The organism is Paenarthrobacter nitroguajacolicus, from assembly GCF_051027655.1.
Taxonomy (GTDB): domain Bacteria; phylum Actinomycetota; class Actinomycetes; order Actinomycetales; family Micrococcaceae; genus Arthrobacter; species Arthrobacter nitroguajacolicus.
This window is the reverse complement of sequence record NZ_CP073234.1, coordinates 4,555,485-4,610,508: the sequence shown is the minus strand read 5'-3', so window position 1 is coordinate 4,610,508 and position 55,024 is coordinate 4,555,485. Positions and strand designations below refer to the sequence as shown.

Here is a 55,024-nt window from a genome sequence, read left to right as displayed (position 1 = left end):
AATGAGGATCAGGAGCGGGATGAGGATGGAATCCATGGCGTTGTCAGAGCCGATCTACGTAGTTCTTGGCGGTAAGTAAATCTGAGTGGGTGGCTTGGCGCAGGACTTTGATGGCCTCGATCTTTTTCCCGCTCCGGACCAGGTTCTGTAGCTCGAAGGCGAGTTGCGGGTTCAGCTGACCATTGGGAAGTACGGCGGGCTGATGTCCCGTTTGGCCGCCTGGGCGCCCTGTCTGGGCTTGGATGGGGGTCCTGGCGTTCTCGGCCTGTTCCCTTTGGCTGGCCACGTTCTGGCTCGGCTTGGTAGTGGCTTCGATTCGAGCGCGGAGGGCCAGCGCTTCCTGCACTTGGGACGCTTGGTGCGCAGCGGAACGTGCCGCTAGTTCCCGCTGATACTTCTCGGCGTCCGAGAGGCCTGTGTCGCGTGGTTTGAAGGCCGCAGTGAGTGCCCACAGCAGGCCCACCAGGACAAGAAGCGGAAGGACAATCGTCAGTACGTCACCAATGTTCATCCCCATGCTTAGAGCTTATGCCAGAAGTTGGTTATCCACAGCACATTCCACTTCCGGCATAGGCTTCTGAGAGAGATGTGTCAAATTAAGGCCCCATCTGTAAGATGCATCACAATTTCGGCATGTTTAGCATGATTTTCCGCGTGCGGATGACGCAGCGGGATGCGGCCTCTGTGGATTAGTTCCGCGCAAATCTTTCTTGGGTCCACAGCTTGTGAAGAGTGTTTCCGCAGGTCAGAGGCTATTTTCCCGTAAAAGAATTTCTCTATCCACAGGGTAACGCACAGTCTGTGCACAACGTGGAGCTTGTATTCCACAGGTTTTCCACAGGGGGTATCCGGCGCCTGCTGTAACGTGTCTGAAGTGTCCATTTTGGGCATGAATATCCCGCGCTGGGTTTCTCGGACTCCCATAAAGTCACTGCTTGTGACGGGTCCACGAAACCGACTGTGGATAACTTGTGGATATGGCTATTCTGTCGGACCTGCCTGACATCGTGGGATGCACCAGGCGGACCTTATAGCCACACTGCGCTTTACGGGCCGCCAGGAAGTACACCCTGCAGCGGTACACAAATGGAGGACGGCTTTGTCAGTTACGCACTTGGACTCAATCGAGGGCTCACGCGCTTCGGACTCGAGCCGGAAACCTCCGCAGGACATCCCTGCTGAACAGTCAGTGCTCGGCGGCATGATGCTCTCCAAGGACGCCATCGCCGACGTAGTCGAAATCGTCCGTGGGCACGACTTCTACCGTCCAGCACACGAGACCATCTACGAGTCCATTATTGATCTCTACGGCCGTGGCGAACCTGCCGACGCCGTCACCGTCTCAGATGAACTGACCAAACGTGGTGAGATCAACCGGATCGGCGGTCCGGCCTACCTCCACGAGCTCATCCAGACTGTCCCCACCGCGGCCAACGCCGGCTATTATGCCGAGATCGTTGCGGAACGCGCAGTGCTGCGCCGCTTGGTCAACGCCGGCACCAAGATCGTCCAGATGGGCTACGGGCAGGACGGCGAAGTGGAAGACCTCGTCAACCAGGCCCAGGCCGAGGTGTACGCGGTAGCTGAGAAGCGGACTGCCGAGGACTACGTGGCGTTGAAGGACGTCATGGAGTCCACTGTGGATGAGATTGAAGCGTCTGGCCACCGCGGCGAAGGCATGACGGGCGTTCCTACCGGCTTCTACGAGCTGGACGAGCTGACGCACGGACTCCACCCCGGCCAGATGATTGTTATCGCGGCCCGTCCTGCGGTGGGTAAGTCCACGTTCGCGCTGGACTTTGCCCGATCTGCGGCCATCAAGAACAACCTGGCCACGGTTATGTTCTCCCTGGAAATGGGCCGGAACGAGATCGCCATGCGTCTTCTCTCCGCAGAAGCGACCATTGGCCTGCAGGATCTGCGCAAGGGCACCATCAAGGACGAGCAGTGGTCCAAAATCGCCACCACCATGGGCCGCATGAACGATGCTCCGCTGTTTATTGACGACAGCCCCAACATGTCCCTCATGGAAATCCGTGCCAAGTGCCGCCGCTTGAAGCAGCAGCACGACCTCAAACTCGTGATCCTCGACTACCTCCAGCTCATGAGCTCCGGTAAAAAAGTTGAATCCCGCCAGCAGGAAGTCTCCGAGTTCTCCCGCGCCCTCAAGCTGCTTGCCAAGGAGCTGCAGGTTCCCGTCATCGCACTGTCACAGCTGAACCGTGGTTCCGAACAGCGCCAGGACAAGCGCCCCATGGTGTCCGACCTCCGTGAATCCGGCTCCATCGAGCAGGACGCCGACATGGTCATCCTGCTGCACCGCGAAGATGTCTACGACAAGGAATCGCCCCGCGCCGGGGAGGCAGACATTCTCATCGCCAAGCACCGTAACGGTCCCACCAAGGACATAGTGGTTGCCTTCCAGGGCCACTACTCACGCTTTGCCAACATGGCTGGCGAAACAGGTGCCGGTGGTGGCGGCTTCTAGCCGACTGCGTGGCCTGGCCTGGATAGAGGAACCGGGACAGTAGGGTTGTTTGGTCCGCATCCGCGGGCGCATCACGGAGATTATTGGGGGAATAAGTGAAGAAGAATTTGTTGCTCGGATTTGCGGGATCGGCGCTGGTAGCCATGGCTCTGACGGCATGCGGTGGAGGTACCCCGGCACCATCATCGGCCCCGCCGAGCGAGACTGCGACAGCAACGCCGACCCCCGCTAAGCAGTATTCGACTGAAGAGCTCGTGGAATTTGCCAAGCAGATCAAGGCTGCCGACGGCAGCACCCGTGCTGCAGTTTCCGGTCAAGAGTTGGTAGCTCAGTACGATCCCCTCCGGGCGCTGACTCAAGCGGCCATTGAACCGACAACTTGCAAGGATCTGGGCACACTCGGCGTGTACCAGCCCATCGCGGGGTCGACGTCTGCAGGCACGGTCCGGGCCAAAACCGGCGATTTCATGACCGCTGTGGCATTAACCTCCGGCGTGGAACGCGATGTCCTGCAGGCGAGCTTGGACACAAGCAAGTCCCAGGTAGAGGCATGCGGGAGAATGACAATCTCCGCCGAGGGGCAATCGATAACGGCTACCACCGAGAAGGCGGAAGGCATAGGCTCCGTACCCGGAACGGTGAGTTTCAAGACCGTTATGGCCTTCCCTGACGGAAGAACAGGGACGCTATTCACTGCAAATGCGATCAAGGACGGTGTGCTGATCTCCGCCACAGCATCCGGCAATAACGGCGAAGCAGGTGGGCCGGAAGCAGCCGGTGCACTCTTGGATCAAGCCGCAGCGCTCATCAAGTAGTTACAAGCAAAGGGCTCTGCCGGCACTGACTCATCCGCCGGTAGAGCCCTCTTTGGTGTCCCTATTGAGCGGTCAGGTCCAGGGCCTCCACCAGGCTCTCGTAGGTCTCCTCAATTTCACCTCTACGGCTGGCAATTGTGGTGGCAGTTGAACGGGCATTAAGGCCGATGGCGAGGTCCTCATACATCGACTCCAACAGGCGCGAACCTCCACCTCGTTCCACAATGGCGGTGACGCGGGAATGCCAGGGATCATGGCTGTCCTTGCGGGAATAGAACCTCTCAACAGAGGCCTCGCGGCTGTCCATCAGCACGATTTCCCTAAACCGGGCGCCCGCCTCCTCCGCAACACTACGGAACAACAACACTTCATCTCCGGAGTCGAGATACTGCGGCATGATCACGGTGTGCCCAGCCGTCAGATGCGTAGTGGCCATGCTGAGCGCTATGGGACGCACCAGGTTCCCGGCAGCTTGGAAGTCCTCCTCCCAGCCTCCGATCATGCAGCGAACCTTATCGACGTCCAGGTTGAGGACACCGGGATGGCCATCCGCGTACATTCCGGCAAGGGTCGATTTTCCAATTCCGGGCGGGCCGTTGAGCAGGATCAGTTCAGCCATCGAGTGTCCGGTCGCTTGAAGCACGTGGTGGTAGACATGCCTGACACTCTAGACAACCCGAGGGCGAGGGCTGGGGTGTTCGGTTTCGACAGGCTGGTTCGGCTGGGCTGGTTCAGCCGAGCAACAAGTAGAAAATTACGGCAAGGCCTGGAAAGAGTGCCTGCCCTATAGCGCTTAGAAGCAGGCGCTTTTCCGTGACCCACAGCCAGAAACCCAGAAATACATGGCTCGCGCAGCAAAAAAGGACGATAGCTGCCCCGCCGGCCGGGTTGCCGAAATTCACCATCCACAAACCCACGGCAATGCCGACCCCGAAGGTTACGTTGTAGGCGCCAACGTTCATTGCCCACATGCGAACGGCACGAACATCCTGAGGTTCGATTAGAAAAATCCGGTGCAGACGCTGATCACCGTGCCGGAAGATCTCCATCAAGCCGACGCTGATCAGTGCCAGCGCAGTAGCGCCGGCCAGAACCTGACTCAGTAGATTCATGAGCGCGTCCTCCAGACGGAAGCCAGGACACCCAATTGCCTGTTCGTGGAGAATACGCCGCCGACGCAACGCCCTTCAAGAGGTTCTCAGCAGCCCTCAAAGTCGCTGAGCACCTTCACCTTCGACGCTGATCCGGACGCGGGGTCGAATGCGTAGCCGATCCACTCCCTGGCCAGGCGACGGGCCAACTCCACGCCCACAACGCGCTGTCCCATGGTGAGGACCTGACAGTCGTTGGACAGGATTGAGCGTTCCACGGAGAACGAATCGTGTGCTGCTGTGGCCCTGATCCCCGGGACCTTGTTGGCCGCGATGGCCACGCCGATCCCTGTGCCGCAGAAAAGGATGGCACGCTCAGCTTTGCCCTCGCGGATCATTTCGCCTGCCGCGATGCCAACGTAGGGGTACGGCCTGTTGAAGTCCTCATCCGCGCGGTTCACGCCTATATCTATGACCTCCGTGATGCGGGAGTCAGCTTCGAGGTCCGCCAGGATCCGGTCTTTGTAATCGACGCCGGCTTCATCGGCGCCCACAATGATGCGCATGGAAATTCTCCTAATTGCTTGCTGCGGCGGGAACGGGAATTGCGGTGAAGTGAGGCCCGACGGCGGCAAACACCATGGCGAGCGACGTCGCGCCGGGATCCGGCGTGCCTATGCTCTTCTCGGCCAACGGCCTGGCGCGTCCCTTGAGGGGACGAAGCCCTGCGGTCGACGCAGCCGCCTCCGTAGCGTCCGATGCAGCGGCTGCCCAGGCGTCCTCGGCAGCAGCGCCCGGCAGGACGCGGTCTTCAAATGAGGATGCAAAGGGCAGCAGCGCATCCATCATGGTTTTGTCGCCGATCTCGGCTTTTCCAAGGTTCGAGATCCGGTCCGCGAACGCTCGAACAGACTGGGCGAGGATATCCGGCGTCGGGGTCTCTGCATCTCCCAACCGCTCGCCAAAGGCGCGCAGTCCCGCGCCCCACAGCACGCCGGACGTTCCGCCGGCCTTGTCTGCCCACGCGTCCCCGGCAGCTGCGAGCAGCGAGCCGGCACCCGCGCCGCGTTCGAACGCAACGGTAGCGGCGTCGAGGGCCGCCGCGGATCCACGAACCATGCCGCGGCCGTGGTCGCCGTCGCCGGCAATCGCATCCATGTCGCCCAGCATCGCTTCGCAATCGCGAAGGAGCGCCGCCGTCGTGTCCAGAGCTTGAAGGCACTGTGAGGCATAAGCGCGGGACTCGTCTGTGGAGGAGTAGTTGGCAGCGGTAACGGCGTGCAGCTCAGCTTCGGACGCGTGAGAAGCAGCGACGTCGAACCCGACAGCACCACGGCGGTAGGCCGGCGTCAGCGTCGGAGCGGTCCAGTACTGTTCCAGCTCGTCATCCAACCACGTCAGCGTCAGCGATGCGCCGGCCATGTCCAGGCTGGTCACCAACTCACCCACCTCCGGCATCACCAAGGCATAGCCTGCTTCGCGGAGCAGCGGAGCCACGGTGCGCCAGAGGACGAACAGTTCTTCGTGCTTCGTGGAACCCAGACCGTTGAGGATCACGGCGAGACGGGTGGAGGCGCCCACCGGCGTTTCGGCGAGCACGCGGCGCACCAGTTCCTGCCCAAGCTCGACGGCGGACGGCAGCTCGGTATCGAACAGTCCCGGTTCGCCGTGGATACCAAGGCCCAGGCCCATCTGTCCCTCGGGAAGGCGGAACAACGGCTGATCGGCGCCGGGGAAGGTGCAGCCGCTGAAGGCTGTGCCAATGGTCCGCGTAAACTCATTCGCCTTGCGCCCCAAGCGAACCACGGAGTCCAGGTCCAGTCCGGCTTCGGCCGCTGCTCCCATGACCTTGAACACCACAAAGTCACCGGCGATGCCGCGGCGCTTCTCGATCTCATCGAGGGAGGCGCTGGCGATATCGTCCGTGATAAGCACGTTTTCCGTGGCGATTCCCTCGGCATTCAGTCGTTCACTGGCCATGCCGAAGTTCATGACGTCCCCGGCGTAGTTGCCGTAGGTGAACACAACGCCGGCTCCGGAATTGGCAGCCTTGGCCACGGAATAGGCCTGCTGCGAGGAAGGTGAGGTGAAGATATTGCCCACCACGGCACCGTCAGCGAAGCCCGGCCCGATGATGCCGGCGAAGGCCGGGTAGTGCCCGGAGCCGCCGCCGGCGATGACGGCGACTTTCGGCGTTGCCGGGCGGCTGCGGCGGACAGCGCCACCTTCAACCTGGCGGACGAGGTCCGAATGGGCGTCACAGAAACCGGCGAGGGCTTCGTCCGCGAAGTCGGCGGGATCGTTGAAGATTCTTGTCAAGGTGGGTCCTGGTTCTGGATTTCGGACTGGGGGAGGGACTTAGTGGATGTGGCTGCCGCCATTGATGTCGATGGTGGTACCGGTGAGGTACGCGGAGTCCTCGGAGGAGAGGAACGTGATGACGGCGGCTACTTCCTCCGTGGTGGCGTTGCGGCCTAAGGGAATGCCGGCGTTGATGGCGGCTTCCTGCTCTTCAGTGCTGCCGACGCGGATGTTGGTGTCCACGGCGCCGGGCGTGATGGCGTTGACGGTCACGCCGGTTTCGCCGATTTCGCGGGCGAGTGCCTTGGTGAAGCCGAGGATGGCGGCTTTGGCTGCGGAGTAGGGAACCTTGCCGAATACGCCGCCGCCGCGTTGTGCGGAGACCGAGGACATGTTGACGATGCGGCCCCAGCCGTTGGCGATCATGTCAGGCAGGAACGCCTTGGTGACGAGATAGGTGCCAGTGGCGTTGACGTCCATGACCTTGTGCCACAGCTCAAGCGTGGTTTCCAGGAAAGGAACAGGGGAGGTGATGCCGGCGATGTTGGCCAGGGCGCCCACGGGCGGGAGGTTTCCGGCGGCAACTTCTGCTGCGACTGCGGCCTGCGCTGCGGTGACGGAGGCTTCGTTGGCGACGTCGATCTCATAACCGAAGGCCGGAACGTTGAATTCGTTGGCGATCTCGGCGGCAACCTTGGCGGACTTCTCGCCGTCGAGGTCCAGGATGACGATGCCCCAGCCCTGGTTGGCGTAGCGGCGGGCGGTGGTCAGGCCGATGCCGCGATCTGAGGTAGCTCCGGTGAGGACGGCGGTGCGCTGGATGGTGGTCATGGTGCTCCTTGAATATGAGGTAACGAGGTTTAGATGAGGTCTGAGATGTAGCTGGCCGCTTTGGCTGCGGCGGCGGGGCGTTCGTCGTGGGTAACGTCCCGGGTTTCCAGTTCCAGGGAGAAGTGGCCGGTGTAGCCAACGCTCCGTAGTGCTGCGAGTCCGGCGGCGAAGTCGGCCTCGCCATTGCCGATGCTGAGGTTGATGTTCCCTGGCTCGTAGACGGTTGCCGCCACGGCGTCCCGCAGGTGGACGTGCTTGATCCGGCCGGCGAAACGGTCCACGAAGTCCACGGGGTCGCCACCGGAAGCGACGATGTGGCTGAAGTCCATGACGATTCCGACGTCGGAACCGGCAACGCGGTCGGCGAGGAGCTGTGCACGCTCAGTGTTCCAGCACAGCCGGTAGTAGTGCAGGGATTCGGTCCACAGCTCCACGCCGAACTCCGCCGCGCGGCCATCGGCACTGATCAGTTGGGCGGCCACGAGGTCCAGGTCCTCATCCAGGCTCCGCAGCGGCTCGTGATCGATAGCCCCGCACGGCAGGACGAGCGCCCTCGCGCCGGTCCTGGCGGCCAGGGTGAGCAGCATCTCGAGGTGCCCTTCGCGCGCTTCCTGAGCGCTGGCGTCGAGCGTTGCGTTCAGGTCGCCGACGTCGCCGTTCACTGAGCGGACCCGCATTCCCGAGCTCTTTACGACGGCGGCAACCGCCTCCACAGCCTCGGCGTCCAGTACGTAGGGCACATGGTCGCAGACGCCGGGGAGCGCGCCGAGATCGATTTCCTCGAAACCGAGTCCACGCATGGTGTGCAGGGCAGTGGCCAGATCCTGGTGGCGGAAGCTGATGGACGAACAGCCCAGTCGTTGATGAAACATCGTCGTTGATCCTCAAATTGAGGCCCTCGCCAGAGAGGGACCTTAGTGATGGAGACCACGTTAGCTAGGTTGACTGTCAACAGTCAACCCCCGAGGTTGACTGTTGACATTGCTGGTGTCGTCGGTCACAGTTGACGTATTATGTTGACTGTCGACAGTGGGGTTGCCGAAGAAGCACCGCACTCTTGAAAGGGAAAGACACACATGAGCAATGAAGCTCTGACCATGCGTGGTCCGGTTCATGGAACCAAGGAAGCAAAGCGCGTCGCCGTCGGTTCCGGCGTTGGCGCAGTCATCGAAACCTACGACTTCATCGGTTTCGGCACCGCCGCAGCACTGTACTTCGGTACGGCGTTCTTCCCGGGTGCCGACCCGGTAACGGGCACCCTGGCCTCCTTCGCGACCCTCGGCGTCGGCTTCGCTGCCCGTCCGCTGGGTGGCATCATCGGTGGCCACCTCGGCGACAAGCTCGGCCGCAAGCCGGTCCTGGTTGCATCGCTCATTTTGATGGGCCTTGCTACCTTCGCCATCGGCCTGTTGCCCACCTACCAGCAAGTGGGCCTCCTGGCTCCCGCACTGCTGGTTCTCGTCCGCATCATTCAAGGCCTGGCCTTCGGTGCTGAATGGGGCGGTGCCATCCTGATGAGCTACGAGCACGCACCGTGGCGGAAAAAGGGCCAGTTCACGGGCATCGTGCAGGCCGGCTTCCCGGTGGGCCTACTGCTCGCCAACCTTGTCTTCCTCAGCAGCGTGGGCCTCGGCAGTGAGTGGGCCTGGCGAGTGCCGTTCCTCGCGAGCATTGTCCTTGTGGCTGTCGGCTTGATCATCCGCTCCAAGGTTCCCGAGTCCCCCGTATTCGAGGACGTGAAGGCCAAGGGCGACATCGTGAAGTCCCCCATCGTCGAGGTCATCAAGACCGACTGGCGCAACATCGTCCGCGGCATCGGCCTCCGCATCGCTGAAACTGCCGGCTACGCCGTGTCCGTGACGTACATGATCTCCTACCTGCACACCAACAACCTGGCCGACAAGACCGAAACCTTGGTGGCGCTCTGCATCGCGGCCGGCATCGGTATCTTCGCAACGTACTTCTGGGGCAAACTGACGGACCGCGTTGGTCGCCGTCCTGTTTACATCTGGTCCACAGCGTTCGCAGTTGTGTTCGGCATCCCGATGTTCATGCTGGTCAACACCGGCCTTTTCCTCCTGATCATCGCAACCATCGTCATCGCCTACGCTGTCTGCCAGAACTCCCTTGCCGGCGCCCAGGGTGCCTGGTTCCCGGAACTCTTCCAGGCCAAGACCCGCTCCTCCGGCGCCTCGCTGTCCTACCAGATCTCCGCCATGGTCTCCGGCTTCACCCCCTTCATCACCACCCTGCTGTTCGTCAGCATGGGATGGATCGGGCCGGCCCTGCTGTTCAGCATCTACGCAGCCATCGGCCTGTGGGCGGCACTGATTACCCGGGAAACCTGGGGAAAGCGCGAGCGTGCTCTCGCTGAAGAAGCCGCCAGCAAAACTCCCCAGACGGTAAACGCCTAAGCAGCCATCGACGTCAGGCGCGTTCTCCCCATCAGCACGCGCCCGACTCCGGAAGGAAACCAATGACTCTCTCTTCAGTCGAAGTGGCAGTGGCCACTCCTACGCCCGAGCGTGTGGACCGCATCCGCGCCGCCGCCTACCGCATCCGTCATCACGCGCTGAATATGGGCGAAGTCCAAGGGCAGGGTTATGTCGGCCAGGCCCTCGGTGCGGCCGATATGTTCGCCGCCGTCTACGCCGATCAGCTGACGTACCGCGCCGAAGATCCGCGCTGGGAAGGACGTGACCGCTTCCTTCTTTCCACCGGGCACTACGCCATTGGTCACTATGCAGCGCTGGCCGAAGCTGGAATCGTTCCGGTGGCCGAGCTCGAAACGTACGGCTCCGATGATTCCCGCCTGCCGATGTCGGGTATGTCCACTTACACCCCGGGCATGGAAATCTCAGGCGGTTCGCTGGGACACGGCCTGACGGTTGCCGTCGGAATGGCTTTGGGCCTGCGTCTTCAGAGCTCAACGTCAAGGGTGATCAACTTTCTGTCCGACGGCGAGTTGGACGAGGGTTCCACCTGGGAAGCCGCCATGGGTGCACACCACCACCAGCTCGGAAACCTGACCGCCATGGTAGACATCAACGCCCTCCAAGCAGACGGGGCCACGGAAACAGTGCTCCGCACCGAACCGGTCACCGAAAAGTGGGAATCGTTCGGCTGGTACACCCAGCGCGTGGACGGGAACGACGTGAGTGCGCTGCTGGGAGCGTTCGACAATATCGCTGCCCTGGCGGCGCCGATCGGGCGGCCCTCGGTCATCCTCTGTGACACCAAGGTAGGTCGCGGCGCGCCGCTCTTGGAGACCCGCGAGAAAGCGCACTTCATGCGCATCGAAGAAAACGAGTGGCAGATCTGCCGCGAACAGTTGACCGCAGGATACGAAGGGACGGCTTCAGCATGAGCACAATTACGACGGCGGCCGGTGCCGCTGCTTCATTGGCCGCCGCCTCGACGGCTAAACCGAAGCTGAAGACCTCGGCCATGATCGCGTCCTTCGCCGATCCCGGCCAGAAGACCACTTCCGCCCCGTTCGGGCATGCGCTGGTCAAGGCGGCCGAAGCCGACTCCCGGATCGTGGGTCTGACCGCGGATCTTGGTAAGTACACGGACATGCACATCTTCGCCAAGGCGTTCCCGGAGCGGTTCTTCCAGATGGGCATGGCCGAGCAGCTCCTCTTCGGCGCCGCTGCAGGGATGGCAGAGACTGGCTTGATCCCATTCGCTTCCACCTACTCGGTGTTCGCGGCACGGCGTGCGTATGACTTCCTGTGCCTGGACATCGCCGAGCCGAACCTCAACGTCAACATCATCGGGGGGCTCCCTGGCCTTACCACCGGGTACGGACCGAGCCACCAGGCCACCGAGGACATGGCGATCTTCCGCGGCATGCCCAACCTCACCATCGTGGATCCCTGCGACTCCGTCGACATCGAACAGGCCGTTCCGCAGCTTGCGGCCTCCGACGGACCAACATACCTGCGCTTGCTGCGCGGTAACGTGCCCACCGTCCTGGACGAGTACGACTACACGTTCGAGCTGGGCAAGGCCAAGGTCCTGCGCGGTGGCAAAGATGTTGTTTTCGTTTCTTCCGGCCTGATGACCATGCGTGCTTTGCAGGCGGCAGATGCCCTGGCGAAGCACAACGTGGATGTCGCCGTGGTGCACACACCCACCATCAAGCCGTTCGACTCTGCCACCGTACTGGCAGAGCTGAACACCGACCGGCTGGCCGTCACTCTGGAAAACCACACGGTTGTTGGCGGCCTGTTCGAAACTGTTGCCTCCGCCGTCGTCACCGCCGGTCTCGGCAAGCGCGTGGTGCCCATCGCGCTTCCCGACCAGTTCCTCGACGCCGGTGCGTTGCCCACGCTGCACGAACGATACGGATTGTCCGTGGACCGAATCGTTGCGAAGGTGCTTGCGGAGCTTGGCTGAGCTTTCCTCGCGGGGCGGGACGGACATGACTGCCCGTCCCGCCCCGCTGCCCGTAGTATCGACAGTTAACAACGGACTGTTAGCAGTCGCCCATTGAACCGAGGACACACCATGGCCGTCACCGCATCCCTGCTGGGACTTGAAAAGAAGAGCCTGCGCGAACAGGCACTCGCAGCACTGCGGACCGCGATCACCAGTGGCGAACTCGAGCCCGGGCGACACCTCGTGGAAACCGAGCTTTCCGAGATGCTCCAAATCAGCCGCGGCACACTTCGGGAAGCCCTGCGCCAGCTGGAACAGGAAGGCCTGATCTCCGCCGGAGCACGCGGCCGCATGTCCGTCCGGCACCTGGACGTCAAGGAAATCCGGGATATCTTCGCTGTTCGCGGCGTTTTGGAATCGTTGGCCGCCAGGACCCTCAGTGACATGCCGGACAAGGAAGCCGCGCTCGCAGAACTGCGTGCCGCCGTCGACAATATGGACAAAGCGGCCAAGTCCTCACTGCAGGAGCGGATCGAATCCGACCTTGAGTTCCACCGCACGCTCTGCCGCCTGTCCGGAAACGAAACGTTGCTGCACTCCTGGGAATCCCTGGAGGGCTCCATCCGGATGTCCATCATGTTCGCCGGATTGGAACGCGCCACCCGGAATATGAGCGTGGGCCGGCATCACGACATTGTTGCTGCCATCGAGACTGGAAATGCGGCGAAAGCACGGGAAACGATCATCGCGCACATGGACAGTGCGGCGGAGAACCTGGTCGGCTAATTCCTCAATTGCGTTGGTTGGCCGCTTTCCCATTGTTGGGCAACGACGCTGCAGCGGTGTTGCTGGAATGAGGCAGGGGTATAGGGTAAGGCGTCATGGCGTTGAGACTTGTTCAGGTGAATATCAAAGCACGGGATGACTCAGCTCTCGGGCAGTTTTGGGCGGAAGCCCTCGGGTGGGGTGTTTCCAGTGAGGGACCCGGTGTGACCAACGTTGAACCCCTGGGTTTCACATGGCCGGACCCCTCAGCTGTCTGCGTTGACGTTGTGACAGTTCCGGATCCGGAGACGGTGAAATATCGCGCGCACCTCGATCTCGCTACCACTTCCGCAGCTCATCAAAAGGAGCTGGTGGCGCGGCTCAAAGAGCTCGGCGCTACACCGGCCGATGTAGGCCAGGGAGATGTGCCCTGGACGGTCTTGGCGGATCCCGAGGGGAACCTGTTCTGCGTTCTGGAACCCCGGCCGATCTACCAGGACACAGGACCCATCGCCACTGTGGTGGTCAACTGCACCGATCCGCGGGCCATGGCCGACTTCTGGAGTGAGGCGATGGATTGGACTCTGCACGAAGTGAACGATGACCATGCGAGGCTGCGTTCGTCCGAGGGGGTCGGGCCATATCTGGAGTTGCTGCGCACGTCAGACCCCGACACACTGCCGAACCGTATCCATCTCGACGTGATGCCGTATCCCGGTGATGATCAAGACGCTGAAGTGGTCCGGCTACATACACTGGGCGCGGCTAACATCGACGTCGGCCAGGGCGATGTGCCGTGGCGTTGCCTCACAGACCCCGAAGGCAACGAGTTCTGCGTCCTGACGCCGGGCTGACAACATGGCTCGTAACCACGTCCGCACCAAGCGGCTGTTAGCTGCCTGACGCCTTCAACAGGTGATCCGGGAGCCGGTTTCCCGGTGCCCGCCCACGGATTTCCAGGAGTTCACGGGCGTGGGCGTGCAGCTTCTTGTCCTCCTCGGATAGTGGAACCCAGGAAGGAATCGGTACAGCAGTCCCTGTTTCGTCGCGCGCCACCATCACCGTGAGGCAGTACGTGGTCAGGTTCATTTCGCGGGTCTTGGGATCGCCGGAGCGTACGTGGACCGCGATGTGCATGCCCTTGGCGCCGGTGTAGACGAGCCGCGCCTCTACCTCGACGACGTGGCCAATCAGCAGGGGCCGGTAGAAACGGACGCCTCCGGAGAACACAGCCACGGTGTCCTTGCCGCAGTATCGGGAGGCGCAAACGTACGCTGCTTCGTCGATCCACTTCATCACGATGCCACCGTGGACCTTGCCGCCCCAGTTGACGTCAGTGGGGGACGCCATAAACCGCAGGACAACACGCTCGGCGGTTCCGGCGTCGGTGTAGTCCTGTGCGTTCATCGCGTTGACGATCTGCTCGCGGACCTCGATGCGGGCCAAGGCGTGGTCGCGCTGCTCGACCTCTTGGGGCGTGGACGGCTCAAACTGGGGGACAGGAATTGGCTTGCCGTCGGGTCCCACCGCTACGAAAATCACCATGCACTGGCTATGCATTGTCTCCGGCCCGCCCTTGGGATCGCGGGAGCTGACCACCGTGTGGATGTGCATCGAGGAGCGGCCGGTGTAGACGATGGTGGAGGTCACTTCCACCATGTCCCCGCTGTTCACGGGATCCGTGAAGTGGATGTTGCCCACGTACGCCGTGACGCAGTACGACTTAGACCAGCCAACTGCTGCTGCGTACGCGGCCTTATCCACCCACTCAAGGACGGTGCCGGCGTCGACTGACCCGCTGTGGCCTACGTCCATGGGAGCAGCGAGGAAACGGAGGGTCACTGAATTGGCGGCGTCATCGCTCATGCTTGGAATCTTACTGTCGCCAGGTTTCTGTTACGTGACTAAGTCCGACTACCCGCGCTGGATGCCGAGGGTGGCAATCAGGTCCTCATGGAGTTCGAACCAAACCCGGTGGAAGGAATCCCGGTCGGTAGCTGTCAGCCAGGCTGTGTCCTGGACAGCGTGCTTGAGTGCTCCCAACAGGCGCCCGGAGTAGCCCTCGAACCGAGGCAGTAAAACGCTCAGCTGTGGTTCGAGTAGACGCCAGGACGCCAGGGCGCCTATCAGGACGTCCACGGCGCCTTCATCCGCCGGAGATTGCAACTGGATGGCACTGCACGCACCCACGACGCCGGTGTTGATGTCCGCGAAGTTGTCATGCACTGCCAACACCGCGTCTCGTGCATCGGCGTGGTCCAGTTCATCGGCCAGCAGCCGCTCGTTCTCAATTCTCCCGAGACTCGACAGCGACCAGCCGCTGGCCCCCGCGAAGGTGCTGTGCGAAACAAAGCCGTTCACGCCGGCGTCGATGAGCTGCGACTCCACCAAACCGGGGTCTTGCGAGAACCGGGCCGCTACCGCTTGGGTCTCAGCGAAACCGAGGAGGCGGACCGCATGCAGGGTGAGGAGTGTCATTCGGTGTCCATCAGGGTGATTGTTCCCCGGGACCCGTCAATAGCCAGGGGGCCGCCGTCGGCGAGAAGGAGCAGCGCATCCCGTACACCCAGTACGGCAGGGATCCCGAACTCCCGTGCAACGATCGCGGCGTGCGACAACATTCCGCCGGTTTCCGTGACCACCGCCGATGCCATTCCGAAGAGAGGAGTCCACGCGGGGTCGGTGGTACGGCAGACCAGAACGTCCCCGGACTGGAAGCGCGTGAACTCGTCGGGACCGTGAATAAGCCGGGCATTGCCGCGGGCTGTACCAGTGCTGGCGCCGACGCCGGTGAGGATGGTCATCATCAGGCTAGTTCTACTACAGATAACCCTGCCCCGGCACCAATGACTGAAGCGGCAGCCGAGCTGGCTGAGGCGCTGCAGTCCTGCACGCTCTCTCACATCCGGGCCCTTAAAGACCGATGCTCTCTCACTTTCTTGAAGGAAGTGAGAGAGCGATCGGCTGAAGGGCTTGTTATCCGCGAGAGCGTCGGGGGGGGTGGTGGGGCGCTACGCGAGGACGCGGAGTTTCGATCCCGAACGGCCGAACAGTGCGGCGTCGGCAGAAAGCCTGCCCGCACCGGCCAGTGCCAGGGCCAGAGCTGCGCCTGCGAAGAGCAGTACAAGCTCGTATCCGCCGTTGCCGACGAAAACCCCGGCCGGCGCGTGCACCAGGAACAGCGCGCCGAGCATGTTGACGGCCAGCAAGGCTGCGAAGACGCGGGTCAGGAGGCCGATGATCAGGGCAATGCCACCCACGAGTTCGAGGGTTGCGACGATCGGTGCTACTGCCGATGCGGCCGGGACTCCCATCTGCGTGAAGGAGGCCTGGGTTCCGGCGATAGTGAATTCGTTGAACTTCTGCCAACCGTGCGCGGCGAAGAGAAATCCCGCGATTACGCGCAGGATGGTCAGGGCTGTGGTGGTCAAGCTGGACTTGTTCATACCTTCAACCATTCCCGAGGAAACTTGAAGTGTCAACCAAATATGGCTCTTTATGACCTAAATCCCAGCTACCGGGCTTACGTCCGGCGTCTGCTGCTCGGCTTCGCCTGAAGCCAAGGCTGCAGCAGCCGGGTGGTGATCGGCAGGAAGATGTAGGTCATCAGCGGGGTCAGGATCACGATGTTCAGCAGCACCGCGAACACCAGCGGCCAGTCCTGAGTCAACGGGTGCAGCAGGAAGTTGGCCAACAAGCTGAGCGGGAAGAACGGCAGGAAGATGCTGATGGCCTGCTTCCAGCGGGGCGGCACAACTGTCTCGGGCACAACCACCGAAACGTCTCCGGGCCGGGAGAACCATCCTTCGATCCCCGTGTGGCGCTCCACCCGGGTGGTCTCCATCATGTCCCTGGCACTATCGATCCACCAGCGACGCTCCTCGGAGTCCTCCCACTCCTGCAGCGAATCGGCGTCTGCAAAGCGATAAAGCATGTGCCATTCGGTGGAGTCCACCCCATTGCGTACCCATCCGGATCCCAAATATCCGGGCCATTCCCGGGCGAGTTCCTGTCCGGCGTGGGCCCAGGCATTGGCCTGCCGGGTATAGCCGGGAAGGATAGTGCGGGCGACGGAAACGGTGACGGGATGCTCATGTGACACGGCCCAAATGTACCCGGCCCGCGGCGGACTAGGCTTGTTTAGTGCCCCAAACCACAACTGCCCCCGCCCGCTCCAACGCCCGCGAGATCCTGCGGCTGGCCGTCCCGGCTTTCGGTGCGCTCATCGCCGAGCCACTGTTCCTGCTGGCTGACTCGGCCATTGTGGGGCACTTGGGGGTCGACCAGCTTGCCGGTGTGGGACTCGCGTCCACCATCCTGCACACCGCCGTGGGGCTGATGGTCTTCCTGGCATATTCGACGACGCCGGCGGTCGCCCGAGCGATTGGCGACGGTAAGTTGGGGAAGGCTTTGGCAGCAGGGCGCGACGGCGTCTGGCTGGCTCTGCTGCTTGGGCTGGCGCTCGCTGTGGTTGGCTTTGTAGCGGCCGAACCGTTGGTTGGCTTCATGGGGGCGACCGGAGACGTCCAGCAATTCGCCGTCGATTATCTGCGATGGTCCATGCCTGGCTTGGCCGCGATGCTCCTCATCTTCGCCGGCACGGGTGTCCTTCGGGGGCTCCAGGACACCCGGACGCCGCTTGTTGTGGCAACCGCCGGCTTCGCCGTGAACATCGTCCTCAACCTGTTCTTCGTCTATGGGTTGAACATGTCCGTGACGGGTTCCGCCATCGGCACAAGCATCGCGCAGTGGGCCATGGCTGCCGTGTACTTGGTAATGGTCAGCCGGAATGCGCGGCAACACGGGGTGTCCTTGAAGCCCGACTGGCACGGTATCCGGGCCATGACCAAGGTGGGTTCGTGGCTCATGCTGCGTACGCTGAGCCTCCGCCTCGCCATCCTTGCGACTGTTTTGGTGGTGACTGCGCAGGGTGCCGTAAATCTGGCCGCGCACCAGTTGGCCATGACCATCTTCTCTTTCCTTGCCTTTGCCCTGGATGCGCTGGCGATTGCCGCGCAAGCCCTGATCGGCAAGGAACTTGGCGCCCGGAACGCCCAACGCGCCCGTGAATTGACCCGCACTATGATTCGCTGGGGCCTCGGATTCGGCGTGATCACCGGCGTTCTCCTGGCGATCGTGGCCCCGTGGGCCGGCTACCTCTTCACGTCCGACTCCGGTGTCCGATCAGCCCTGACCATCGCGCTCTGGGTCCTCGCGGTGGGACAGCCACTCGCCGGTTATGTCTTCGTCCTGGACGGTGTCCTTATCGGTGCAGGCGACGCACGCTACCTGGCGATTGCCGGCGTCGTAAACCTGGTGGTCTACTTGCCGTTGCTGGTGGCAATCCACCAGATAAAGCCCGACGGCGAGGCGGGGCTGCTGTGGTTGTGGGCCGCGTTTGCGCTGGGCTACATGCTGGCCCGAGGTGTGACTTTGGGGCTGCGCGCGCGGACCGATCGGTGGATGGTGCTGGGTTCGCACTAAACTGGACGGGTGACTCTCCCAGCGATTCCTGCCCAGACTCCTTCTGCTCCCGCGGACGTACTCTGGAAACCCGTGCTGATCCGTGCCACGGTTGCACTGCTGTTCGGCGCGGTCACCATCTTCTGGGCTTCGCCGTCCGTGCACGTCCTGGCGTGGGCTGTGGGGCTGTACTTGCTCGCGACGGCAGGGGCTGTGTGGATGTCCCGGGCTTTGCCTGTGGCGGTTCCGCTGGTTGTTGCGCTCGGAGGCGCCGGCGCGTTGGTCACGCAGTCTGACGAGGGTGTTGCCCTCTCGGCCATGTTTGCACTGCTGGTGCTGGGCCTCCTTGAGTTCGTCCATGGTCTCCGGAAGCGGGACGAGTTGGCGCGTGATTGGCTCATTTCGGGCGTTATCGCCGTGGGCACCGCTGTGATGCTGCCGTTCTTTACTTCGCTGGGCGCACATGCGCTGCTGGGCGTGGCCGGTGGTGGGGCCATCATTTCCGGCGTGCTGTGGATCCTCTCAGGGTTGACGCTAAGGCACGATGCCAAGACCGGGGCCAGCAGTCCTTCCCGAACCGCTGCGCCCGGCGCTTCGCCCGAGGCCGTAAACTAGTAGCTGGACGTTCTACTCTTTGTAGAACTTTTGCTGACCGGCGGATACGAACCGCCATCATTGGAGGAATGACCGTGGCAGACCAGACACCAGGAGAACCGCGCAAGATGCGGACCTCGGTCAAGGGACCCCTCATGTTCTCCGCGTTCTTCGCAGTACTGGCCTTCGTTGCCGTGCTCATTTTCGCCTCCGGCGGCAGCGCACGCGCGCCACGTTTTGACCTCGCCTTCACGGGAGCCGGCATCGCATTCATCGTGAGCCTCGTTGTGGCGGCCATGCTGTCCATGAGCCACAAGGAGAACGCTGATCACCTCGGCAAAGGCTCCGGCGTCAACCTCAGCTCCAAGCGGCCCGGCCACGGCGGCCCGGGTGCCCCGGATTCCGAGACTGAAACGCCCGACGCCGGCCACTGACCTCCAGGGTTCAACGCTCCAATTCCGTAGAGCTGGCTTTGAGCGGACGGATGCCGACTAGTTCCTGGTGTTGCGACGGTTCCGTACGAACAGGAGTCCTGCGCCGACGACCAGGAGTGCTCCGGCTGCGTAGAGCAGGCCGGTTCCGACGCCACCGGTGAGGGGCAGTTCGAAGCCGCTGTTGGACGGGATGTTCTTGACGCTCAGGTCAACACCGACTGTGGTGCTGGCGGCGTTGATCAGGAAGGAAATCGGCTCGGCGAGCAGTTCGTATCCTGCCGGGGCGGTGGTCTCGACCAGGTAGTAGGTGCGGTAGTCAGCCGAGCCCGGTGCAACAGCTGCGCCATCTGCCCAGTCCGCCTAGCGCAGACCGGATTGAGCGTGCGACGTTGCCGCCAGAGTAAGCGGCGCGCCGGCCTTTATCACTCGCCCTCGGCGGCCTTCCGCGCGCGATACGCAGCAACGTGGGCGCGGTTAGCGCAGTTCCCTGTATCGCAGTAGAGCTTGGAGCGGTTGCGGCTGAGGTCCAGCACGACGGCGTCGCAGTCGTCCGCCGCGCACACGCGCATGCGGTCCATTTCCTTGCTGCGGATGACGTCGATGATGGCCATGGCAGCTTCGGTTCCCATTCGGACTGCCAGCGGTGCTTCAGGGGTGGTGGCGTGGAGGTGCCAGTCCCAGTGGTCATGTTTCACCAGTTGCGGGAGTGCCTTTGCGTCGGCAAGCAGTTTGTTGACGGACTTGGCTGCCGTGTCCTCGTCAGCGCTCCAAAGTGCCGCCAGTTCGCTGCGGAGGCGCTTGATGCTGCTCAGTTCCGCAGGAGTGTTCACCCGTGATCCGGTGAACTCTTCAGCTTCCAGGAAGGAATCGAGGTCTTCCATTGTGACCAGCGATTCCGCGCCGTTGGCGGCCGTATTGATCAGATTGACGACGCTACGAAGGGCTACCTCGGTGTCAGGCGCAAAAAGCACTTTGACTCCTTACATGTTTCGAGAGTACTGTCATGACCATAAGCCCACTTTACTCCTGACAGGAGGCTGCTGTGTCAGCTCCAACGACGAAGGCTGATGCAAAGAGTTTCCTGGCATCAGGACTCGGCATCGCACTCTTTTCTTCTGCCGTTTTCGGCACGTCCGGCTCGTTTGCCAAGTCGATGCTTGAAACCGGCTGGTCACCCGGCGCCGCTGTTGCCGTGCGCCTCACTGGTGCCGCACTGATATTGGTGATCCCCGCCGTCGTGGTTCTCCGCGGCCGGTGGCACCAACTCAAGGACAACTGGCTCACCATCCTGCTGTTCGGGCTCATCGGAGTTGCGGGGTGCCAGCTCTTTTACTTCAATGCCGTGGCCCGATTGTCCGTGGGCGTAGCGCTGCTGCTTGAGTATCTGGCTCCGGTAATGATTGTCCTCTGGCTCTGGATCGCCAGCCGACGGCGGCCCCGTGCGCTCACTGCTTCCGGCGCCCTGTTGTCCCTGGGCGGACTGGTCCTGGTGCTTGATCTGACGGGTGCCGTGAAGGTGGACTTCATTGGTGTCCTTTGGGGTATGGCCGCCGCCGTCTGCCTGGTGATCTACTTCTTCATCACAGCCAAGGAGAATGACAGCCTCCCTCCGCTGGTGCTCGCTTCCGGAGGTCTCCTAGTAGGCGCGCTGGTCATGTGGCTCGTCGGATTGCTGGGACTGCTGCCCATGACTTTCAGTGTCGAGGACACAACGTTGGGGCCGTGGACCACTCCATGGTGGGTTTCCGTCGTCGGACTCATCATCCTGGCCACAGTGCTCGCGTACGTTTCCGGCATCATGGCTGCCCGCAGCCTGGGCTCGAAGGTAGCGTCCTTTGTGTCCCTCACCGAAGTGTTGTTTGCCGTGATCTGGGCATGGCTGCTCCTGGGGGAACTCCCCGGCCCCATTCAGCTGCTGGGCGGCCTCCTCATTGTGGGCGGCGTGGTCCTGGTCCGGATCGATGAGCTGCGGGGAGATCGCAGGGCGGCCGTTACTGCCCAAGAAGCGGCCCGCGTTCTTGATCACCCGAACGACGTGGAACCCGTCCCCTCCGGTCATGTCACCAAGGCGCCCCGCAGCTAAGCCCCTGAACTCCCGGGTTTGTTCGAAGTCCCCGCCATACAACGGCGGTGCGGGCGAACAACACCGGGAGACATGCCTTTAACAGCGAAAACCCCGGACGCTGATGCGTCCGGGGTTTTCCCAACTGTCTTAGTTGGAAGCCTGCTGCTGCTGCTCAGCGTTCTTCTGAGCGCGATCGCCGGCTTCGCGAAGTGCGTCGGCAACCTTCTTCAGGTTGGAAGCGTGCTGGCTGTCCCACTCGCCGCGGAACTTGTCAGCGTCCGGGCCCTTCCAGTCGGTGCCGTCAAGTGCGCCCTTGAGCTGTGAACGCTGCTGCTCGATGTTCTCAGCACCGGCCTTCAGCTTGTTACCGAGCTGACGAAGCTGATCAACATCTGCACCCCAAATAGCCATGAGATTCTCCTTCATTTTTCGGACCCGAGCTCTTCGGCATCCCCAACGGCCTCCGGCTCATCCGGAAGATCCAATAACTAAAACCTATCCCGGGAATCCAAAAACCGTCGATGGGCACCCCTCCCCATGTAGCACTGCCCATAGTTAGCATGGGGTTATGTGCCGCAATATCAGGACCCTGCATAACTTCGAACCGCACGCTACGAGCGCCGAAGTGGAGGCCGCTGCCCTGCAATATGTGCGCAAAATCAGCGGATCCACCAAGCCCTCCAAGGCCAACGAGGAAGCCTTCGCGGAGGCTGTGCACGAGATCGCGCACATTACGCAGCATCTCTTGGACTCCTTGGTGAGCCACGGCCCGGCGAAGAACCGTGACGAGGAAGCTGCGAAAGCGAAGGCCCGGGCTGCGGTCCGGTTCGGAACCGCGTAGCCCAGGCCACAACTGCCAGTCAGTTGGGTCTACTTCCCGAACGAGCGCAGCCTCAGCGAGTTCGCAACTACCAGCACGGAGCTGGCTGCCATGGCTGCGCCGGCGATCATCGGGTTCAGGAATCCAAGTGCTGCCACCGGGATGCCGATCGCGTTGTAGAAGAACGCCCAGAACAGGTTGGTCTTGATGGTGGACAGTGTCTTGCGGGACAGCTCGATTGCCTGCACCAGCTGACCCAGATCACTGCCCATCACGGTCAGGTCCGAAGCTTCGATGGCAACGTCCGTTCCCGAACCCATCGCGATACCGAGGTCCGACTGTGCCAAAGCCGCGGCGTCGTTGACGCCATCACCTGCCATGGCCACCGTGGCGCCGGACGCCTGGAGCTTCCTGACCGCCTCAACTTTCCCCTCCGGCAGTACGCCGGCGAACACGTCGACCGGTGAAATCCCGACGGGGGCAGCCACTTGGGCGGCTACTGCAGCGTTATCGCCGGTCAGGAGGATGGGGCGGATTCCCATGTCCTTCAACTTTTGTATCGCCGCCGCGGAACCGGGCTTAATGGTGTCCCTCAGGCTGACGATTCCTGCAGCCTGGCCGTCCACTGCAACCCAGATAGCTGTAGCGCCGCCGTTTTCTTCTGACGCCAAGGCTTCCCGTTGGCTTGAATCGAGCGCGACGCCGTTCTCCTCGAGCCAGCCCGAGCGTCCGACAACCACAGTTCTTGAGGCGCCGTCTACTGGAACGGTTCCCCTCACGCCGCCGCCGGGAGCGGAACTGAAACCGGCAACACCGGGCAGGGCGCCGGCGTCGGACATGGCCTCCTTTGCCGCGGCAGCAATCGCGTGGGCAATCGGATGCTCAGAGGCCGATTCAACAGCTCCCGCCAGTGTTAGGACGGCGGCCGGGGCGTAGCCGTTGAGGCCCACAGTGTGGTCAACAGCGAGCTTGCCGCTGGTGACGGTGCCCGTCTTGTCCAGCAGGATGGTGTCCACATGGCGGGTGTCCTCAAGAACCTGGGGGCCTTTGATGAGGATGCCCAGTTGAGCTCCGCGGCCCGTCCCTGTCAGCAGCCCGACGGGAGTTGCCAGGCCCAAGGCGCAGGGGCAGGCGATCACCAGCACGGCAACGGCTGCCGTGAAGGCCGCGTTGAGGTCGCCCGAGATAAACAGCCAAAGGACGAACGTGAGAACGGCAATCACCAGCACGATCGGAACGAAGACGGAGCTGATCCTGTCCGCGAGCCGCGCAATGGGTGCCTTGCCCGTCTGTGCCTGGCTGACCAGGCGCCCCATCTGAGCGAGCGTCGTGTCGGAGCCCACGCGGGTGGCCCGGACCAGCAGGCGACCGGAGGTGTTGATCGTAGCGCCCGTCACCAGGCTGCCCGGTCCTACCTCCACCGGCACCGATTCGCCGGTGACCAGTGAGGCGTCGACGGCGGAAGCACCGTCCGTGACTACGCCGTCAGTGGCAATTTTCTCCCCCGGGCGGACAACAATGACGTCATTTACGAGGAGTTGATCGGCAGGAATCTTCTGCTCCACGCCCTCCACGAGGATCGTTGCATCCTTGGCACCCAGGTTGAGCAGCGCCTTGAGCGCGTTGCCGGCTTTGGCCTTCGCGTTCGCTTCAAGGTAGCGGCCCAGAAGCAGGAACGTTGTGACCACTGCAGCAACCTCGAAGTACAGGCCGCCCCCGGACATGTTTTCCATGCCGGGGTGTTCAGTCATGCGTGGATCCACAAAGAGTTGCCACGCCGAGTAGAGGTAAGCAGCGATGACGCCAAGGGAAACGAGCGTGTCCATGGTGGAGGCGAAGTGCCGGGCATTGATGGCGGCTGCCCTGTGAAAGGGCCAGGCCGCCCAGCTCACCACGGGTAGGGCCATCGCGCCCACAACCCATCCCCAGTTCGCGAACTGCAGAGCGGGGATCATCGAGATCGCGAACACCGGAATGGTTAGCAGTGCTGCGACGATCAGGCGTGGGCGCAGGGTTGATGCAGCAGGGCCGTGGGACATGTGGTCTTCGTGTGTGGCGTGGTCAGTGTGGTTGGCTTCCGCGGCGCCACTGGCGCCTTCGGCGCCGTGCTCTGCATGCTCGGTCGTTCCTCCCTTAGACGCATGCTGCCGCACGCCGCCGAAGGCTTCACCTGGGACCCTTCCTGACCCGCCGACGTCGGCACGGTGTTCCTGGGGTTCTTTAGTAGGAGCGTGTCCGTGGGCCTCGTGGGCCTCGTGGGCCTGAAGGCCGTTGGTGTGTTCGTGGTTTGTTTGGGGTTCGGGGGAGTGGGGCTTGCGGGTGTGCGGCGCGGGGGCTTGGCGGACGGTGGCTTTGTATCCCGTCGCATTGACGGTGTCCACAATCTGCTGATCTGTCACGGTTGCCGGGACAGTGACGTGGGCTGATTCGAGGGGCAGATTGACGCTGGCCTCCACGCCCTCGAGCTTGCCCAGTTTTCGTTCCACTCGATTGACGCACGAGGCGCAGGTCATGCCCTCGATGTCCAGCTCGATGACCCTGTGTGCGGGTTGGTTGAAAGTCTCCTGGCTACTCAAGAGGACTCCTAAGCTTCGTTGGCTACCACCAGGTAGCCGGCTTCTGCCACGGCCTCGCCGATTTCAGACGGCGAGAGCTCCTTGGTTGATGTGATGGTCACAGTGGACAGGCCACCTGGATTGAGGTCCACGGCAACGTTTTCGACGCCGCTGAGCGACTCAATTTCTTCGCTGACACTGGAGACGCAGTGGCCGCAGGTCATACCCGAAACGTTGACGTTGGTCTGGATGGTCTGGCTCATGGCGCTCTCCTTGGTGATGAGTTGAATGGTGTGGTGGTTGTTGGCGGAGTTACCGCAGCAGGCGCCCGATGGCATCGGTGGCCTCCTTTACTTTGGCGTCGATCTGTTCGGCGCGGGCTTCGGGGTTGGGCTCGGAGGCGGCACCCACGACGCAGTGGCCGATGTGCTCCTCTACGAGTCCCAGGCTGACTGCATGGAGGGCCTTGGTGGCAGCTGCTACCTGGGTGAGGATGTCGATGCAGTACTTGTCATCCTCCACCATCCGCGCGATACCGCGGACTTGCCCTTCAATCCGTTTCAAGCGTTTGAGGTAGGCATCCTTGTTGCCGGTGTACCCGTGGGGTGGGGCGTGCTCCAGATCCACCTCGATGATGGGTGCGTCCGGATGGCTCATGCTCAGGTCTGGCGTGCTCATAAGTCGAAAGTATACCCATGGGGGGTATTCCGTCAAGTACCCCCAGGGGGTATGGACATCGCCCCCTAGAGGATCACGTGCGTGCCAAGTCGAGTGCCCGTGGCTACGATGAGTTCCTCACCCGGATTCACAGGTGACAGCACCCACGTCCTGAATTGAAACGGGGAATGATGGCGGTTTTCGTACTGATTCACGGTGGTGGTTCCACCGCATGGGACTGGCATCTGGTCAGCCCGCTGCTTGAAGCATCCGGCCATGGCGTCGTGGCAGTTGACCTGCCCATCGAAGACAACGACGCCGGACTTGAGGACTATGCCCACGCGGTGACGCAAGCAGTTGGCGATGCTGAGCGCACCATCGTGGTGGGGCACTCGCTGGGTGGCTTCACGGCACCGTTGGTGTGCGACGAACTCCACTCCGACGGCCTGGTGTATCTCTCAGCCATGATTCCGATGCCGGGCGAGACCTTTGGCGACTGGTGGATCAACACCGGGCATGACCGGGAGACGATCCCCGATGACGCTTTCTTCAATCTTGTGCCTGCTGAGTTGGCTCGCGAAGCCACCGAGAGGGAACGGGACCAGCAAGGCGCTTGGATGTCAGGGCCGTGGCCCGGCCGCCATCCGGAAGTTCCCACCTTGGCGATTTTGTGCCGGGATGACCAGTTCTTCCCAGCGCCCTTCATGAGGAGACAGGTACAACAGCGGCTTGGAATTGAACCCGTCGAGATCCCGGGGGGCCACTACGTTACCCTGAGCCATCCGGACGCTGTGGCGGCAGTCCTCGCCGATTTTGCTGAACGGACCGCCAGGGAACGCCGAGGAACCGGTTAGGCAGGATCGATGTCTGTTCGCTTTGCCCGGACAACGTCCTTTGCGTCGGTGACATCCGACGGCTGGGGAGCAGGCACGAACAATGCAAGGGGCGGTTCGGCGGCACTGCAGTCCAGATCCGGAAGTGTAACGACGCTGCTGATCCGTTGTTGCCCTCCCTGGAGTTGTTCCATCCGGAACATCACGCCGGAGGCGCTCAGTTCATCCGGCACGTCACCAGTTTCGGATGCCCAACGCACCAAGCAACCGTGCACCTCGGCAGTGCCGGGAACCGGGCCCGGCTGGACCTTCATAGGGAGGAAAGGATCAGGTCCCGGTCGGATGTCCGGGCGACGTTTCTGTGCGATGTCGTTCAACGGAGGCCTGGAAATGCGGACGCGGACTTCCAGGCCAGTGGTCTCCACCAGCTCGGGCAGGGTGAAGTCCGTAATATTCTGTGCCACAGCCTGCGCCTCGAGGGATTTGCGGGCCGCCATGACCCACGGGTCAGCCTCTATGGGCCCGCTTGGCGCAGTTCCTTGCCATTCAACGGCCGGATAAGGAGGTGCGGGTCTCTTCTCATCCCGGCATGCCGAGAGTCCGCCGGATACGGTCACCAGCAACAGCGATGCAGCAACAGCCTTGAAATACCGGGGCCGGGATGTCCTCGCGTCGCCCATGGTCAACCACCTTTGTTTGCGTTTTTTCGCCTGTCGAATCTATCACGGGCGCTTCAAGGCACAGGCAGTGGCCGCGGGTGCCAGCACGACGGCGGGTGGTTGGCTGACCTGTTCAGCCCGGGGGCGGTGGGTTGCCAGCCCGAACCGTAGTCGGTCCGGGCCGGCGGTCTGGGCCAGCGGTCTGGTTTCAACGGCAGCCTGGTTCAGTGGGTCAGTGCTGGTCCGCCGGGGTGTGGACGACGCAGATGGTACCGGCGGGGACGTGCGCGGTTCCGTTGACCTTCTCACCGGAGAGCAGGTTGAGCCCGGTAGCGGGGTATTCGGCGTCGGCGTCCGTGTGGTTGATGAGGAAGGTGAACGTGCCTTCCTCGGAGCCGCGCGAAGCTACCTCCAGCCCGGCGACCGGTTGAACTCCAAGCTCAATTCCTGCAGCCCCCACTGCGTCCAGTACAACGTCGGCGAGGTGGCCGCCGTCGAGCTTTGTGGAAACGTACCAAGCGGTGCCGTTGCCGAACTCGTTCCGGGTGATGGCCGGGCCGGAGGCCGCGGGACCGGACGTGTAGCGGCTCAACACGCTGGCAGTGACGGGATGGATTTCCTCGGACCACACTGTGCCGGTGGCGCCGTTGCCCAGTGTGATGATCTCGTCCTCGCGCAAGGGCAGGAATTCGTGGATCTCCAAGCCGAGAACGTCGCGGAGGCCGCCCGGGGAGGCACCTGCGGGAACGGTGTCGTTGACGTCCACGATGCCGGAGAAATAGGACACCATCAGATGCCCGCCGGCGTGGACATAGCGGCTGATGTTCGCCGCTGCCTTGTCGCCCACCAGATAGAGGGCCGGGGCGAGAACCAGGTCGTACCCGGAGAGGTCGGCCTCGGGGTGGGCGAAGTCCACGCTGATGCCGTGGTTCCAGAGGACGGAGTAGAAGGACTCGATCCGTTCGCGGTGGTCAAGGTCGCTGCTGGGCCGCCATTCCAGATCCTGCGCCCAGAACGACTCCACATCCCAGAGGATGGCCACCCGCGACTGCACGGTTGAGCCCTTCACCGGGGCGAGCTTCCTGAGGTCGTCACCCAAGTCCAGGACCTCCCGCCAGATGCGCGTGCCGGTGCCGGCGTGGGGGAGCATTGCGGAGTGAAACTTTTCCGCGCCGTAGCGGGACGCCCGGAACTGGAAGAACATGATGGCATCGGCCCCGCGTGCCAGGTGTGACAGGCTGTTGCGGGCCAGCTCGCCGGGTCGCTTGGCGATGTTCCGCCCCTGCCAGTTCACGGCGCCCGTGGAGTGTTCCATCAGCATCCAAGGGCGGTTGCCTGCCAAGGACCGCGTGAGGTCGGCGTCCATGGAGAGCAGAACGTGGTTGTCGGTGCGCTGGGCAAGCAGATAGTGGTCGTTGGCCACGATGTCCACCTCCTTGGCCCATGCCCAGTAGTCAGCAGAAAGGCAGTTTGTGGCCATGAAATTAGTGGTCACCGGAAGGTGGGGCGTGTACTTCTTGATGACGTCGCGTTCGGCAATGAAACACTGCAGCATGGCGTCCGAGGTGAACCGCCGGAAGTCGAGCCGCTGGGCTTGGTTGCTGACGCTGGCCGAAAGCCTGGGTGCGTCGATCTCGTCCCATTCGCCGTACTTCTGGCCCCAGAAGAGGGTGCCCCAGGCCTGGTTAAGGGCGTCCAGGGTGCCATAGCGTGATCGAAGCCAGTCGCGGAACGCCACCACGGAATTCCGGTCGTAGGACTCACTGACCGGAGCGCCGTATTCATTGTGGACATGCCAAAGAACCAGCGCGGGGTGGGTGCCGTAGCGGCGTGCGAGCTGCTCCGTGATGTTGGTGGCGGCCCGTCGGTATTCCGGCGAGCTGGGGCTGACCATGCCACGCGATCCGTTGCCCAGAGTGACGCCCTCGCGGGTCACGGGACACGCTTGGGGGTACTTCTTCCAGAACCAGGCAGGTGGTGCCGCGGTAGGGGTTCCGAGGTCCACACTGATGCCGGCATCGGCGAGCAGGTCCATCAAGGCATCAAGCCATTCGAAGTCGTATTCACCTTCGCGCGGTTCGAGCAACACCCAGGAGAAGATGCCGATGCTGACCAGGTTGATCCCGGCCTCCTTCATCAGCGCGATGTCTTCCACCCAGACCTCGCGGGGCCATTGCTCGGGGTTGTAGTCCCCGCCATAGCAAAGGCCGGCCGGTCGCTGTACCCAAGGCGCGGGTGCGCGTTGGGTGGCGGGGGCCTGCAGGACGTCTGTCATCGAATGATCTCCTTAGAACTGTGTGCGCTCCCAGTATTATCACAGCAATAGTTACGCTGCCTAGATCAAATTGAGTGTTGACACGGATCACGTAGCTGTGACTAACTGGAACCGCTCACAGTCGTACCGACTTCCGCTCGGATGAGCGATGAATCCCAGACAGCACCATTCAGCTTTTCGACAAGGAGGACGAAATGCGAAAGTCATTTCGTGCAGGCGCCGTAGCCATGCTCGCCGCGGCCACAATGCTCGCCGCAGGTTGTTCAGGAGGATCCACGGCAGGCAGCCAAAGCGCGGCCACCAGTGATCCCAACCAGAAAGTGGAACTGACCTATTGGGCTTGGGCCCCCAACCTGGAGAAGGTGGTGGAACTCTGGAACGAGAAAAATCCCACCATCCACGTCACCGTCAACAAGCAGGACGGTGGAGACCCGGCCGTGACAAAGCTGCTCACCGCAGTCAAAGCCGGCAGCGGCGCCCCGGACCTGATCCAAGCCGAGTACCAGAAGATCCCAACACTTGTTGCCGCCGATGCGCTCGCGGACCTCTCCGGCACCGTGGCCAACGAAACCAAGAGCCACTTTCCCGATGGCGTCTGGAACGATGTGACGCTGGGCGGCGACGCACTGTACTCCGTTCCCCAGGACACCGGCCCCATGGTCTTCTACTACCGTGCCGACATCTTCGAGAAACTGGGCATCACTGTTCCGAAAACCTGGGAAGAGTATGCGGCCGCAGCAAAGACTGTTCACGCAGCTGACCCCGAGGCCTACCTCGGAACGTTCTCCTCCAACGATGCCGGATGGTTTACAGGCATGGCCCAGCAGGCCGGAGCTTCCTGGTGGGGCGTTGATGGCGACGCCTGGAATGTGAAGATCGCAGAAGAGCCAACGGACAAGGTGGCTGGATTCTGGGGCGGCCTCGTAGAAGAGGGCGTCATCGACAACAAGCCCATGTACACCCCGGAGTGGAACACTGCACTGAACACCGGTAAGCAGGTTGGCTGGCTCAGCGCAGCTTGGGGCCCGGGCGTTCTCGAGGGCAACGCCGGAGCCACAGCCGGCATGTGGAAAGTGGCACCCATGCCGCAGTGGGATGCTTCCAAGCCCTCCACCGGCAACTGGGGCGGATCTTCCACTGCCGTGACCTCTCAGTCCAAGAACCTCGACGCCGCAGCCAAGTTCGCCACGTGGCTGAACACCGACCCTGAAGCAGTCAAGGCCCTGGTCAAGGAAGCAGGCATCTACCCCGCAGACACCGCAGGTGCGGAATCGTCCCTGACTGAGGCTCCTGCCTTCTTCTCAAACCAGCCCGATTTCTACAAGGTTGTTGGTGAGGCTGCGCAGAACGTGGGCTCCTTCACCTACGGCCCCAACGTCAACGTGGCTTACAACGCCTACAACGATCAGTTCGCGAAGGCCGCGCAGTCCAAGCAGAAGAGTGCCTTCCTGGACGCAGTCAGCAACATGCAGCAGGTCACCGTAGATGACCTGAAGAAGACCGGTTTCACGGTCAAGTAGCCGATCCAAGTAAGTGCTTCAGCTGCGGGAGGCTGGTGCCCCATCCTCCCGCAGCGTTCCCACCCAGAGTCTTACCTTCGACCCACCACAAGGAAGTGCACCCCGTGGCAATGACCGTAACCAGGCCCGGTCCAGCGGCCGGAAGAACAGCCGATGCCCCGAGGCGGGCCAAGAACTTCAAATCCCGGGTGCTCATTCCCTATGCGATGCTGGCGCCCGGCATCATCCTTTTCCTCGTCTTCATGGCAGCGCCCATCATCTACACGTTGGTGCTCAGCTTCCAGAAGAAGAAGATCAGCGGACTGGGCCTCGGCAAAGGCTCACAGAGCACAGCGTTCGCCGGTTTGGATAACTACGCCAGCGCGCTGACGGACCCGGAATTCCTGGGTAGCGTCCTGCGTGTCCTGATCTACGGACTCATTCTCATCCCGCTGATGCTCGGCTTCGCCCTGTTGTTTGCACTCCTGCTGGATTCCCGGCGTACCCGGGCCGGTACTTTCTCCCGCACTGCCATCTTCCTGCCGTACGCGGTGCCGGCAGTGATCAGCTCGCTCCTGTGGGGTTTCCTGTACCTGCCCGGCGTTAGCCCGTTCCACTTCCTGGCCCGGCAATTCGGCATGGAACTGCCCTCGCTCCTGGATCCCAACCTGGTGACGTTCGCCATCTGCAACATCGCGCTGTGGGGTGGGGTGGGCTTCAACATGATCGTCATGTACACCTCGCTGAAAGCCGTTCCCAGTGAAATCTACGAGGCCGCCAAGCTGGATGGCTGCTCCGAGGTTCAAACAGCCATCAGGATCAAGATCCCCATCATCGCCCCGTCGCTGGTGATGACCGCCCTCTTCTCGATGATCGCCACCCTGCAGGTCTTCGCCGAACCCACCACCCTGCGCCCCTTGGCCAACAGCCTTTCCACCAGCTGGTCGCCGCTCATGCTGGTGTACCGCGACGCTTTCACACGCAACGACGTCTACTCTGCGGCCGCCACAAGCATTGTGATTGCCCTGGCAACCTTCATCATTTCGTTCCTGTTCCTGCGCATCGTGCAGAAGCGGGCCTTCGGACAGGAGAACTGACCGTGACTGCCCTCGCCACGCCCCCGAAAAACCGCCGTGAAAACCCCAAGGCAACCAAGACCGGCCGGGCAAGCAAAGCCGAGTACGTCAAGGAGAAGCCCAGCTACCTCTCCACCGGAATCCTGATCCTCGGTGCGCTCTATTGCCTCTTCCCGGTGATCTGGGTTGTGGCTGCCGCGAGCAAGGACGGCACTGAGCTGTTTTCCACCTTTACCTTGGCTCCCAGCACGCATCTCTGGGACAACATCGTGGAGCTCACGGAATATCGCGATGGCCTGTTCTGGCGTTGGATGCTTAACACTGCCCTGTACGCGGGGGTCGGAGCCATTGTGTCCACCTGGGTATCCGCCCTCTCCGGCTATGTTCTGGCGAAGTTTGATTTTCCGGGCAAGTCCGGTGTCTTCAAGGTCCTGCTGATGGGCGTCCTGGTTCCCGGCGTTATTCTCGCCATCCCGCAGTACTTGATGCTCGCCCAGGCTGGCCTCACCAACACCTACTGGTCAGTCCTGTTGCCCCAGATCATCAGCCCCTATGGCATCTACCTGGCCCGCATTTACGCTGCTGCGTCCGTTCCGGGTGACGTTATTGAGGCTGCCCGCACCGAGGGCGCCAAGGAGATGTACATCTTCAACCGCATCGCCGCTCCCATGATGCTGCCGGGCCTGGTGACCATCTTCCTCTTCCAGTTCGTGGCCATCTGGAATAACTTCATGCTCCCGTACATCATGCTCGGCGACGACCAGTTGTTCCCCATTACCGTGGGCCTCAACGGTCTGCTCAACCAGGGTGCCTCAGCGCCGGCCCTCTACACATTGGTCCTCGCGGGCGCGCTGCTCTCCATCGTTCCGTTGGTCATCATGTTCCTCCTGCTGCAGCGCTATTGGCGGGTCGATCTGGCTGCCGGCGCCGTGAAGGCATAGTCCTAGGTAGGCTTTGGTCATGACTCAACCCACCCCCCGGCCAAGGCCCAAAATCGACGATGTTGCCGCGGAAGCCGGCGTATCGCGAGGTACGGTCTCGCGGGTTCTCAATGGGGGCCACTGGGTTAGCCCGTCCGCCCTGGCCGCTGTTAACGCGGCCATCAAGAAGACCGGCTATCGCGTCAACCCGCACGCAAGGAACCTGGCCACCAACCGGGCCAACTCTGTGGCGTTCCTGCTCACGGAGACACAGGAAAGGTTGTTCGAGGACCCCAACTTTGCTGTCCTCATGCGCGGGGCAGCGGATGCCCTGGCCGTGCACGACATCCCATTGGTCTTGATCATGGCCGGGACCGATGATGAACAACGGCGTGCCACGGACTTCCTCACTGCGGGCCATGTTGACGGTGTCCTTCTTATCTCCTCCCATGGGAGTCGGAAGGGCATCATCGCGGACATCATTGCTGCGGGCGTCCCTGCCATTGCGTGTGGTGTCCCCCTGGGCTTCGAAAAGAAGATGGGCTACGTTGCGGCCGACGACTACGAGGGCGCACGTGACGCTTTGCGGTACATGCGCGACGGCGGACGGCAGCGGATTGCCCACATCGCCGGCCCTGCGGACACCTCGGGCGGTACGCGCCGACTCGAAGCGTACCGGGACGATCAGGGCGCGGACATCGATGAGGAACTCATTGCCCACGGCGATTACAGCCGCGACAGCGGGGCCAAAGCAATGCGCGAACTCCTCAACCGAAGCAGGAACATCGACGCCGTTTTCGCCGCGAACGACCTCATGGCGCTCGGTGCCATGGACGTGTTGCGGGAGGCAGGCCTGACAACGCCAGGTGACGTCGCCGTCGTCGGCTTCGACGACATCAAGGTCTCCCAGGAGGCGACGCCGCCGCTCACCACGGTCCGGCAGCCGTTCGATCGAATCAGCGAGGAGATGGTACGCCTGCTTTTGGACGTCATCAGCGGCAAGCGCCCGGCGGCCGTCACCATCCCCACCGAGTTGGTCATCCGCGAATCGGCCTGACCGGCGCAGCGCGAGGGCACCAGCCCCAGCGCATAGGCTTGGATCATGCTGAACCTGGTCCTTGGACTTCTCTTTGCGGGGCTCTTCCTGGCCTCGTTCCAGTCCGACCGGCGTCGGCTCCGAAACGGTGTGTTCCTGCTGGTGGCGGCATGGTTCCTCCTGCAGGCCCTTCTGGAGTTCCTCGTAGACCTGAACCCGTGGTTCGAATGGTTGAACCTGGTGGTCTTGGTAGTCCCGGTAGTGAGCATTTTCGTGTTCGCCGGTTTCCTGATAACCAACGGCATCACGATGGTCCGCAGGGAAGGCCCCGGCATCACCAGCTTCCTGCCGATCGTGGTGGGACTCGCAGTGTTCCTCGCCCCGGTAGTCGCCTTCCTTTTTGTGCTGAGCGGGCAGCCGGTGTTGGCCGGAATTGCTGCTTTGGCCTTCTTCCTCTGCGCGTACCTCGGCTGCGCATTCGTGGTGTTCCTGGGATACGCGGTGGTGTATTCGCGGATGCGTTTCAGCCCGAACCCGGCGGCCGTCATCGTCCTCGGCTCCGGCCTGATCAACGGCAAGGTCCCGCCGTTGCTCGCCGCCCGCTTGAACAAAGCCCTGGAAATTTACGACGGCGACACCCCGGCCAAGCCTGTCCTGGTACCTTCCGGGGGCCAAGGCCCGGATGAACCCCGGCCGGAGTCCACAGCGATGAAGGAGTACCTGGTGGCCAAAGGCGCGGCTGCCACGGACGTGTTGGAGGAGAACCAGGCCACCACCACCCGCGAGAACCTTGCGTACTCGGTTGCCCTGTTGGCAGATAGGGGCATTCATGGGCCCTTGCTTGTGTGCACCAACAACTACCACGTACTGCGTGCGGCGCTCCTGTCCCGGCGCCAGAGGATCAACGCCGAGGTCGTGGGTGCTCCCACGGCCAGATACTTCGTGCCCAGTGCCTTCCTCCGGGAGTTCGTGGCCGTGATGAGGGACAACCGCCTAACCAACATCATTCTTTGCCTTCCGATGTTCGGGATTGCCCTGCTCATCACGGTCGCACTGATGAACTCTCCGGTGGTGTAACTCTTCCTAGGACTTGGGTAGCCCGGTGGTGAACGCGTGGCTCCACTCGGTGACGGAGCCAGCGGTGAAGACGTATCCCGGCTTGGGTTCCGCTGTGACGGTCACCGTGCCGGCAGGTTTCCTGTAGCTCCCGGCAGCGACTACCTTCCCGTCAACCAGGTACGACACACCCGCGACGGAGGGGATGGTGTAGTCATCCTGCCCATGGCCGGGTCGGTCGGTAAAGATGACGGCCGCCGGCGTCGCCGTTTCGTAGCTCAGGCCGAAGCCCAGCGGCAACAGGACGCCGTCGCCGTCGGCTTCGGGAATGTTGACCGGCACTTTGCCGCTCGGGTTGATGGCGCCCGAAATGGCGCGGACGGCGCCGTGGAAGTTAACCTCCTTGACCCCGTAACTGTTGAGCACGGCGTCGGCACCGGGGAAGACACTGATGTCGTAGGGATTTCGCGTGGCCACAACGATGACCGGCGTCCCCGTGGCTGCGAGTTCCGCTACCATCTGTTGCTGCGCAGCGTTGCTGGTCGCGTTGTAAGAAGCGAAGACGACGGCGTCGACGTTGCCGGCGGCGGCTACGGCACGCGCGCGGTAGGCCGCGGACGGTGAGGCCCCATCCTCGTAGTCTTCCGTCACCGCGAATCCCTGATCCTTAAGCATTGGACCGACGAGCTCCGGCCATGCTGACCCGGCGCCCACCATGAGGACCGAGCTGCCCGAAGCGAGCGGCAAAACCTGGCCTTCGTTGCGGAGCAGCGTGACGGCACGCTCGGAGATCAGCTTGGCCGTGGCCAGGTTCTCTGCGCTGCCCACGAGCGTGTCCACAGCGGCGGGGTCGGCCAAGGGTTGCTCGAAGACCCCGCGCTTGACCTTCCATTCAAGGATCCTTCGGACTGACTCGTCCAGGCGGGCCTCGGTGATCTCGCCGGACCCGACGGCGGCGCGAACCCCAGCGAACGACGCATCCACATCCGGGGAGTTGAGGAGGATGTCGGAGCCGGCCTGGATCGCCTTCACTGCGATCTCTTCCTGAGGCCATTCGGCAGCCATTGCCGCCATATCCAGGGCATCAGTTGTCACCAACCCCTTGAAGCCCATTTCATCCCGAAGCAAGCCCGTCAGTACCTTGTGGGACAGGGTGCCGGGCATCTCCGGGTCAATTGCCTCCACAATGATGTGTGCCGTCATGACCATGTCCACGCCGCCATCGATTGCGGCTTCGAATGGCTTCAGATGCTGGTTGAGGGTCTCGCGATCGTAGGTAACGGTGGGCAGGCCGTAGTGGGAATCCACTGAGGTGTCGCCGTGGCCGGGGAAGTGCTTGGCGGCCGCACCTACGTTGTGCGCCTGAATGCCCGCTATCTGGGCGACCCCGAGCGCACTGACCAGTGCAGGGTCCTCACCCATGGAACGGATGCCAATGACGGGGTTGTCCGGGTTGGAGTTGAGATCCAGGACCGGGGCGAAGTCTACGTTGATACCCATGGCACGCATTTCGGAGCCCAGGATTTCACCTTGCGCCTTGGCAAGATTCGCGTCAGCGGTGGCGCCGAGGGCCATATTGCCCGGGAGAACCGTGGCGGGTGGCCCGATGCGGGCAACCAAACCATCTTCCTGGTCGATGGTGACCGCCAGTGGGATGCCGTTTCCGTCCTCCCGCATTGCCGTTTGCTGCAGGCCGTTGGAGAGCCCGGCAACCTGCTGGGGGTTGGCGGTGTTTCCGGACCATGCGAAGTAGAGGACGCCTCCGAGGTTGTACTTTTCCACCACCTCCGCGGGTGTGTTGACGCCGTACCGCTCTTGATTCTTTGCTGCCATGGAGGTGTCGTCCGCTGATGATCCGTATACGTGCGTCCAGGTCATCTGGCCGATCTTTTCGTCCAGAGTCATGCCGGCGATCATCGCCTCGATGTCAGGCGAGGCGGAGACCGTCGTCGTGTTTTCCGCGGTGGGTACGGCCGCAAGTGCAGTGCCCGTGCCAGTCAACACCCCTGCGCCCGTCATTAATAGCGCGGTGGCTGCCGCCGTCATGAGTGAAGTTCGTTGTCTTTGCATGTGAATCCCAATCCCATCGTCCTTGTTGCGGTTGAGGTTTGTGTGTCTGTAGGACTAGCGCTTGCCGTTGTAGAGGAGGTACTCGCGGGTGTCGCGCACGAATTGGTCCAGTTCGGACCGCCAGCTGTCCATGATCGTCTTGGCGCCAGCACCGGCGTCGAGCTGTTCAGCAAAGCGGGCCGAGCCGCTGAGCAGGCCCATCCACCGTCCGCCGTCGCCACGCCAACCGAAACCGGGATACAGGCGCTTGGCTTCGACCAGCATGTGGGTGCCCACTTCCAGGGCTTCAACGCGGGCGGCGTCGGTGATGTGAACTTGGACGCCACCACAAATGAGGCCCTGGTTCTTGGAAAGTGTCGGCTGGAAGTACGCCTCGCGGAAGGTGACACCCGCAAGGCCCTTGCTGTTCAGGGCCTCCGCCCAGCGATAGTCCACGTAGGGTGCGCCGATGAGTTCGAACGGCCGGGTGGTTCCGCGACCTTCTGACATGTTGGTGGCCTCGAACAAGGCCGTGCCGGGGTACAGGGTGGCGGTTTCGGGTGTTGGCATGTTGGGGCTCGGCAGGATCCACGCCGCCCGGTTGTCCGGTCCCGTCATGTCGCGGCGCCATCCCTGGACCTCCACCACCTGAAGGTCCTGGATGGACTTGAGGCCGGCGGCCGGAAGGTGAACTGCGTTGAAGTATTTGGCGAGCTCGCCCACCGTCATCCCATGCTGGAGCGCAATGCCCAGTTGGCCGACGCCGGATTCGAACCCTTTCTGCAGAACCGGTCCGCGTGCCTGGCCGCCGATGGGGTTCGGGCGATCCAGGACAACAAACGTGGCACCAGTCCTGGATGCCGCCTGCATGGCTCCCCACATGGTCCAGATGTAGGTGTAGAAGCGTGCGCCGACATCCTGAATGTCGAAGCAGATGGTGTCCACCCCGGAGGCTTCGAAGAAGCCCACATAGTCGGCAACGGTGGCCCCGTAGGAGTCGTAGACCGTGATGCCGGTCCGCGGGTCCACGGATGTTCCTTCGCTGGCGCCATCCTGGGCGGTCCCCCTGAAGCCGTGCTCGGGTCCGAAGACCGCTCCGACCTCGACACCTTTGGCCGCCATGTCATCCACAATTGAGCGGAAGTTCGCCAGGACGCCGGTGGGGTTGGTAATAACTCCCACTTTGCGGCCGGCGAAGATGCTCCAGCCGTTGGCGGCGGCTACATCGGCGCCGCTGACTGGAGATGCCGGCTTCCCCGGACGGGTCTGGCTCGTGCTGGCGGTTGCGCTGGGGGCAAAGGGCGCGACGACGGCGGCAGCGGCCGCCAGCCCCGAAGCATGGAGCAGTTTTCTACGGTCGAGAGCCATGAAGAAGCCTTTCGAAGGAGAGCGAGGAGCATGACAAGTTTTGTGACTTTCCTTACGCCGACCGTATTCGCTTGCCGGTAGGGCGTCAATGACTTACCTTTCCGACGATGTCTGTGTAACTTAATGACAAGGCTCGGGTGGAGCCCTGGACTGAACCGCGGATCCGGTTTGACCCTTCGGAAGGAAACCATGCTGGAAGCGTCGGCAAACGCACAGTTGTCCCGCACTGTTTTGGTGCGGATTCGCTCTGTCCTGCCAGCGCTACGTCCATCGGAGCGTGCCGTGGCTGAGTTGGTCCTGTCGGACCCATCGCGGGCTGCCACCATGTCCATCGGCGATTTGGCTGTGGAGTGCGGAACGTCCACCACCTCGGTGGTCCGGTTCTACAAAAAGGTTGGCTACGGCGGCTACTCGGATCTCCGCCTGGATCTTGCGCGTGAAACTGCCCGTGAGAGTGTGGCCCATGGCGTTCCGGCCGAGGTCTACGAGGACATCAACACTGCCGACTCGCTGCAAGACATCGTCTCCAAAATCGCATTCAACGAAAGCATGTCCATCGCCGATACTGCCCAGGCGCTGGATGTCGAACAGCTGGCTCGAGCCATTGACGTGGTGGCCAGCTCCCGGAAGATCGACATCTTCGGCGTGGGAGCGGGAGGTTTGGTGGGTCAGGACCTGCAGCAAAAGCTGCATAGGATTGGCCTGGTCTCCTTCGTCTGGCCAGAAGTGCATGCCGCCCTCACCTCAGCGGTACTGCTCGACGCCGAATGTGTCGCCGTTGCCATCTCGCACTCAGGCGCGACCGACGACACTGTCGATTACCTGAAAGCGGGCAAAGCGGCCGGAGCCGTCACCATCGCCATCACCAACCATGCAGACTCACCCCTGGGGCTGGCAGCGGACATTGTATTGACCACAGCAGCGCGGGAGACCCCATTCCGCCCTGGGGCCATGGGTAGCCGGATAGCGCAGATGATGCTCGTTGACTGCCTGTTCGTGGGCGTCGCCCAGCAGTCATATGAGGCTTCCATTGATGCGCTGCGCAAAACGCATGCAGTTGTCCAAAGCCGGAAGTTGCGCCGGGGCAACTGACAAACGCAGCTGCCCGTCCGGGACAGCGTGAAACTACTGGACAGATTCCGCTTGCTTGACCTCGCCTTTCACTTCACTTGGCTTCAGCATGGAGTCTGAATTGATCGCAAGCACCCCCGAAAGCAGGGCTGCCAGGAGGATGGATCCAAAGGCCATGAATGACGAGACGCCCATAAGAAACGTGGCAACTGCAAGGCTGAGGGGACTGGATACAGTTTCAAGAAACTGAACTGCCGTCATGGTCTTGCCCAGGTCAGACGAGGGAATCTGTTGATGGATGAGGGATGTGCGTCCCACCGTCCATGCAATGCCGCCCGTACAGACGACGAAAAGGGCACTAGCCACGGCAATCCACGACGGGATGAAGAAGAGCAACGCCCCCGCTGCCATAAGCCATGAGGAGCGTTGCATCAGTACGTTTGGGCGCCAATCGGAGAACAATCCTGACAGAATCGAACCGCAGAAGAGGCCCGCAGCGGCCGCTGCGCCCACGATTCCTACTTCGGTGGTGGAACCCTTGAGGCCCACGGAGGTCTGGAAGATCGCCAGAGTGGACAATGGGGCTGACAGGAAGCCGACGAGGACGACTGTCCCGGCAAAACGCCACCAACCATGGATTTGGGTAAGTCTCCGGTACCCGGCAGACAGTTCCTTGTAGAAACCTGGCCGGTCCGGCAGGCTGCTGGGGCGCTCCGGCCACGGCAGGAAATTCATGATCAAGGCAATAACCGTAAACGACACTGCGTCAACGGCCAGCAACCACCACGGACCCCAGACGGCGCTCAAGGCTCCACCAATTGCCGGCCCCACGATGGAAGCTGAGGTCCACGCGGTGGAAACTGCGGCGTTGAATTTCGCCGTGCCGTCACCGTACATCTTCGGGATGGCCACGAACGTGGCTGTCCGGGCGAACATGTCGAGGCTGCCGCGTAGGAAGGCGCCTAGTACGAGCACCCAAAAGGGAGTGTGCCAAGGGCCTATCAGCAGCGCCATTGCAGCAACAACCAGTGCTTGACCCCAATAGCCGATGTGGGTCATGGCGCGGGGGGACATCCGATCTGCGAGTCCTCCGATGAGCACTCCGGGGAAAGCCTTCGGAAGTTGTGATGCCACGGCAACGATGGACATCTGGGCAAGGCTGCCGCTTGTCTGCAGAACTATGAGCGGCAGGGCGATGTTGTAGGCACCGCCACCCAGCGAATTCACCCACATTCCCGTGAGGTGCAAACGTCGCTGCCATGGCTTTGCTAATGACACGTCATTTACCTCGGGATGATTGGAGGATGGTGACAAGGTCGGGCTGCTTTTCCACTGAAGTGAGAAGCCATTGCATTACGGGAGCCTGCCAAAAGCTGATATTCCACGTGCGGGCAATGACCATGTGAAAGATGGTGGTGCAGCAGGGAACTACAATCCGCCACTTGCCGGGAAGAATGAGCGCAAGGGGGAGTGCGACTAATTCAAGAAAGGGAATTGTGCGGGTCAGGGCACGAACCGGCACTCTGTATCGCTCTTGGGCAAACGGGTGAGTATCCGAGGCCAACAGGTGCGAGTGATAAATATGGTTGGCATCGCCGCGCCTGACCCAAGCGTCATAGCCGTGGAGTAGTTTGGACAAACCGGCCTGCGTGTAGGGCAGGTATAGCGCAACCCGTGAGACCGAAAGCGGCAGGTTCGGGGACTGGCCACTGCCCGGCTTGGACATCTGGCTGATGACGAGTACCGCTTCAATGAATGTGTCATACGGCCAGCGGCCCGGTAGGGAGCGGGCATCCAAAGCCCGTGTTCCCAAAAACAATCCCAGCGCGGCCCGCCGAATCCAAGAAGAGGGCTTTGCCCCGGGTTCTCCACAAACCTCGCTGGCCGCCGCGGCGGCCATCAGCAGTCCGGCTGCCGTGCGTCGGCTCTTCCAGGCGATCCCGTCATCAGGCCTGCGATCGGCCGCTGACTCCTGTGGAGAAACTGCAGCTCGATAGTCCCGGGCTGTAGCCGGGCCGGGGCGGAGCGTCAGCGCCAGGGCGGCAACAGCCCACACTGCCGCATTGCGTACCCGACGGAGTTGGGCTGGTTTACTGCGAAGTTGTCGGAACATAGCTGTACACAATTTCCTTTTCCTCAGGCATTCCCCGAACGGTAGTTGCCACCAGGATGTCCATCCTCAAGGGAGGCTCGGGCAGGTGGGCGGGGGCGCGAACCTCGTCAAACGGTCGCCACGCGTTGCTGCGAAGCCTCCGGATGATTCTCTGGCAGAGGACGTTCTTCGGTTGCTCATCCTCACCCATGAAGATGCTGGCGAACACTGCTCCGGCCCGGAAGAACTGGGTTGGAAGGCAGTTCGCCGGGCCGCAGGCAACCGTTGTTCCATCAGGCATGTGGAATTCAACTGCGAATCTTGAGACGCGGTCCCTGAACTTGGCATTGAACATATTGTTTGACGCGATGGGCCAGAAATTTCTGTTGGCCACCGTTGCGGCCATCGAGCCGACTACGTAGGCTCCCGTCAAAGCAACGAGCACCGTGCCCTTGTTGCAGTCAGGCGCACGCAGCACAGTGGCCATTCCTGGCGAAATCCTCGAACTCCGACGCCAACTCCAGGGAGTCAAACACCAATCGCCTGCCGTCAAGGTTGGTGGATCCGGTCAGCAGGTAGCGGAACACTTCCATGGCTGCAATGGATGCCACGATGGAGTTGAGGGGTCCAAAGCTTGGAGCCTGGTACGAGCTATTGAGGTTTGTGGTGGAGAGCGATGCCTTTGATTTGGTCCTGCCGTCGTTATCTGTCGCTGCACATTGCAGGCAAGGGGTGACGCCTGGCCGTACTACCGGGCCTACCACTCCACGCGTGTCTTGATACCCGGCGCAAGTGAAAGGTGTGCCGGTGGCGATGGATGCCTGGTTAGACCACTCGAGCACTTCCTGGGGCGTGTCGGCGGAGACCACAACGAAGTCTGAGTCCTGAAAAACAGGCAGGAGATCTTCCACTCCGGAGATCATGGCGGCGACTTCCACCGTGTTGATGTCGGGGGCCCTGAGGTGAAGGTTCCGTGCAGCGGCTTGGATTTTGGGGGTACCAATATCTTGCGCCGTGAACAGGTACTGCCGGGTCAGGTTGCTTTCTTCTACAGTGTCCCCGTCGACCAAGACAATGGAACCCACGCCGGCTGTTGCGAGCTGCATGGCTACGTTCGTCCCGATCCCGCCCACACCGATCAGCGTGACCTTTCGGCTGCGCAGCAGATCGCTGGCCCCGGGCCCGGTGCTGTGCGCAAGTTCAAAGTACAGGTCATGACGGCTGTACCGGCCGGAGAGGTCGAACCTGTACGGCACCAGAATCTCGGCGTCGATAAGTTCCTCGACGATCTCTCCGGAGCCTTCACCCAGCAGGAGTTCGGCCTTGCCTCCCAGATCGTCGAGTGTCCGTGGCTGTGAAGCGAAGCTGAGTAGTTCAGCCAGCCCGTCTGGAGCGTCCTCGATTTCGATTGCGTTAGGCGGTGCCAATCCGATCTGCACGGCCGTTTCCGTGGTGATGACCGGTAGCGACTGCTTGAGGGAGTACGTTACGGCTGCCAATTCTTGCCTCCAATGATGAGTGGGGACCACGCGGTGCGTGGCCCCCACTATTTATTCTTGGTTTAGTTGAACACGAAGTTCAGCTTGGAACGGCGCTTGGCCAGTCGCTTGAGCTTAAGCACTTGAATCACTCCTTTGTGTTTATAAACTTGTTGGACGGAATGAATCTACGACACATGTCATGGATATGACAAGTTTGTCGATAACTATTCTGCGTGTCGCTTTGTCGGGTCCCCGTCAAGGCGTGTGCGGTATAGAGTCGAGGGCATGTTTGAACTTGTACCGCCGAACGCCGCCTTCCACAGGTCCTTCCTCGAGTCCCACCGTGAGTGGGCCGGCGTCCATCAGGATGGCGCCGCCGTCTTCATGGCGGAAGACGTCACCAGCCCCCAGGGCTTCGCTGATTGGGTTGGCAAGTTGCTGGACGCTGAAAGCGCGACGGAGAAGGACGGCATTGTTCCGTGCACCTACCTCTGGATCACGGAAGGTCCACGCTACGTGGGGGCGATTGCGTTCCGGCACCATTTGACCCAGGCTCTCCTGAACTCGGGCGGGCACATTGGCTACGGGATTCGACCCTCGGATCGCAGGAGGGGGGCGGCAACCTGGGCGCTGAGGGAACTGTTGGCCCGCTTGGCTGCTGCGCAGGGGGAGCTGGGTGGGGTTCTGCCCGTTCGCGTTCTGCTGACCTGTGATGACGACAATTCGGCGTCAATCAGGACTATCGAGCGTTGCAATGGGCGGCTCGAAGATGTGCGTACGGGTGAAGACGGGCGGCTTTTCCGTCGGTACTGGATCGACTTGGGAAAACCTGCCGCAGACTAGATTTGTCACCCGGGGGTTGACGCCGCAGCCATGGGCGGGGCACTATGGACGGCATGAGCAGTCAACCCCGGGGTGACATTCCCGCGTCCAGCCCCTCGGATTCACGGTGGCAGCAGGTCCTTAACCACCGTCCCGTGGACGACGGAACCAGGGAAACCGCAGCCGCAAGGTTCGCTGAACGCGGCATCACTCCGGAACAGCTCAAGGCTGTCCTCGCCGATGGTGGGGATGCCCTTTATGCGGCTGCCGCCGGGGGCCAGCCAGGCTGGGCAGATCCATTCGGCGGCCCCCTCGCCGTTGCACTCCTCTCAGCCGAGGTGAGCATCTTCGCTGCGCATTTGAACTCGAGGGCGTCCGGAGTCAGGTCGGCAGCTGTTGCCGAACTGCTGGACGAATACAGCGCGGTAACCGTAGCTGCTGAGCTCGGTGTGGCGCGCCAGAAGGTATACGAAATCGCCAGAGCGGGTCTGCGCCCGCCCTACATCGAGCAGGTCCCTTGGAGGACGTCATGAATCCCATCGAAGAAAAGGTCCAACTACCGGACCCGGAAACCCAGTTCCTGGTCCATCCTGTTGACCTCCCCGGAGCCCGCAAGGAATTCCTGACAGGCTGGTGGTTGGGAATCATTGCCACCCCTCAGGTTTACACGGCGCTTTTGGCTTTCTTTTGGGCTGTCAGCAACAACTACGTGACGCCCGTGCTGGTCCCGCTGGCCCTGGTGCTTGTTGCCGGATGGATCAGCTCCAAGCTCACTCGAGGCGCATGGGACTACATTCCACGGAAGCGCCACGACAAGGAGCGGAGGATGCCGGTCTTGCTCATTGGTGGGGCGCTCATCAAGTCCTCGGCGCTCTTGGTGGGCTTGATTGTCTTTATGGTGTGGAGCGCCAGCCAGGACTTCGTCCCCGGCTTCAGCGCCTACCCGCTGGGAATGGGAGCAGCCATCGTGGTGATCATGCTTGGGGAGTTGGTGGCTAAGCTGCTCCGACGCAGGACTTTGGACCTGGTTCCAGAGGCACTGAGCATCGTTGTGGTGGTCGCGGCTGTGTGGATGGACTTTGCGCTTCTCCCCGCAGGACGCGAACTTGCTCCCGTTGACCTGCTTCCTGGCGTTGCGATCCTTGTGGGTGTCTGGTTAACCTGGCTGCTTTTCACGCAGATAGAGGCCCGCCGCAACCACGGCTGACCGCTGAATTGCCCGTTCACGTTCCCGTCACCAAGCACTGCTAGGCTGCCGCGCACTACCCGGCAGACCAGGAGGATCGTATGACGGAGGCAACCCCACCCACCGCGCAAGCCACATCTTTGGACGATTGGTGGGTCAGGGACAACCTGCGTGAAACCATCGACCACCTGGTGGAGCTCGGCTACACCATCAGCGGAGGGCAGGGCGAAGACCCGGACCTCATCGATCCCGGTGGATCAGCGGTGGAAACGTGGAACGAGGATTATCCGTACGAACAGCGGATGACCCGCGACGAGTACGAGATCGAGAAGTACCGCCTGCAGATCGAGCTGTTGAAGTTCCAGTACTGGGGGCAGGACCTCGGACTGAAGCACGTCATTGTCTTCGAGGGACGCGACGCCGCCGGCAAGGGTGGCACCATCAAGCGTTTTACCGAGCATCTGGATCCCCGCTCTGCCCGGACGGTAGCGCTCGCCAAGCCCTCTGACCGTGAGCAAGGCCAGTGGTATTTCCAGCGCTACATTCAGCACCTTCCCACTGCGGGTGAAATCGTCATGTTCGACCGCTCCTGGTACAACCGCGCCAATGTGGAACGCGTCATGGGGTTCTGCACGGACGACGAATACGACACCTTCATGGGCCAGGCGCCGGTCTTCGAGAAGATGCTGGTTGACGCCGGCATCCACGTCACCAAGTTCTGGTTCTCCGTGACCCGGCAGGAGCAGCGCACGCGCTTCGCCATCCGCCAGATCGACCCCGTCCGCCGTTGGAAGCTCTCGCCCATGGACCTGGCGTCGCTGGATCGCTGGGACGAATACACGGACGCGAAAGAACGAACGTTCCTGCATACGGACTCCGACCACGCACCGTGGATCACCATCAAGTCCAACGACAAGAAGCGCGCCCGGATCAATGCCATGCGCTACTTCCTCAACCAGTTCGACTATGAGGACAAGGACACCTCAGTGGTTTACGACGCCGATCCGCTCATCCTCCGCCGCGGTCGCGACGCCGTCGGCGACTAACCCTCCGCGAGTTGGCATTTAATGCCGATGTTTCCGAAAAACATCGGCATTAAATGCCAACTCGCGGGAATGTTAGGGGTTATGAGGGTGCGGACGGAACAGGAGCCTCGACGTCGGCACCCACCGTAAGTGCCGACGTCGAACTCTCTATTCGGTAACGTCGTCCTCGATGACCGGGTCCTTCAGCAGAAGCGCCGTGCCTTGGAAGGCAGGCAGTTCGAGGAAGAAGCTGTGGAGGTCGTCTACCTGGCCGACGTCTTCGCCCGAGAACAAATCATGGACGGTGGAGCCCGGAACAAGGTGAGAGGACTGGATACTGCCGGCGATGTCCTGGTCCGAGAAGTTCAGGACCGTAACCTGCAGTGCTTCGTCGGCGAGCTGGTTGACCAGCACCAGCAGCCCTCGGTGGGAAACGTCGGGCACGTCCAGCAGCGTGCTGGTGGCGATCCCCGACTCCTCCCGCACAGTAAGGATCTGCTGCAGCCGCCGGGCGTAAGAGTTCGGATCCTTCAGCTGATCGGGCAGCGGACCGTAGAGGCTCCGGGCGCGGGGCATTCCGGCAAGGGAGGTTTTCGCGTCCGGGCTGGTGCCCATGAGATCGTGTGCGCCACGGTTGATCCAGCGGGTGTCACCCTGCGAGGTGAGCTCGCGGACCGTCTCGCGGTCAAGCGCTGTGATGCCCGTGAGGTCCCAACCGGAAAGCGCGAAAACCCCAGGCTGCAAAGCGTTGTACATGGACAGCAGCACGTGGGCATCCAGGACCTGCGCTTCCTGCTCCTCGGTGATGGCGTCCTGATCCTTGATGCCAAGGGCCGCCATGATGAAGCTGACCGTGGTGCAGGCGATGCCGTTGGTGGTGAAGACTGCGTTGTAGGGCCCGTTCTCACCCGTAAGCCGTTCCCGCATGGTGTTCTGGACCTTCTCCGCCACCTCTGCGCCGGTGAGCTCCTCACCGGCAAGTTCGAAGACGTCATCCCTGTGCCCGGCGGCAAAATGGAGCAACTCGTAGGTCAGTTCATCGTGGTTCTGGAGGGCATGTACCAGCGATGCCTGGTCCACGCCGATCTCCATGGAAAGCCGCAAGGTCAGGCGCAGGAACTCGGTATCCCCGATGACCAAAGCGTAGTGATAAGCGGGCCGGGTGATGAAGTCGTAGGAGAGATCCGGGCCGGACTCGGACTGCGTCTTGATGTCATCGATGGTGAGGTTGAGCTCCTGGAAGGAGAACCCGCCCACCTTGCGGATCATGGAACCAATCAGCTGGTTGGCGGCCTCGGACAGTGGATGGCCCTCCGACCAGCCCGGTTCTTCTTCAGCACTCTTCTCGACCCCCAGGAACCCGTTGGCATCAAGCCGGAGGGCCCCGGTTCCCAGGTCCAGCAAAGAGTGCAGGGCATCGCCAACCACAAGGCGCATGCCGGCGAACGTTGGGTCCAGCCAGTTGATGGAAGGCTGGCCGGCCTTGAAGTAGTGCAAATAGACCCACCGGCGGGTCTTGCCCGTGGTGTCGATGATGGGCTTGGTGGCGCTCCAGTTGGTTTCCTTGACGCCGGGTTCATAGAAGATGACCCGCTGCAGCCGCCCGATGATGTAGCCGGCCTTTTGCAGGGCCTCCTCAGCTGCCGGGCTGATGTTCACCGAATCCTCGCCCTCGGGAACGTCCGGCAGCAGGTGCCAGTCCTCTTCGGGGATGTCCACCATGTGATAGATGCCGGGATAGTCCCGGAAGTTCATTTCGGCGAGTCGGAAGTCCGCTCCCTTGCCTGTGTGCCCGGGAACGATGTCGTCAATGACGGTGCCGCCATGGTCATTGGCCACCTCGCACATCTGGCGGAACTCTTCTTCGGTGCCGAATGCGGGGTCGATCGCCATGCTGATCCGGTCAAAGTGGCCGTCCACGCTGGGTGTCTGGGACCAGCCGCGGATACCACCGGCCAGCTTGACCGGTCCAGTGTGCAGTCCCCGGATCCCGATCTCGCTGAACGCGTCCCAGAGTGCGGGATCGCCCAACGCGGAAAGGAAGGACTGTCCGTCTTTGGTGATGAAGGACAGGGGGTAGGCCGTGAACCAGACGGGTGAACGCTCAACGGCTGCGCGCGGATTCGGCCTGGCGTACGAGTTCTGCCACATACTGGCCTGCCCGGACAATTGCCGGGCCATGGTGTTGGCGTCACCCAACATGGACTGGTTCCTGAGCCAGTCCACATAGGTGGAGTTCAGGCCGTCGAATTCCAAGGAGGGCCGGGCGGCGAAGAACTGCCGCCTCCGGGCGATCGGCCGCAGCGCCTTGGGCCGAGCTGGATAAAACTGTTCGTCAAAGGTGATTTCCGCCGGTTCGCTTGCGGTTTCATCGGGCGTTTCCTGTGGCGTCTCCTCCGGATTTTCTTCCGGAGCTTCGCTGATTTCTGACACGCTCTCGTTGACTGCAGGCTCCCGCACAGTTTTCTCCTTTACGTGGTCGCCGCGTCAACGCCGACCGTCCGAGGGGGTCGTTCAAGAGGTCACGTACCCGGGCTTACCCGGACTATTCATGCTAGTCGGGGGAGCCCGCCGTTTGTCTAACCCGGGAACAAGTAAGTCTCGTTATTATGTGGTGGGTTGACGTTGGCGGCGCTGCGGTGGCCACGATAAAGCCCGACGTCGGCACTCAGGTGGGTGCCGACGTCGGGCTTGGAATTGTGCGGGCTGGGTGTGGGGCTGTCAGTACCGCCACACCACCGTGTAGGCGTAGCCGTTGCCGTTCCGGACACACCCTTCGACCAGACGCACGTAGGAACCGAATCCCGGCCTGGCGGCATCCAGGTTCGACTCGCACGTCGCCTTCGTATGAAACCAATAGACGTAGGTGCTGGCCGCCTCGGCCGGGGCGGCCAAAGCAATTCCACCGCCAGCCAGGATAGAGGTGGCCGCGAATACGGACGCAATCTTCTTCTTCACGTTAGTCATTTCGATAGAGTAAGCATCTGGCCGAAGACAGTCAACGGTCCGCGAAAGCCCTATCCGGCCCTACGGGGCGGCGCCGAACAGTCATTACCGTGACTGGTGAAGATCGGGGGACACATGAAAATTGTTGTTATCGGCGGAAGCGGCCATATTGGCTCATTCCTCATCCCCCGGCTCGTCCGGGGCGGACACGACGTCATCAATATCAGCCGCGGGACCAGCGCGGCATACGTTGATGCGCCCGAGTGGCAGCAGGTCCGGCAGGTTACTGCGGACCGCCACCTCGAAGATCGGGAGGGCACCTTCGGTGACCGGGTCGCCGGACTGGGAGCCGACGTCGTAATTGACCTGGTGTGCTTCACGCTCGACTCCGCCACGGCGCTGGTGAAGCGGCTGCGCGGCGAGACGGGGCATCTGCTGCATTGCGGGTCGATCTGGCGTTATGGTGCCAGTCGGAAGTTGCCCATCTCAGAGGGGTCGGACTCCACCGCGGAGCCGCTGGATGAATACGGCATCCAGAAGCGCGATATTGCCGGGATGCTGAAGGGTGAGACGGCCTCCGGAGGGCTCATCACTACGTCACTGCACCCCGGACACATTGTCGGTCCCGGATGGCATCCCGTGGGTCCGCTCGGAAATTTCGATCCCTCCGTGTGGCAAAAGATCGCGGCCGGACAGCCACTTCAGATTCCGGGAGGTGGCACCGAACTGATGCACCACGTCCACGCGGACGACCTCGCGCAGGCCTTCGAGAAAGCAATGCAGAGCCGGGAATCGGCCGCCGGCGAGGACTTCAACATTGTTGCTCCGTCCGCCCTGACAGTTCGTGGATACCTGGAAATCGCGGCATCGTGGTTCGGGCGGGAGCCACACTCGGAGATGGTCAGCTGGGAGGACTTTCGCGAAACCACCACGCCCGAACACGCCGACACGAGCTGGGCCCACCTCTCCCGCAACCACTGCCTCACCATCGAAAAAGCCAGGTCCCTCCTGGGCTACGCCCCCCGCTACGAGCCGGAACAGGCCGTTCGTGAGGCGCTGCAGTGGCTTATCGGGAACAGCAAGCTTCAGGTTCAGATCACTTGATACCACGGGGTAACGCTCGACACCGGGACTCGCCTCAGTGCTGAAGGACACTAAACCTCGGCCTTCAGTGCCTCCCTGCGTTCGGCGACGAAGGTGGAGGCGCCGGTCGCGGCCGCTTGGGTTCCGGCGCTGTATGTATTGGTGTCTGTACAACAGCCGCCCCAACGCCGAAGCTTAAGGAGCGGAGGGGGAGCATCCATGTTCAAAGCGGCCAACAAAGGAGTGACAGACACCCGGCTCGACCACGCCTTCTTCGTCCTGGGCGGAGTCGCCGCAGCATGGCTTGCATTTTTGTTGGTGGGCGAGAGCTTCCAGCTGGGGTGGGGGCAGGTGTGGTTCTACGTGGCGTTCTGGGCGTTCCTGGCCTATTTGCTGCTCCCACGGCTCCACCGGATCCTGACCACCATCTATGTGCCGGGCTATTTCATTGGCCGGGCAAGGACTAGCGACGGGCTCTTGGGTGACCCGGTCAACGTTGCCTTGCTGGGCGCCGAGTCCCAAGTCCACGCCATCATGGAATCTGCTGGATGGACCAAGGCCGACGACGTCACTTTCGACAGCAGCCGGCGCATCATCAGCTCAACTATTTTCCGGCGTAGCTACTCCGAGGCGCCCGTCAGTCCGCTGTATCTCTTTGATCGACAGCAAGACTTCGCCTACCAGCAGGAAGTGGACAACAACCCGGGCAAACGCCACCACGTCCGCTTCTGGCGTTGCCCCGAAGGCTGGCTCCTACCGGGTGGACACAAAGTGGATTGGCTTGCCGCCGGAACCTACGACCGCAGTGTTGGCTTCTCCCTGTTCACCCTGCAGATCACGCACAAGATTGAGCAGAACACCGACGTGGAGCGGGACCACATCGTTTCAACCGTTTCGGCTGCGGAACCAGCTGTCTCAGTCCAAGTCATCAAGGACTTCTCCACCGGGTACCACTCACGCAACGGCGGCGGGGATTCAATCTCTACTGACGGCGACTTGCCGATCGTCGACGCACGCGGCGTCCTGGTTCCCTCGGATCAGCCGCCCAGCCGCACCGATAGCAGGGACAGGCGGCCCGCCCCCATCTTGATGGGGGCTGCTTTGGTGGTGGCCAGGGCGGTGGCGGCTTTGGTTCTGGCGATCACGTTGTTCACCTCCGGCGGTGAAATTTCCGGGCTCACCTTCGACGACGACTCGTCAGACCCGCAAAGCACGACGGCGGCGATCGCCTTGATAGCAGCTGTGGTCCTGGTGTTCGGGCTGGGTGAAGTTTTCCTGGCCTGGCGCATCTTCCTAGGCAGCAATGGCGCCCGCGTGATTGCCATGGGCTTGAGCTCCATCTCGATCCTGGTCCAGGCAATCGACTACTTCACGGGCAGCGCAAACATCACCCTCGAAGCTGGCCTCTCCGGTTTGGCCACTGACATTCTGGTGCTCCTGGCCCTGTCCAGCCAACGTGCCCGTGTGTACGCAAAGCGGCAGCGCATTCCGGCGGTTCCGGCGTCGGTAGTTGGCCGGCGCGTACCTTCCTGACCCACTTTGAGGGCGACCGGGTCCGACGCGCCGTCCTTCGCGGCGCGTCGGGGTAGTTTCAGATTCAAAGTGGGTGGTGACGGTACACGCTTGATCAGCGCCGCTACTCCCCGGGGAGACCTTTTAGCTTGTTGGGGCCGGATCAATAGACTGACTGGGCCGACCATGTGTGCAAACCAGCACCGCGCTTTGGCTAGATCCGAAAACGAATTGGGGACCCACGTTTTGACTGAAAATGCGAAAATCACCGTTGTTGTGCCTACGTACAATGAGCGGGAAAACCTACCTCTTCTCATTGACCAGCTCGGCTCACTGGGAATGCAGGATCTCAAGGTGCTGATAGTGGATGACAATTCGCCGGATGGGACAGGCGCAGTTGCTGACAAGTTGGCTGCAGAATCCGGCGGAACGGTGTCTGTCCTGCACAGGAAAGAGAAGGATGGGCTCGGCCGGGCATATGTCGCAGGCATGACCCGCGCTCTCGCCGAGGATTCCGACGTGGTCATCCAAATGGACGCAGACCTTTCCCACCCCGTCTCGGCCATCCCCACCATGCTTGACCGGATTCGCACTTGCAACGCCGCACTGGTCATTGGTTCGCGATATGTTGCCGGTGGATCTACAGCGACAGAATGGCCTTGGCACCGCAAGGCACTCTCTGCGTGGGCAAATTTCTACGTGGGTGTGATTCTGGGTTTGAAAGTGAAAGATTCCACCGCGGGATTCAAGGCCTGGACAGCCACTGCTCTCCACCAAGTTGATGTGGCGTCGATTCGAAGCGATGGCTACTCATTCCAGGTTGAGATGAATTACCGGGCGGCCAGGCGGAGCCTGAAAATCGCCGAGGTACCCATTCACTTTGAAGAACGCGTGGAGGGTGCTTCCAAGATGAATCTCCGTGAACAGCTGGAGTCCGCGCTGACGCCGTGGAAGCTTCGGTTTCAAAAGTAGGGTGTGCCTCCACCACCAACTTTGAACTCGGGGAGGCTTGGACACGCCCGGGAACGCGGCGTGTTGCCTCGCTTGGGAAATCAAAGTGGGTGGTGGCGGCACTCAGCCAGGCCAACCACCCACCAAGCTCGACGGCGGCACACAAGGTGAGTGCCGCCGTCGTACGTCAGCGGGGATGTGGGAGACCGTTCGCGTGAAGCATGTCCCATGCCGGCTTTCCCATCATCGCCAGCCACGTGAAGAGCCGAACCGTCACCACCCGCTTTGAAATGAGAACGGCCTCGACGCGCCTACAAAAGGGTGTGTCGGCGCCGTTTTTGCGTGAAAGAAGGTGGTGGCCGCACGCGGTGTAATCCGTCGCTTAAACAAAGAGCTCCGGAGTGCGTTATTGGGGGATACGCACTCCGGAGCGGTCTTTGAGCAGGGGCTCTCGCCGTCCTGCAGTAATTACTCTACGTGCCGTGCGACGCCTTCGCCACCACCTCGAATAAGTACTTTCGCTTTAGTTTTTATGGGCAGCTTCATGCCTCTTCTTTTGCGGCACAATCAGCACCGGCCGCCGTTGGTGATGACTCAGCCAGGCTGCCACCGAGCCGTTCAGGGCTTCGGAAATCCGGTGCCCCAATCCAGGTTCAGGGGTCCCTACGATGATCATCGACGCATCAATATCCGAGGCCAAGCGGCCCAGGGCACGGGCAGGATCCCCGGCGAGCAAGCGCAAAGTCCAATCCGCCGTGCCGCCGTCCATGGCCTCCGCGATGGCCTTTCCCAGATCACCACGGACGGCCGCGACGTCCTCGTCATCCTTTTCGGGATGCAGCGACATCCGGTGTGTCTCGCGCGAGGGGTCCCACTCCACCAGGTAGCTGGCCTCATCCACATAAGCGCAAACCAGCGGCACGCCCATTTGCTCGGCGAGGGTCCTGGCAGTTTGGAGGACCTCCACATGCTGATCCGGCAGCACTCCGACCACCAAGGGGATCCGTCCGCTGAAACCTTCCGCAGCCATACCCTTATTGTTGCGCTGCGGCGCGTGCTTGAACAGCTACTTGGGCTCACGCGCACCCTTGTAGACGTTCCTGACGGGGCCTACGGTTAATTCGGGTCCACGGCTCATCCGAAGGAAGGCGGTCCGCGATGGAAATCTACATGTGGTGGCTCGATCTGCACTTGGACAGCAAGGAATGGCTGCGCGAAAACCTGCGCGCCGAAGAACTGCCGCTGCAGGTGCTGCAGCACATTGCCGAGGCCGGCGGGCCTCATCCGGACAAGGTCAGTGGTGTCTTGACCGTTGCGGATTGGGACTTCATCGAGACCCAGTCGGAATTCGTGGACTGACGGAGCCTGTCCCCAGCGGGGCGGCCGTTCCCTGCGAACCCGCTATGCGCAGCTGGCGGCAGGCCGAGCGGCCGTGACGATGACCTGGGCGGCAGTGTCCGGACCAAGCGAGGGGCTCTCTTGAATTTGGGCCGCCGACCGCGCAGGCCGCTCCTTGGCCCTCATGCGGAGAAGCGCCACCGCCGAAATCAAGAACCAAGCCACGTTGGTTACCACGGAGGGCCAGGCTCCGTGGAGCGTGCCATTGACGATAAAGGCGCACGAACCGAAAAGATTTACGGTCTGGAAGGTGCTGCCCGCCTGCAACCAGCCCATGGACACCGCCATGTAGCCGCCGAGCATCGCCACTGCGCCGGCCCAACCGGCAATTTCGAACAGCAGTTCCATGGGAGTCCTTTCAGGATTTGGGCATCCAAATGAAGCCGACGGGGCGGCGTTCGATCCGGGATGGGGGCTTGATTCGGTAGTCGGTATTGGGCGACTGAATCGTGCTTTTGAGTCAATATTGAGTGAGGAAGCCATTTAGTTCAATTGCAATATTCTGAAGCCGGTGTTTAGGAGTACTTAACATGGAGATGGATCCGCGCCGGTTGCTCGTGCTTCTTGCGGTCGCGCGCACTGGAGGCGTCCTTGCGGCAGCTGATGAATTGCGTATTACGGCGTCCGCAGTGTCGCAGCAGCTGAGCAAACTCGAGAATGAGGCAGGGCAGGCGCTACTCCTCCGCACCCCCAAAGGTTCAGTGCTTACACCGGCAGGTTTGGCCATGGCGGAGGCAGGGGAAGAGATAGAACGGGCACTCAACGTGGCCCGGGCCCGGATGCAAAGCGAAGTCAATATTGCGGGGGTGGTGCGGGTTGGCGGATTCACCAGCTTTATGCGCACCGTTGTGATCCCGCGCCTTCCCGAATGGCGCAGCCAATACCCCCAGTTGCAGATTCAGATCGTTGAGGACGGCTTTCCGGCTCTGATGCGGCTGCTCCGGCAGCGACAGCTCGATGCAGTGGTGATCGAACAGGATTCGACGGCGGCAGAGCAGCGTCCGATGGCGGCCGGAATGGTCCAGGAACCCCTGCTTGACGAACCGTGGAAGCTCGTGGTGCCCGCAGGAACCTTGCTGGGAACGGACAACATTGACCTGAGCCGGTTGCACTTGCCGTGGCTGGGAGTCGAGCCATCAGCGGCCAACACTGCAGTTCTTGGGCGCCTCCGTCACTCGACGGGTGCCCGGATTGAGACTGTTCATCAGTATCACGACACACTTACCGCGCTGGCACTCGTCGCTGCTGGTGAGGGGGTTGCGATTGTGCCCACTCTGGCGCTGACGGGAGTTGTCCATGACCAAGTGGATATCCTGGATGTTCCGGGCCTGGGAACCCGGCACATCGCCTTGCGGAGGTTCGACCGGAGAAAGGCTGCCAGCCTGCCCTTGGACACGGTGGCCCGACTGCTTCGGGAATCGGCG

General features: G+C 62.0%; 59 protein-coding genes (2 of these 59 only partly in view). 28 read left to right on the top strand and 31 right to left on the bottom strand.

Annotated elements, in window-relative coordinates; all coding sequences use genetic code 11:
- On the bottom strand, positions 1-36 hold the beginning of the coding sequence (locus KCX59_RS21775) for a hypothetical protein (protein ID WP_179017990.1). 540 nt of this gene lie to the left of the window's left edge; only the first 36 of its 576 coding nucleotides appear in the window; the start codon lies at positions 34-36; its stop codon lies beyond the left edge, outside the window.
- Positions 37-43: 7 nt separating this feature from the next.
- Entirely contained in the window at positions 44-511 is a 468-nt protein-coding gene (locus KCX59_RS21770; RefSeq protein WP_091464138.1) for a hypothetical protein, read from the bottom strand.
- 588 nt (positions 512-1,099) lie between these two features.
- Between KCX59_RS21770 and dnaB the strand changes: the two genes are divergently transcribed.
- A complete protein-coding gene (gene dnaB, locus KCX59_RS21765; protein WP_017197290.1) occupies positions 1,100-2,488 on the top strand; it encodes a replicative DNA helicase in 1,389 nt (462 codons plus the stop codon).
- 95 nt (positions 2,489-2,583) lie between these two features.
- Positions 2,584-3,303 carry a hypothetical protein gene (locus KCX59_RS21760; protein WP_370629204.1) on the top strand — a complete coding sequence of 240 codons (720 nt, stop codon included), beginning with the start codon at positions 2,584-2,586 and terminating at the stop codon, positions 3,301-3,303.
- Between the two features lie 61 nt (positions 3,304-3,364).
- Here KCX59_RS21760 and KCX59_RS21755 read toward each other — a convergent pair whose 3' ends face one another.
- From KCX59_RS21755 to KCX59_RS21730, 6 genes are all read right to left on the bottom strand, one after another.
- A complete protein-coding gene (locus KCX59_RS21755) occupies positions 3,365-3,922 on the bottom strand; it encodes an AAA family ATPase (protein ID WP_179017989.1) in 558 nt (185 codons plus the stop codon).
- 112 nt (positions 3,923-4,034) lie between these two features.
- The gene (locus KCX59_RS21750; RefSeq protein WP_179017988.1) at positions 4,035-4,415 is read right to left on the bottom strand and encodes a DUF1304 family protein; all 381 of its coding nucleotides are present in this window, start codon (positions 4,413-4,415) and stop codon (positions 4,035-4,037) included.
- An 86-nt stretch (positions 4,416-4,501) separates the two neighbouring features.
- Positions 4,502-4,960: a ribose-5-phosphate isomerase gene (locus KCX59_RS21745; protein ID WP_218649410.1), complete on the bottom strand. Its 459-nt coding sequence runs from the start codon at positions 4,958-4,960 to the stop codon at positions 4,502-4,504.
- 10 nt (positions 4,961-4,970) lie between these two features.
- On the bottom strand, positions 4,971-6,713 hold the full coding sequence (locus tag KCX59_RS21740; RefSeq protein WP_179017987.1) for a dihydroxyacetone kinase family protein: 1,743 nt from the start codon (positions 6,711-6,713) through the stop codon (positions 4,971-4,973).
- Positions 6,714-6,752: 39 nt separating this feature from the next.
- Positions 6,753-7,526: an SDR family NAD(P)-dependent oxidoreductase gene (locus tag KCX59_RS21735; protein ID WP_179017986.1), complete on the bottom strand. Its 774-nt coding sequence runs from the start codon at positions 7,524-7,526 to the stop codon at positions 6,753-6,755.
- 29 nt (positions 7,527-7,555) lie between these two features.
- Positions 7,556-8,398, bottom strand: coding sequence for a sugar phosphate isomerase/epimerase family protein (locus KCX59_RS21730; protein WP_179017985.1), 843 nt, complete (start codon positions 8,396-8,398; stop codon positions 7,556-7,558).
- 204 nt (positions 8,399-8,602) lie between these two features.
- Here KCX59_RS21730 and KCX59_RS21725 point away from each other — a divergent pair, with 204 nt between their 5' ends.
- From KCX59_RS21725 to KCX59_RS21705, 5 genes are all read left to right on the top strand, one after another.
- Positions 8,603-9,940: an MFS transporter gene (locus tag KCX59_RS21725; RefSeq protein ID WP_091464125.1), complete on the top strand. Its 1,338-nt coding sequence runs from the start codon at positions 8,603-8,605 to the stop codon at positions 9,938-9,940.
- Between the two features lie 62 nt (positions 9,941-10,002).
- The gene (locus tag KCX59_RS21720; RefSeq protein ID WP_179017984.1) at positions 10,003-10,893 is read left to right on the top strand and encodes a transketolase; all 891 of its coding nucleotides are present in this window, start codon (positions 10,003-10,005) and stop codon (positions 10,891-10,893) included.
- Positions 10,890-11,927 (top strand): transketolase family protein, encoded by a 1,038-nt coding sequence (locus KCX59_RS21715; protein ID WP_179017983.1) that lies wholly within the window; start codon positions 10,890-10,892, stop codon positions 11,925-11,927. Before KCX59_RS21720 ends, KCX59_RS21715 begins: the two co-directional genes overlap by 4 nt.
- 111 nt (positions 11,928-12,038) lie before the next feature.
- Entirely contained in the window at positions 12,039-12,695 is a 657-nt protein-coding gene (locus KCX59_RS21710) for a GntR family transcriptional regulator (protein ID WP_091464115.1), read from the top strand.
- Positions 12,696-12,790: 95 nt separating this feature from the next.
- Positions 12,791-13,528: a VOC family protein gene (locus KCX59_RS21705; protein WP_179017982.1), complete on the top strand. Its 738-nt coding sequence runs from the start codon at positions 12,791-12,793 to the stop codon at positions 13,526-13,528.
- A 37-nt stretch (positions 13,529-13,565) separates the two neighbouring features.
- Here KCX59_RS21705 and KCX59_RS21700 read toward each other — a convergent pair whose 3' ends face one another.
- From KCX59_RS21700 to KCX59_RS21680, 5 genes are all read right to left on the bottom strand, one after another.
- The gene (locus KCX59_RS21700) at positions 13,566-14,540 is read right to left on the bottom strand and encodes an acyl-CoA thioesterase (RefSeq protein ID WP_179017981.1); all 975 of its coding nucleotides are present in this window, start codon (positions 14,538-14,540) and stop codon (positions 13,566-13,568) included.
- A gap of 48 nt (positions 14,541-14,588) precedes the next feature.
- On the bottom strand, positions 14,589-15,152 hold the full coding sequence (locus KCX59_RS21695) for a hypothetical protein (protein ID WP_178994567.1): 564 nt from the start codon (positions 15,150-15,152) through the stop codon (positions 14,589-14,591).
- Entirely contained in the window at positions 15,149-15,481 is a 333-nt protein-coding gene (locus tag KCX59_RS21690) for a PEP-utilizing enzyme (protein WP_178994565.1), read from the bottom strand. Before KCX59_RS21690 ends, KCX59_RS21695 begins: the two co-directional genes overlap by 4 nt.
- Positions 15,482-15,685: 204 nt before the next feature.
- The gene (locus tag KCX59_RS21685; protein WP_178994563.1) at positions 15,686-16,120 is read right to left on the bottom strand and encodes a DoxX family protein; all 435 of its coding nucleotides are present in this window, start codon (positions 16,118-16,120) and stop codon (positions 15,686-15,688) included.
- Between the two features lie 77 nt (positions 16,121-16,197).
- On the bottom strand, positions 16,198-16,776 hold the full coding sequence (locus tag KCX59_RS21680; protein ID WP_179017980.1) for an antibiotic biosynthesis monooxygenase: 579 nt from the start codon (positions 16,774-16,776) through the stop codon (positions 16,198-16,200).
- A gap of 41 nt (positions 16,777-16,817) precedes the next feature.
- Here KCX59_RS21680 and KCX59_RS21675 point away from each other — a divergent pair, with 41 nt between their 5' ends.
- From KCX59_RS21675 to KCX59_RS21665, 3 genes are all read left to right on the top strand, one after another.
- Positions 16,818-18,158: an MATE family efflux transporter gene (locus KCX59_RS21675; protein WP_179017979.1), complete on the top strand. Its 1,341-nt coding sequence runs from the start codon at positions 16,818-16,820 to the stop codon at positions 18,156-18,158.
- A gap of 9 nt (positions 18,159-18,167) precedes the next feature.
- Complete coding sequence (locus tag KCX59_RS21670; RefSeq protein WP_370629203.1) at positions 18,168-18,752, top strand: DUF308 domain-containing protein; 585 nt, start codon at positions 18,168-18,170, stop codon at positions 18,750-18,752.
- A 68-nt stretch (positions 18,753-18,820) separates the two neighbouring features.
- A complete protein-coding gene (locus KCX59_RS21665) occupies positions 18,821-19,165 on the top strand; it encodes a hypothetical protein (RefSeq protein WP_091464094.1) in 345 nt (114 codons plus the stop codon).
- Between the two features lie 57 nt (positions 19,166-19,222).
- On the opposite strand, the gene KCX59_RS21660 is transcribed toward KCX59_RS21665, so the two are convergent.
- The gene (locus tag KCX59_RS21660) at positions 19,223-19,432 is read right to left on the bottom strand and encodes an LPXTG cell wall anchor domain-containing protein (RefSeq protein WP_434122669.1); all 210 of its coding nucleotides are present in this window, start codon (positions 19,430-19,432) and stop codon (positions 19,223-19,225) included.
- Positions 19,433-19,587: 155 nt separating this feature from the next.
- Positions 19,588-20,136 (bottom strand): CGNR zinc finger domain-containing protein, encoded by a 549-nt coding sequence (locus KCX59_RS21655; protein ID WP_091464089.1) that lies wholly within the window; start codon positions 20,134-20,136, stop codon positions 19,588-19,590.
- A 71-nt stretch (positions 20,137-20,207) separates the two neighbouring features.
- Here KCX59_RS21655 and KCX59_RS21650 point away from each other — a divergent pair, with 71 nt between their 5' ends.
- Positions 20,208-21,248 carry an EamA family transporter gene (locus KCX59_RS21650; protein ID WP_178994560.1) on the top strand — a complete coding sequence of 347 codons (1,041 nt, stop codon included), beginning with the start codon at positions 20,208-20,210 and terminating at the stop codon, positions 21,246-21,248.
- Between the two features lie 129 nt (positions 21,249-21,377).
- Here KCX59_RS21650 and KCX59_RS21645 read toward each other — a convergent pair whose 3' ends face one another.
- Complete coding sequence (locus KCX59_RS21645) at positions 21,378-21,641, bottom strand: WXG100 family type VII secretion target (protein WP_011776688.1); 264 nt, start codon at positions 21,639-21,641, stop codon at positions 21,378-21,380.
- 157 nt (positions 21,642-21,798) lie between these two features.
- Between KCX59_RS21645 and KCX59_RS21640 the strand changes: the two genes are divergently transcribed.
- Entirely contained in the window at positions 21,799-22,071 is a 273-nt protein-coding gene (locus tag KCX59_RS21640; protein ID WP_011776687.1) for a DUF2277 domain-containing protein, read from the top strand.
- A gap of 29 nt (positions 22,072-22,100) precedes the next feature.
- Here KCX59_RS21640 and KCX59_RS21635 read toward each other — a convergent pair whose 3' ends face one another.
- The 3 genes from KCX59_RS21635 to KCX59_RS21625 are packed head-to-tail and all read right to left on the bottom strand — an operon-like array spanning position 22,101 to position 25,283.
- Positions 22,101-24,626 carry a heavy metal translocating P-type ATPase gene (locus KCX59_RS21635; RefSeq protein ID WP_179017978.1) on the bottom strand — a complete coding sequence of 842 codons (2,526 nt, stop codon included), beginning with the start codon at positions 24,624-24,626 and terminating at the stop codon, positions 22,101-22,103.
- Positions 24,627-24,634: 8 nt separating this feature from the next.
- On the bottom strand, positions 24,635-24,868 hold the full coding sequence (locus tag KCX59_RS21630) for a heavy-metal-associated domain-containing protein (RefSeq protein WP_043471595.1): 234 nt from the start codon (positions 24,866-24,868) through the stop codon (positions 24,635-24,637).
- A 49-nt stretch (positions 24,869-24,917) separates the two neighbouring features.
- Positions 24,918-25,283 carry a metal-sensitive transcriptional regulator gene (locus tag KCX59_RS21625; protein ID WP_179017977.1) on the bottom strand — a complete coding sequence of 122 codons (366 nt, stop codon included), beginning with the start codon at positions 25,281-25,283 and terminating at the stop codon, positions 24,918-24,920.
- Positions 25,284-25,450: 167 nt separating this feature from the next.
- On the opposite strand from KCX59_RS21625, the gene KCX59_RS21620 reads away from it, so the two are divergent.
- Complete coding sequence (locus KCX59_RS21620) at positions 25,451-26,116, top strand: alpha/beta fold hydrolase (RefSeq protein ID WP_256871497.1); 666 nt, start codon at positions 25,451-25,453, stop codon at positions 26,114-26,116.
- On the opposite strand, the gene KCX59_RS21615 is transcribed toward KCX59_RS21620, so the two are convergent.
- A complete protein-coding gene (locus KCX59_RS21615) occupies positions 26,113-26,775 on the bottom strand; it encodes a hypothetical protein (RefSeq protein WP_178994552.1) in 663 nt (220 codons plus the stop codon). The genes KCX59_RS21620 and KCX59_RS21615 overlap by 4 nt on opposite strands.
- Before the next feature lie 211 nt (positions 26,776-26,986).
- Positions 26,987-29,029: a beta-galactosidase gene (locus KCX59_RS21610; RefSeq protein WP_179017976.1), complete on the bottom strand. Its 2,043-nt coding sequence runs from the start codon at positions 29,027-29,029 to the stop codon at positions 26,987-26,989.
- Between the two features lie 194 nt (positions 29,030-29,223).
- On the opposite strand from KCX59_RS21610, the gene KCX59_RS21605 reads away from it, so the two are divergent.
- The 5 genes from KCX59_RS21605 to KCX59_RS21585 all read left to right on the top strand — a co-directional run bounded on the left by KCX59_RS21605 (position 29,224) and on the right by KCX59_RS21585 (position 34,637).
- Positions 29,224-30,549 (top strand): ABC transporter substrate-binding protein, encoded by a 1,326-nt coding sequence (locus tag KCX59_RS21605; protein ID WP_179017975.1) that lies wholly within the window; start codon positions 29,224-29,226, stop codon positions 30,547-30,549.
- Between the two features lie 110 nt (positions 30,550-30,659).
- Positions 30,660-31,625, top strand: coding sequence for a carbohydrate ABC transporter permease (locus KCX59_RS21600; RefSeq protein ID WP_179018101.1), 966 nt, complete (start codon positions 30,660-30,662; stop codon positions 31,623-31,625).
- A 2-nt stretch (positions 31,626-31,627) separates the two neighbouring features.
- Positions 31,628-32,545 (top strand): carbohydrate ABC transporter permease, encoded by a 918-nt coding sequence (locus KCX59_RS21595; protein WP_179017974.1) that lies wholly within the window; start codon positions 31,628-31,630, stop codon positions 32,543-32,545.
- 19 nt (positions 32,546-32,564) lie between these two features.
- Positions 32,565-33,581: a LacI family DNA-binding transcriptional regulator gene (locus KCX59_RS21590; protein ID WP_179017973.1), complete on the top strand. Its 1,017-nt coding sequence runs from the start codon at positions 32,565-32,567 to the stop codon at positions 33,579-33,581.
- A 45-nt stretch (positions 33,582-33,626) separates the two neighbouring features.
- Entirely contained in the window at positions 33,627-34,637 is a 1,011-nt protein-coding gene (locus KCX59_RS21585) for a YdcF family protein (protein ID WP_179017972.1), read from the top strand.
- A 6-nt stretch (positions 34,638-34,643) separates the two neighbouring features.
- Here KCX59_RS21585 and KCX59_RS21580 read toward each other — a convergent pair whose 3' ends face one another.
- Positions 34,644-36,662 (bottom strand): glycoside hydrolase family 3 protein, encoded by a 2,019-nt coding sequence (locus KCX59_RS21580; RefSeq protein WP_256871496.1) that lies wholly within the window; start codon positions 36,660-36,662, stop codon positions 34,644-34,646.
- A 78-nt stretch (positions 36,663-36,740) separates the two neighbouring features.
- Positions 36,741-38,033 carry an exo-beta-N-acetylmuramidase NamZ family protein gene (locus tag KCX59_RS21575; protein ID WP_179017970.1) on the bottom strand — a complete coding sequence of 431 codons (1,293 nt, stop codon included), beginning with the start codon at positions 38,031-38,033 and terminating at the stop codon, positions 36,741-36,743.
- Between the two features lie 189 nt (positions 38,034-38,222).
- On the opposite strand from KCX59_RS21575, the gene KCX59_RS21570 reads away from it, so the two are divergent.
- A complete protein-coding gene (locus KCX59_RS21570; RefSeq protein ID WP_179017969.1) occupies positions 38,223-39,125 on the top strand; it encodes a MurR/RpiR family transcriptional regulator in 903 nt (300 codons plus the stop codon).
- A gap of 33 nt (positions 39,126-39,158) precedes the next feature.
- Here the strand turns inward: KCX59_RS21570 and KCX59_RS21565 are convergent, their stop codons facing one another.
- From KCX59_RS21565 to KCX59_RS21550, 4 genes are read right to left on the bottom strand one after another with little or no spacing between them, the layout of a single operon-like run.
- Positions 39,159-40,382 carry an MFS transporter gene (locus KCX59_RS21565; protein ID WP_370628903.1) on the bottom strand — a complete coding sequence of 408 codons (1,224 nt, stop codon included), beginning with the start codon at positions 40,380-40,382 and terminating at the stop codon, positions 39,159-39,161.
- A 1-nt stretch (position 40,383) separates the two neighbouring features.
- Positions 40,384-41,217, bottom strand: a complete 834-nt coding sequence (locus KCX59_RS21560; protein ID WP_218649406.1) for a hypothetical protein — start codon at positions 41,215-41,217, stop codon at positions 40,384-40,386.
- Positions 41,195-41,683: a hypothetical protein gene (locus KCX59_RS21555; protein ID WP_178994538.1), complete on the bottom strand. Its 489-nt coding sequence runs from the start codon at positions 41,681-41,683 to the stop codon at positions 41,195-41,197. The genes KCX59_RS21560 and KCX59_RS21555 overlap by 23 nt, the downstream gene beginning before the upstream one ends.
- Complete coding sequence (locus KCX59_RS21550; protein WP_178994536.1) at positions 41,658-42,695, bottom strand: TOMM precursor leader peptide-binding protein; 1,038 nt, start codon at positions 42,693-42,695, stop codon at positions 41,658-41,660. Before KCX59_RS21550 ends, KCX59_RS21555 begins: the two co-directional genes overlap by 26 nt.
- 267 nt (positions 42,696-42,962) lie before the next feature.
- Between KCX59_RS21550 and KCX59_RS21545 the strand changes: the two genes are divergently transcribed.
- From KCX59_RS21545 to ppk2, 4 genes are all read left to right on the top strand, one after another.
- Positions 42,963-43,520 (top strand): GNAT family N-acetyltransferase, encoded by a 558-nt coding sequence (locus KCX59_RS21545; RefSeq protein ID WP_179017968.1) that lies wholly within the window; start codon positions 42,963-42,965, stop codon positions 43,518-43,520.
- Between the two features lie 53 nt (positions 43,521-43,573).
- Positions 43,574-44,032: a hypothetical protein gene (locus KCX59_RS21540; protein ID WP_179017967.1), complete on the top strand. Its 459-nt coding sequence runs from the start codon at positions 43,574-43,576 to the stop codon at positions 44,030-44,032.
- Positions 44,029-44,706 carry a hypothetical protein gene (locus KCX59_RS21535; RefSeq protein ID WP_179017966.1) on the top strand — a complete coding sequence of 226 codons (678 nt, stop codon included), beginning with the start codon at positions 44,029-44,031 and terminating at the stop codon, positions 44,704-44,706. Before KCX59_RS21540 ends, KCX59_RS21535 begins: the two co-directional genes overlap by 4 nt.
- An 80-nt stretch (positions 44,707-44,786) precedes the next feature.
- A complete protein-coding gene (ppk2, locus tag KCX59_RS21530) occupies positions 44,787-45,731 on the top strand; it encodes a polyphosphate kinase 2 (RefSeq protein WP_091464038.1) in 945 nt (314 codons plus the stop codon).
- A gap of 147 nt (positions 45,732-45,878) precedes the next feature.
- Here the strand turns inward: ppk2 and treS are convergent, their stop codons facing one another.
- Positions 45,879-48,170, bottom strand: coding sequence for a maltose alpha-D-glucosyltransferase (gene treS / locus KCX59_RS21525; RefSeq protein WP_179017965.1), 2,292 nt, complete (start codon positions 48,168-48,170; stop codon positions 45,879-45,881).
- Between the two features lie 261 nt (positions 48,171-48,431).
- Complete coding sequence (locus tag KCX59_RS21520) at positions 48,432-48,677, bottom strand: hypothetical protein (RefSeq protein WP_139025115.1); 246 nt, start codon at positions 48,675-48,677, stop codon at positions 48,432-48,434.
- A gap of 114 nt (positions 48,678-48,791) precedes the next feature.
- On the opposite strand from KCX59_RS21520, the gene KCX59_RS21515 reads away from it, so the two are divergent.
- The 3 genes from KCX59_RS21515 (at position 48,792) to KCX59_RS21505 (ending at position 52,223) form a co-directional block, all read left to right on the top strand.
- A complete protein-coding gene (locus tag KCX59_RS21515; protein ID WP_179017964.1) occupies positions 48,792-49,760 on the top strand; it encodes an NAD-dependent epimerase/dehydratase family protein in 969 nt (322 codons plus the stop codon).
- A gap of 198 nt (positions 49,761-49,958) precedes the next feature.
- Positions 49,959-51,272 carry an LssY C-terminal domain-containing protein gene (locus KCX59_RS21510; RefSeq protein WP_179017963.1) on the top strand — a complete coding sequence of 438 codons (1,314 nt, stop codon included), beginning with the start codon at positions 49,959-49,961 and terminating at the stop codon, positions 51,270-51,272.
- Between the two features lie 255 nt (positions 51,273-51,527).
- A complete protein-coding gene (locus KCX59_RS21505) occupies positions 51,528-52,223 on the top strand; it encodes a polyprenol monophosphomannose synthase (RefSeq protein WP_434122546.1) in 696 nt (231 codons plus the stop codon).
- A gap of 502 nt (positions 52,224-52,725) precedes the next feature.
- Here KCX59_RS21505 and KCX59_RS21500 read toward each other — a convergent pair.
- Positions 52,726-53,232 (bottom strand): universal stress protein, encoded by a 507-nt coding sequence (locus KCX59_RS21500; protein WP_091464025.1) that lies wholly within the window; start codon positions 53,230-53,232, stop codon positions 52,726-52,728.
- A gap of 128 nt (positions 53,233-53,360) precedes the next feature.
- Here KCX59_RS21500 and KCX59_RS21495 point away from each other — a divergent pair, with 128 nt between their 5' ends.
- The gene (locus tag KCX59_RS21495; RefSeq protein ID WP_011776649.1) at positions 53,361-53,561 is read left to right on the top strand and encodes a hypothetical protein; all 201 of its coding nucleotides are present in this window, start codon (positions 53,361-53,363) and stop codon (positions 53,559-53,561) included.
- 42 nt (positions 53,562-53,603) lie between these two features.
- On the opposite strand, the gene KCX59_RS21490 is transcribed toward KCX59_RS21495, so the two are convergent.
- Positions 53,604-53,948, bottom strand: a complete 345-nt coding sequence (locus KCX59_RS21490; RefSeq protein ID WP_178994524.1) for a CBU_0592 family membrane protein — start codon at positions 53,946-53,948, stop codon at positions 53,604-53,606.
- Positions 53,949-54,130: 182 nt separating this feature from the next.
- Between KCX59_RS21490 and KCX59_RS21485 the strand changes: the two genes are divergently transcribed.
- Positions 54,131-55,024, top strand: the 5' portion of a protein-coding gene (locus KCX59_RS21485) for a LysR family transcriptional regulator (protein WP_091464020.1). It continues 30 nt past the right edge of the window; only the first 894 of its 924 coding nucleotides appear in the window; its start codon is at positions 54,131-54,133; the stop codon falls past the right edge of the window.

Excerpts from the sequence above, each read along its gene's own strand:
- KCX59_RS21725 (WP_091464125.1), top strand. The coding sequence starts at position 8,603 with ATGAGCAATGAAGCTCTGACCATGCGTGGTCCGGTTCATGGAACCAAG.
- KCX59_RS21585 (WP_179017972.1), top strand. The coding sequence starts at position 33,627 with ATGCTGAACCTGGTCCTTGGACTTCTCTTTGCGGGGCTCTTCCTGGCC.
- KCX59_RS21575 (WP_179017970.1), bottom strand. The coding sequence starts at position 38,033 with ATGGCTCTCGACCGTAGAAAACTGCTCCATGCTTCGGGGCTGGCGGCC.
- KCX59_RS21520 (WP_139025115.1), bottom strand. The coding sequence starts at position 48,677 with ATGACTAACGTGAAGAAGAAGATTGCGTCCGTATTCGCGGCCACCTCT.
- KCX59_RS21750 (WP_179017988.1), bottom strand. The coding sequence starts at position 4,415 with ATGAATCTACTGAGTCAGGTTCTGGCCGGCGCTACTGCGCTGGCACTG.
- KCX59_RS21600 (WP_179018101.1), top strand. The coding sequence starts at position 30,660 with ATGACCGTAACCAGGCCCGGTCCAGCGGCCGGAAGAACAGCCGATGCC.
- KCX59_RS21665 (WP_091464094.1), top strand. The coding sequence starts at position 18,821 with ATGACCGTGGCAGACCAGACACCAGGAGAACCGCGCAAGATGCGGACC.
- KCX59_RS21560 (WP_218649406.1), bottom strand. The coding sequence starts at position 41,217 with ATGTTCCGACAACTTCGCAGTAAACCAGCCCAACTCCGTCGGGTACGC.
- KCX59_RS21735 (WP_179017986.1), bottom strand. The coding sequence starts at position 7,526 with ATGACCACCATCCAGCGCACCGCCGTCCTCACCGGAGCTACCTCAGAT.
- KCX59_RS21495 (WP_011776649.1), top strand. The coding sequence starts at position 53,361 with ATGGAAATCTACATGTGGTGGCTCGATCTGCACTTGGACAGCAAGGAA.
- KCX59_RS21625 (WP_179017977.1), bottom strand. The coding sequence starts at position 25,283 with ATGAGCACGCCAGACCTGAGCATGAGCCATCCGGACGCACCCATCATC.
- KCX59_RS21645 (WP_011776688.1), bottom strand. The coding sequence starts at position 21,641 with ATGGCTATTTGGGGTGCAGATGTTGATCAGCTTCGTCAGCTCGGTAAC.
- KCX59_RS21745 (WP_218649410.1), bottom strand. The coding sequence starts at position 4,960 with ATGCGCATCATTGTGGGCGCCGATGAAGCCGGCGTCGATTACAAAGAC.
- KCX59_RS21590 (WP_179017973.1), top strand. The coding sequence starts at position 32,565 with ATGACTCAACCCACCCCCCGGCCAAGGCCCAAAATCGACGATGTTGCC.
- KCX59_RS21685 (WP_178994563.1), bottom strand. The coding sequence starts at position 16,120 with ATGAACAAGTCCAGCTTGACCACCACAGCCCTGACCATCCTGCGCGTA.
- KCX59_RS21500 (WP_091464025.1), bottom strand. The coding sequence starts at position 53,232 with ATGGCTGCGGAAGGTTTCAGCGGACGGATCCCCTTGGTGGTCGGAGTG.
- KCX59_RS21710 (WP_091464115.1), top strand. The coding sequence starts at position 12,039 with ATGGCCGTCACCGCATCCCTGCTGGGACTTGAAAAGAAGAGCCTGCGC.
- KCX59_RS21545 (WP_179017968.1), top strand. The coding sequence starts at position 42,963 with ATGTTTGAACTTGTACCGCCGAACGCCGCCTTCCACAGGTCCTTCCTC.
- KCX59_RS21730 (WP_179017985.1), bottom strand. The coding sequence starts at position 8,398 with ATGTTTCATCAACGACTGGGCTGTTCGTCCATCAGCTTCCGCCACCAG.
- KCX59_RS21715 (WP_179017983.1), top strand. The coding sequence starts at position 10,890 with ATGAGCACAATTACGACGGCGGCCGGTGCCGCTGCTTCATTGGCCGCC.
- KCX59_RS21510 (WP_179017963.1), top strand. The coding sequence starts at position 49,959 with ATGTTCAAAGCGGCCAACAAAGGAGTGACAGACACCCGGCTCGACCAC.
- KCX59_RS21610 (WP_179017976.1), bottom strand. The coding sequence starts at position 29,029 with ATGACAGACGTCCTGCAGGCCCCCGCCACCCAACGCGCACCCGCGCCT.
- KCX59_RS21515 (WP_179017964.1), top strand. The coding sequence starts at position 48,792 with ATGAAAATTGTTGTTATCGGCGGAAGCGGCCATATTGGCTCATTCCTC.
- KCX59_RS21755 (WP_179017989.1), bottom strand. The coding sequence starts at position 3,922 with ATGGCTGAACTGATCCTGCTCAACGGCCCGCCCGGAATTGGAAAATCG.
- KCX59_RS21700 (WP_179017981.1), bottom strand. The coding sequence starts at position 14,540 with ATGAGCGATGACGCCGCCAATTCAGTGACCCTCCGTTTCCTCGCTGCT.
- KCX59_RS21630 (WP_043471595.1), bottom strand. The coding sequence starts at position 24,868 with ATGAGCCAGACCATCCAGACCAACGTCAACGTTTCGGGTATGACCTGC.
- KCX59_RS21580 (WP_256871496.1), bottom strand. The coding sequence starts at position 36,662 with ATGACGGCGGCAGCCACCGCGCTATTAATGACGGGCGCAGGGGTGTTG.
- KCX59_RS21690 (WP_178994565.1), bottom strand. The coding sequence starts at position 15,481 with ATGATGACCATCCTCACCGGCGTCGGCGCCAGCACTGGTACAGCCCGC.
- KCX59_RS21490 (WP_178994524.1), bottom strand. The coding sequence starts at position 53,948 with ATGGAACTGCTGTTCGAAATTGCCGGTTGGGCCGGCGCAGTGGCGATG.
- KCX59_RS21770 (WP_091464138.1), bottom strand. The coding sequence starts at position 511 with ATGAACATTGGTGACGTACTGACGATTGTCCTTCCGCTTCTTGTCCTG.
- KCX59_RS21615 (WP_178994552.1), bottom strand. The coding sequence starts at position 26,775 with ATGGGCGACGCGAGGACATCCCGGCCCCGGTATTTCAAGGCTGTTGCT.
- KCX59_RS21640 (WP_011776687.1), top strand. The coding sequence starts at position 21,799 with ATGTGCCGCAATATCAGGACCCTGCATAACTTCGAACCGCACGCTACG.
- KCX59_RS21695 (WP_178994567.1), bottom strand. The coding sequence starts at position 15,152 with ATGACACTCCTCACCCTGCATGCGGTCCGCCTCCTCGGTTTCGCTGAG.
- KCX59_RS21705 (WP_179017982.1), top strand. The coding sequence starts at position 12,791 with ATGGCGTTGAGACTTGTTCAGGTGAATATCAAAGCACGGGATGACTCA.
- KCX59_RS21620 (WP_256871497.1), top strand. The coding sequence starts at position 25,451 with ATGATGGCGGTTTTCGTACTGATTCACGGTGGTGGTTCCACCGCATGG.
- KCX59_RS21720 (WP_179017984.1), top strand. The coding sequence starts at position 10,003 with ATGACTCTCTCTTCAGTCGAAGTGGCAGTGGCCACTCCTACGCCCGAG.
- KCX59_RS21605 (WP_179017975.1), top strand. The coding sequence starts at position 29,224 with ATGCGAAAGTCATTTCGTGCAGGCGCCGTAGCCATGCTCGCCGCGGCC.
- KCX59_RS21535 (WP_179017966.1), top strand. The coding sequence starts at position 44,029 with ATGAATCCCATCGAAGAAAAGGTCCAACTACCGGACCCGGAAACCCAG.
- KCX59_RS21555 (WP_178994538.1), bottom strand. The coding sequence starts at position 41,683 with ATGGCCACTGTGCTGCGTGCGCCTGACTGCAACAAGGGCACGGTGCTC.
- KCX59_RS21570 (WP_179017969.1), top strand. The coding sequence starts at position 38,223 with ATGCTGGAAGCGTCGGCAAACGCACAGTTGTCCCGCACTGTTTTGGTG.
- ppk2 (WP_091464038.1), top strand. The coding sequence starts at position 44,787 with ATGACGGAGGCAACCCCACCCACCGCGCAAGCCACATCTTTGGACGAT.
- KCX59_RS21540 (WP_179017967.1), top strand. The coding sequence starts at position 43,574 with ATGAGCAGTCAACCCCGGGGTGACATTCCCGCGTCCAGCCCCTCGGAT.